This is a genomic window from Arthrobacter sp. Cr_A7 (assembly GCF_029222765.1).
Lineage (GTDB): Bacteria > Actinomycetota > Actinomycetes > Actinomycetales > Micrococcaceae > Arthrobacter.
This window is the reverse complement of record NZ_JARHXQ010000141.1, coordinates 1-47,188: the sequence shown is the minus strand read 5'-3', so window position 1 is coordinate 47,188 and position 47,188 is coordinate 1. Positions and strand designations below refer to the sequence as shown.

Genomic DNA, 47,188 nt, shown 5'->3' with positions numbered 1-47,188 from the left:
CGCGGCAGGAGACCTTGGGAAAATTAGCCCAGGTACCACCCCGGAGGTGACCACGTCACCGGGACGCTGTGGGCTGAGAAATCCTCGCAACGCGTGCAGGTGTAGGCGACTTCGCCGAGCGTAGCCACAGACCCGTCACGGCGGTAGGTGGGCGGGATGTAGGACTCGAGGTAGACGAACTCGTCGGTGCGGCACTTGTCGCAGGTTGGCTTACCCACATAACCGGAATCCGTGGTTGCTATTCCCGCGCCGAGGGTGGATTGGCGTGTGGAAGGCCGCGCGGTGGTGTGCGGACGTGCATGGGCCGCATTGAAATGGGTGTTCCTGGCTGTCGTCATTGGCTGCCTGTCCCGGGCGCGTTCACTGTGATTCAGGCGCGCTCGTGTTGCTGAACCGGCCAGCTGCTTGACCTGGAAAACCAGCATAGATTATGCAACGTTCCGACATCAATGGAGAACGGGTTGTCTCGTGTGCTAAGGCCGCCTGTTAGCCCTGGCGGTTGATGGTCCGGCCCACGATCGACTGCGTCAGGGCATCGATCACCTCCGCGTTGGCCAGCGGGTTGCGGATCAGCGTGAAGTCCACGTCCCCGACGGCCGGAAGGTCGAACCGGCGGGTGATGATTTTCAGGTCCTCGGGAACCAGCGACGACGGCATGACGGCCACGCCGATTCCCGCGCGGACGGCGGCCAGCACCCCGCTGATCTGGCGGGTGGTGCACGTGATGCGCCAGGTCCTGCCGTGCGCCTCGAGGGCGTCGATGGCAAGTTTCCTGCTCAGGCTGGGGGAGGGGTAGGCGATGAGCGGGACTGGATGACCCGCTTCCAGCGTGGTCTGCTCAAGTCCCACCCAGGAAAAGGAATCGTGCTGCACCACCGTGCCGTCCTTGGCGCCTGCCACCCATTTCACGAACACCAGATCCAACTGGCCGGCATTCAGCTTGCGGTACAGCTGGTCGCTTTGCCCCACCGTGAGTTCCAGGTTGATCTGGGGATAGATCTGCCGGAACTCCCGCAGGATCCGGGGCAGTCCGGTAATGGCAAGATCATCCGCGGTGCCGAACCGGAGCCGCCCACGCATGGCCGAACCGGAGAAATAGCGTGCCGCAGCGTCATGCGCGGAGAGAATGTTCCGGGCAAAACCGGCCATCGCGTCCCCGTTGTCCGTGAGCCGGACGTCGCGGGTATCCCTGGTGATCAGCACGCGCTTGGCTGCCGTCTCCAGCTTCCGGATGTGCTGGCTGATGGTGGGCTGGGCCAGGCCCAGCCGCTCGGCGGCCTTGGTGAAGCTGAGGGTTTCGGCAACGGCCAGGAAAGAACGCAACTGGGCTGGTTCGAACACGTCGGGCTCCTTCGGCCGGCACTGCCGGATCTCTCATTGTGCTTCGCAATACGAGTTATAGGGAGAATAGGCCTCCATAATCCGTTGGGCCCAGCCTAGCGTTAAGGGCATCCCGGACCGCCCGCAATTTTGAGGACACCACTGTGGCACCCCCACCGCCGTCATCGGCAAGCGTCACCCAGCCCGTCATCGATTCCGCGGGCACAGCTCCGCCGGACAACCAGACCCAGCCGCTGCCGGTTGCCTCGGAACGCCTTCCCTGGCGGCACACCTTCATCTCCCTGAGAGTCCCCAACTTCCGGATTTTCGCGGCAGGGCATTTCATCGCCGTCATCGCGATCTGGATGCAGCGGATCGCCCAGGACTGGATGGTGCTGCAGCTCTCCGGTTCCGTGACTGCCGTGGGAATCACCGTGGCGCTGCAGTTCCTGCCCTCGCTCCTGCTGGGGCCGTGGGGCGGCATGGTGGCCGACCGCTTCGCCAAGCGGAAGATCCTGATCCTCTGCCAGAGCCTTGCCGCGGTGCTGGCTGCAGCGCTCGCAGCCCTCGCGCTCACCGGAAGCGTCCAGGTATGGCACGTCTATGTGATCGCACTGGCGCTGGGCCTGGTCACGGTCCTCGACCAGCCTGCGCGGCAGGTGTTCGTCAACGAGCTGGTGGGACCCACCTACCTGCGCAACGCCATCAGCGTCAACTCCACCACCTTCCAACTTGGTGGTTTGATCGGCCCGGCCCTGGCCGGGCTGCTGCTGACAGCAGTGGGTGCCGGCTGGGCTTTTGCCGCCAACGCCGTGGCCTGCTGCTCAACGGTGGCCATGCTGCTGGTCCTCCGGAAGGACCAGCTCTTCGTGAGCCCGCCGGCCCCCAAGAGCAAGGGGATGCTGCGTGAGGGGCTCCGTTATGCGCTGAGCAAGCCCACCATCTACTGGCCCTGGCTCATGGCCGGTTTCATTGCAGTGTTCGCCATGAGCCTTCCCGTGGTGCTTGCCGCCTTCGCGGACCACGTGTTCAGGGTGGGTGCCGGCGGTTATGGCCTGCTCAATGCACTGGTGGCGCTGGGCGCGTTGGCGGGGGCCGTGGCTTCCACCCGCCGCCGGCAACTCCGGCTCCGGTCAGTGGTGTTCTGCGCAGGAATGTACGGGGCCATGCTGTGCCTCGCCGCCGGGGCGCCCTCCATGGCCTGGTTCGGCGCCGCGATGGTCCTGTCCGGATTCTGGTGCCTGATGTTCCTCACGGGTTCAAACCAACTTGTCCAGATCAGCTCCAACATGGGCATCCGGGGCCGCGTGATGAGCCTCTACATCATGGTACTGATCGGCGGCCAGGCCCTCGGCGGACCCATGCTCGGCTGGATCGCTGAACATGCGGACCCGCACGTGGCCCTGCTGGTTTCCGGCGGGGTGCCGGTGCTCGCGGCCCTGACCGTCGCCGTCGTCCTGGCGCGAAAGGGTTCGCTCAAGCTGCAGGTGGACTTCAAGGACCGGGGCCACCCGGTGCGCATCGTAAAAGCGGCCGCGGCCGCCTGAGAATGCAGATGCCGACACGTTTCCTGCGTGCCGGCATCGCTCAACGAAGGTGCGCTTTACAAAGCCGGTTGCACCTGCAGCACACGGTGCGGGTACGCCTCATCGCGCTGCTGGAACTCCAGCACGTCCTGGTTGCGCACCACGCCGTCGCGGATTTCAATGGCACGGGTTATGGTGTCGCTTCCCGCCCAGGCATCGGGCCCGCCCATGACCGTTTCCAGGAACGGCTGCAGGGCCTGGCTGATTTCCCAACTCGAGGAATTCCACAAATACGACGGGCTGTGGTCCACCGCGTAGTAGCTGATGTGGTCCCCGATGGTCACCATCGGCTCGGCAAAGGTGGTGGAACGCGCCCAGCTGAAGCCCATGCCGGGGTCACAGGACACGTCGATAATGAGGCTGCCCGGGGCGAAGGCGTCCAGGTCCTCGGTCTGCAGATACGTCAGCGGATTGTTCGGGTCCTGCAGGGTGCAGTTGACCACGATGTCGCTTTCGGCGAGGAACGGGGCGAGCGGCACCCGGCCCCGCTCGGTGATGACCTGGCTCAGGAAGGGCGCCTCGTCGTCGTGGTCGAACTGCACGATGTTCACGGAGTGGATGGGGGCGCCAACGGCGGCGACTCCCCGGTTGGTCAGCACCTGCACATCGTGGATCCCATGCGCATTCAGCGCAGTGACGGCGCCACGGGCGGTGGCTCCAAAGCCGATCACCACGGCACTCAGGCGCCGCCCGTAATCTCCCGTTGAACCCGTTAGGGAGAGCGCATGCAGAACCGAGCAGTACCCGGCCAGTTCGTTGTTCTTGTGGAACACGTGCAGGCCGAACCCGCCGTCGCTGGCCCAGTGGTTCATGGCCTCGAAGGCAATCAGCGTGAGCTTCTTGTCGATGGCCAGTTGCGTGATGGCGCGGTCCTGGACGCAGTGCGGCCAGCCCCACAGAACCTGGCCGTCACGCAGTTCGGCGAGATCCTCTGGCTGCGGCTTGGGCAGCAGCACGATGTCCGCTTCCGCAAGCAGCTCTTCCCTGCTGGCGATCGTGCCCACAAGGGTGGCGAGGTGCTGGTCCGAAACGCCGAAGCGCTCGCCGTAGCCGTGCTCCAGGATGATGCGCCGCCGCAGGGCCGGGGCAATACGTTCAAAATGCAGGGGATGAATGGGGAGGCGGAGTTCGTCCGGTTTCCTTGTTGATGCCAGGACTCCCAGGCTCAGTTGGCTCTGGTGGCCGGTCACTTCTTTTTGGGAGCCTTGCCGGACGTGATGTCCAGGGAACTGGCCGGTGCGGAGGCGGCCTTCTTATCTGCGCGTTTTTCCTTGATGGACTTGCCGGACTTTTTTGATGCCGTTTGACGCGGGGACTTGTCAGCCATGATTGCTCCTGTAGCGGAACCGAAAAGGTTCCTGACTACTGACGATACACCTGGGCGCCTAACGGGGCTCCGGGGCTGCAGGTGCCGCCAAGGGCAAGAGTGGAGCGGCTGACGGGAATCGAACCCGCGTATCAAGCTTGGGAAGCTAGCGCTCTACCATTGAGCTACAGCCGCATCGCCCCCACTCGCGCGGGGCAGAACTTAGCTTAGCGCAGTTGCGGCGGCGTGCCGCCCAACCCCGAAGCTGCGCCGCCGTGTCCCCTTACCCGCGGCGTCATCCAGTAACTCTTCAATAACGTCCCCCTGCCTGGCTAGGTGGGGACACAGTGCGCTGGCTAACCTGAACCGGATAGCTGCGGGCGTCAGGGGGAGGCGGCTATTGCGGCAGGCCGACGTCAACCACAGGAAGAATTTCATGGCATTCGCAGAGCACGAGGTCCTCATCCGGCGTGACGCCATGGCTGTGTACCTGTACCTGCTCGACGCCACCAATCTTCCGCTCTGGCGCGACGGTGTCCGCAGCGTCAAGCTGCTCCAGGGCCCGGCCGGGAGCAAGGGCGCGGTGTACCGGCAGATGGTGGCAGGGCGGTCCGGACTGAGCATTCCGGCCGACCTGGAAATCACCCAGGCAAGGCCAGGGGCGGAGATAGAGTTCCAGGTCACCTCCGGCCCCGCCAACCGCACGGGCGGTTACTACCTCAGCACCGAGGGCTCGGGAACCCGCGTCCGGTTCGCGCTGGAAGCATTGCCGGAGGGCTCATTCGGCTTCCTCGACCGGCTCGGCCTCCTGAACCGGATGGTCCAGCGAAGTGTCTGCTCCGAGGTTGCCCAGCTGGACCGGCTTAAGGACGTCCTGGAACTTCAGCCCGCCACCCAGTAGGCGGCCGGCCGCAGCTTGTTGCGCAGCCGCCGCCCGGGTTGGCCTACTGTGCCAGCCGCTGCCCGGACCACGGCCCGGCGATGTTCGACGGCGTGGCAAGGGTTCCACCGGTCAGGTCCCAGTACTGCACCACGTCCGACGCCCGGCGGAGCGCCAGTCCCGTCGAATTCAGCCCGGTGACGTCCCGCAGCGCCTTGACGCCCGTGACGTCCTGCCACCCCGTGGCGACAGTCGGCCTCGCTTCCGCCCGCAGGGCGATGGTTCCCCAGCCCCGATACAGCTGCACGGCACCATCGGACCGCACTGCCAGGATGTCCTGGAAGCCGTCGGCGTCGTAATCAACCATGGAGAGCCGGCTGGCCGCGATGCCGCTGGCTATAAGCGTGCGTCCGGAAAGGTCACCGGTGCCCTTGTTGGGGTACAGGTAAAGGCCCCCGGCAGTATCCAGGGCGAGGATCTGGGGCATCCGGTTGTTGGCGCACCAGCCACCCACCGCCAAGGTCAGGGACTGCCATCCCCCCGCTCCGAGCGTGGCAGGAGCTTGGAATCCACCGGTGGCGATGCCCCGATGGAGCGTGAGGTTCCCGTTGGTCCATTGCGTCAGCAGGTCATACGCGCCGTCACGGTCCCAGTCCGTCACGAAGACCTCCTTGGCGCCGGTGAACCCGGAGCCGATCACCTTGGCCGGAGCGTAGGAGCGCGCGCCCAGCGAGGCCCGGTTAAGGAGCTGGCCGGCGGCATCCACGGTTACCAGGTCTGCCGGTCCCTTGATCGCGGCTGCGGACAGGTCAAGCGTGGGCGGCATGTGCCTGACGGGGGCATCGCACATGCTGGCAACCGGCGGCGGGAAGGCGTTGCCTGAGCCTGCGCCGCCGGGGGAATCGGTGGTGCCTGCCGGAAGTGTTGTGTAGCCGAAGAAGTTGACCACGCCCCAGATTTTGTAGGTGCTGTCCGTGTACGAGATCCCGGCGCCCATGACATTGAAACGCGGGTCGAGCAGCATGGCGTTGTGGCCCGGGGAACCCTTCCACCATTCCACCAGCTGAGCGGCATCGCGGTCCGTGCGGATGGCGATGACCTCGCCGGCGCCGTTGTTCGGATTCATGGCGCGCGGATCCGTCCAGAAACTGGCGCGGTGCTCAATCACCTCACGCGAGGCAATGTTGTCGGACCATTCCTGCGCCAACCCGGCAACGGTGGCATGATATTTCACCGGGTTCAGCTTGTTGGCCACCCTGTATTCATTGATCCGGTTGAACACCGTGAGGACAGCTGCGGTATTGCTGTCCCGCACCAGGCCCTCGGGTGCGGGCATCGCCGTGGCGGACTCGGGGGCCGCCAGGCGGGTGGCCGGGGGTGAGGCCAGTTCCTCGTCCGGCGCCCACAGCGGCGGGATCCATGGGACAGGGTCTGCAGAGCCGGCCGGAGCAGGTTCTCCGGTAACCGCGGGCGTGGGCACAGGTGCAGCGGGGGCATCTGTGGACGGGCTGACGGCGGGCTCGGTGACCATGCTTGTCGCAGCAGCAGGTGATGCCGGGCGGATGTCCGGTTCCACAGCGGGTTTCAGGATGGACCCGGCGGATCCACCGCCCGCGGAGGCACCGCCGTCGTTGACCGCAGGCTCCAGTGAGACGCCCAGCGGAGCCGCTGCCCCGGCCGACTGGCTGGCGGGCGCAGGCACGGACAGTGTTCCCGCTGATGATGAGACCAGCGCCAGGGCGCAGAGCACACCAATAAAAGAGGGCGCAACCAATTTATTCACAACATCCCCAGCTCTGTTGGGCCATCCGGGAGACCATCCGGCGCCTGTGCATCTGAGGCAACATTAGCCCCACTGGGCCACAGCAACAACGGGAAAATATAGGTGTGGATAACGCATACGGTAATTTGGGACGGTGCTGATCTCTGACCGCGATATTCGTGCCGAAATAGACTCCCAACGGATCGTGCTGGAGCCGTACGATTCGGCGATGGTGCAGCCGTCATCCGTGGACGTCCGGATCGATAAGTTCTTCCGGCTTTTCGACAACCACAAGTACGCGCACATCGACCCTGCCCAGGAGCAGCCCGAGCTGACGCGGCTGGTGGAAGTGGAGCAGGACGAAGCCTTTATCCTGCACCCCGGCGAGTTCGTCCTGGGCTCAACCTACGAGACTGTTACGTTGCCGGATGACATCGCGGCCCGCCTGGAAGGCAAGTCCTCCCTGGGGCGGCTGGGGCTCCTGACCCACTCCACCGCGGGGTTCATTGACCCCGGTTTCTCCGGCCACGTGACCCTGGAGCTGTCCAACATGGCCACGCTGCCCATCAAACTGTGGCCGGGCATGAAGATCGGCCAGCTGTGCTTTTTCCGGCTGACGTCCTCCGCTGAGTACCCGTACGGCCATGGCGGGTACGGCAACCGCTACCAGGGCCAGCGCGGGCCCACAGCCAGCCGCAGCCACCTGAACTTCCACCGCACCAGCATTTAGGGCAGGCATCGGAGGCTACGCCTTTGCGGCGACGCCCGGGCTCCCCGTCGCCATCCTGGCGAGCGGTTCGACGTAGCGGGCTGCCAGCGGTCCGACCACGGCCATGATCAGCACGTAGGCAGTGGCCAAGGCAGCCAGTTCCGCGGGAATGGCTCCGGAGGCCACGGCCAGCCCGGCGATAACGATGGAAAATTCCCCGCGCGCAATCAGCGTAGCCCCGGCACGGAACTGGCCGGGACGTGCAATATTTGCCCGCTTCGCCGCCCAGATCCCGGTGGCCATCTTGGTCACGGCCGTGATGACGGCCAGCACCAGGGCCCACCCCAGTACGGGCGGGATGGATGTGGGGTCCGTATTGAGGCCGAACGCGACGAAGAAGATGGCCGCGAACAGGTCACGCAGCGGTTCAAGGATGCGCGTGGCGTTATGGGCGGTGGCTCCGGAAATGGCGATGCCCAGCATAAACGCGCCCACCGCCGCCGAAACCTGCATGGCTGACGCCACCCCGGCTATCAGCAGGGCGGCGCCGAGGACGTTCAGGAGGAAGACCTCGGAGTTCTCGCTGTGGACGGCCTTGGAGACGCTGTGGCCGTGGCGCAGGGCCACCATAAGCACGAGGCTTACCACCGCCAGTGCGATGCCCACGGTTGTGAGGCCGCCCAGGAAGCTGACGCCGGCAAGGATGGCTGTCAGGATGGGCAGGTAGACGGCCATGGCCAGGTCCTCGAACACCAGGATGGACAGCACTACGGGAGTTTCGCGGTTGCCCAGGCGGCCGAGGTCGGTGATGACTTTCGCGGCGATCCCCGACGACGAGATGTAGGTGACGCCGCCCAGCACCATGGCTCCCACCCCGCCCCAGCCCAGGTAATACGCCAGGGCGGCGCCTGGCAGGAAGTTCAGGACGAGGTCGAGGACACCGCCCTGCCATGACCGCTTGAGGCCGGTAAACAGCTCCGCTGCCGTATATTCCAGCCCGAGCATAAGCAGCAGCAGGATGACGCCGATCTCGCCGGAAAGATGTGCGAACTCGTGCATGCCTTCGAGCTTGACGATCCCCCCGGCACCGAAAGCGAGCCCGCCCAGGAGATAGAGCGGGATAGGTGACATTCCGATCCGTCCGGCCAGCCTGGCCAACAGGCCAAGGCAGAACACAACGGCCCCCAGTTCAATGAGGGTCAGGGCCAGCGGATCCATAGGATTTATCCGTGGCGCAGGATGTCGGCCGCCGAGTCGAGGCCTTCCTGGGTTCCGACTGCCACCAGCAGGTCACCCGTGTGAAGCACGACGTCGGGTCCCGGCGACGGGAGCACCTCGCCTTCACGCATGATGGCCACGATGGACACGCCGCACCGGGTGCGGATGCAGGCCTTGCCCATCGGCTGGTTCTGGAACGGGGAGTCCGGAGCGATGGAGAACTGCCGGGTGACGATCCCGGGGACATCCTTGTGCTCCTCCGTCAGCTTCATGGCCAGGTGCTGCCCTCCCAGAAGGTTGCCCAGGGTGGCTGCTTCGTCGCTGGTCAGCGGAATTGAAGCCTGGCAGGTATCGGGATCGTCCCAGGTGGAAACGATAAGTTCCGTCTGGCCCTCCCGCAGCTCCACCACGCCGATCCGGCGCCCGGATGCTGTCATGAAATCCTTCCGCCGGCCCAGGCCCGGAAGGTTGGTCTCATCCACGTTCATGATCCAAGCCTAGTCTCCCGGGACGCACTTGGCGCGGGAGTCATACCACCCGGGAATCATCCCAGGTGGTCAGCCTTCCGCACATGCCGTACCCCTCGCCGGGGCGGCGGCCGGCGGTGGCCACTGCCGCTCCGGCCAACGGCCGCGCCGAGCCGTCCGCCAGGTCCTCCAGCGCCTGCTCCGTTGCGTCAACCTGGCTGCGGACCGTTTCCGACCAGATCTTCTTCCAGCGCTCCACGCGCGGGCGTACCAGGACGGCGGCTGCACGGTGGAAAGCGGCAAGGGCATCAGGGCCCTCACGCAGGACGGATGTATGCAGCTCGGCGTATCCTTCCATGGCGAGGTCCCGGCGCCTGCGGGCGGCTGCGGCGACGACGGCCTCGTCAGCATCGCGTGGCAGTACCGCGTGCTGCGCGTACTTGTCCGGATCCGCCAGGATGGCCCGGGGAAACGTGAGGACAGCGTCCCCTGCCTCGGGCAGCCCGGCGTTGGACATGATCACGTTGAGGGTGAGCTGATGGGAATTGACCAGCCGGTGGACTGTCCCGGGGCTGAACCAAAGCAGTGAACCGGCGGTAAGCTCATGTTCCGCGGCTCCCGCCATGGAGATGGTGTGTACCTGGCCGGTGCCGCCGGTCACCACATAGGCCTCGGTGGAGACGGTGTGCAGGTGGGGTGACCCTCCGCACAGCCCGTCAGCGGCCTCCCAGTCATAGACACGGAGGCCGCTGACCGCGGTCCCGCCCGGAAAGCCGGGTAAGCCGGGAACGCCTGCAGTGTTCACTGACCGTTCCGGCCCTGGGAGTCGGCCAGGAGTTCCCGTGCCGCAAGGGCCAGGGCTTCGGACCGCTGGGCGTCGGACTGCCCGTCGGCGATTACCACCCCGTACCGGTAGTGCAGGGTGGTGCCGGCCTCGAACAGGATTTCCTCGCTGAAAAACGGCGCCGGCCCCATGCAGGCGAACGGCTCCGACCGCGCAAACCATTCCGGCTCGGGGTGTTCACTGCCGGGGTCATCCACCATGACCAGCGTGGAGAAGCGGCAGGTCTCATCGTGCTGGCCAACGAAGGAAAGCCAGGGTGCCCGCTGGCCGCGGAGCTCCTCGCCGGTAGCGCCGCCCGGTCCGATGATGGATCCGCCGGCAAAGGACCGCGGACCGCGCCAGAACAGGCCGCCGTAGCCGGCGTTCTCCCGTCCCTCGGTAGTGGGCGAGCCGATGTGGATGGGTTCCCCGGAGACGTTGGTCATGGCCGTGTCGAAAACCAGGGTGTAGCTGCTGTCCGTCCCCGGCACCACCTGGAAGGACCGCTCCTCCTCCACCACAAGGGAGCCCTGCTGCGTGACCCACTGCAGGGAATGGGCAAAACGGAACGTGCCGTCGTCGTCCGTTGCCTGGCGAAGCTCGCGGTGCCGCATGGCGCCGTTGTTCGGCAGCCACCGGTAGTCCTGCCCCCGCCGGTAACTGGGCCCGCCCCAGAAATTGTCCGGGCCAAGGTGCGGCAGTGACCAGGCGATGCCCTTGTGCCACACATGGTCGTGCGGGCGGTAGGCGCTCACCAGGTCCCCCGTCCTGGTCCGGACGGGGTGGAAGTACGGCCGCGGGGACTCCTCCTGCGGGTCATTGGCAGCATAGATATAGGTCAGGACCTGGACGCCGTCGAGGGAGACGGTGACGGCTGCGCCGTCGTCCGTCCAGCTGAACGGGCTGCCGGTGGTGGAGGTGGCGGCGACGGGGGCGGTGGTGCTCATGCATTGCTCTTTTCGAGTTTCCAGGGTTCCAGCCGGCCGTCGGCACGGTCGAAGAACGGGTTTCCTTCAGTGATGTCCCCCCGGCGCACCGTCTTGCCGGTGATGGCGGAGGCGTAGATGGCGGCGGCAAGCTCCATGGTGGGGTAGGCCTCTGCGAGGGTGACCGGCGGGACCGTTCCGGAGCCGATGGCCTCCACAATGTGCGAGTACTGGGCGGGGTGCCCGCTGGGGACGGCGGCGGAACCGTCTGCCCACAGGCCGGCAAGGTGCTCCTGTCCCGGCGCGGGGGTAAAACGCCAGTGGGAGTCGTCGTAGCCGTAGAGGTGCTCGAGCTCAACGGTGGCGTTCTCGTAGTCGAACCTGAGCTGTGACGTCTCCCGGGGGGAGATGACGGAGTTGATGACGGTGCTCAGGGCGCCGGATTCGAACCGCACGATGGCCGTGGACACATCCTCGGTTTCCGTGCGCCGGGCAAGCCGGCCCGCGAACGCGGTGACTTCCTGCCAGGGGCCCCACAGGTGGAGCAGCATGTCGAACTGGTGAATGCCGTGCCCCATGGTGGGCCCGCCGCCCTCAACATCCCAGAGGCCGCGCCATGGAACGTCAAAGTACTCCTGGTTGCGGAACCACAGCGTGTTGCAGAAGCCGGTGAGCGGGTTGCCGAGGACCCCCGATTCCTGCAGCGCTGCCAGTTTGCGCGCGCCCGTGCCAAAGCGGTGCTGGAAGATGCAGCTGACGTGTTTGCCCGATGCCCGCTCCGCCGCCTGCAGTTCAACCATTTGCCGCAGCGACAACGCGGGCGGCTTTTCAAGCACCACGTTCAGGCCCAGGGCGAGTGCCTCCAGGGCAAGGGAAGCGTGCGACGACGGCGGCGTGCAGATTGCCACAACGTCCAGTGTTGCGTCGGCGGCCGCAGCCAGGCTTGTCGCGGTCTGCGCGAACCCGGTCTCTGCAGCAAAGGCGGTGGCACGGTCAGGGTCGATGTCCACGGCAACCACCAGCTCGGCCCCGGCCAAGTTGAGGGCTTCAGCGTGGGCGTGGGCTATCCCGCCGGTACCGATGATTCCGGCCCGGGGGCGTGGAGGGGTCCGTTCCATGGGCAGCGCTCCTCGTCATTGAAAGCATTCAAAATGTTATCACCCACCAGTATGTGATCGATAACAAAAGGAGTCAATGCTTCCGGTAAGGAATCTGGTGCTTGTCCTGCTCTGCCGCAGGTAGGTTGTTCCGTCCGGTCAGGCGGCCGGGACAACGGCGATGGACGCCTTCCCCGGAGATTTCACGGGCAGCAGGACAAGGAGCCCGGCGAGGAGGACCACCATGATGCCCAGGATTCCCCAGCGTTGCGCCTGGCCGGCTGCCACCATCGGCGTGGCCACCGCAATGCAGAGCGTGAACAGGGCCGGTGCCAGGAAGCTGACGGCCCGCCCGGTGGTGGCGTACAGGCCGAAGAGCTCGCCCGATTCGCCATGCGGGGCAAGCCGTGCCAGGTAAGCCCGCGAGGAGGACTGGGCGGGCCCCACGAACAGGCAGAGGAAGAGGCCGAACACCCAGAAGGTGGTGCTGCCGGCCCAGTCCATGCCGAAGAAGACGTAGTCGCCGTTGCCGAGGACCAGGATGACCGTGCCGGCAATCAGCAGGCCCACCAGGGAGCCGATGATCACTGCCTTGGGTCCCACCCGGTCATCCAGGAATCCGCCGATCATCGCGCCCACGGCCGCCACCACGTTTCCGAAGATGGCGAAGAAGATGACCTGTGACAGCTCAAAGCCGAAGGTGCCGGCGGCGATGATTCCACCGAACGTGAAGACCGCCGCCAGGCCGTCGCGGAACACCGCACTGGCCAGCAGGAAGTAGATGGTGTGGGGGCTGGTGGCGTAGATCGCCTTGATCCGCCGGGCCAGCAGTCCGTAGCTGGCCAGGAAACCCAGCCGCGCCGCCTGGCCGGTCCTCGGCAGTTCGGGGACCGCAAAAAGCACAGGCAGGGCGAAAATGAAGAACCACAGGGCCGAAAAGAGAGCAACCAGCCGGATATTCAGGCTGTCCTCGGTGGAGGCGCCGAACCATTCGAAGCTGGGCTGGACGAACAGCTGCAGGACCACCAGCAGCGCCACGATGCCGCCCAGGTATCCCGCGCCCCAGCCGAACCCGCTGACCTTGCCGATGTTCCGGGGCGTGGAGATCTGGGCGAGCATGGCGTTGTAGTTGACGCCGGCGAATTCGAAAAAGACGTTCCCGAGAGCGATCAGGGATACCCCGAGGAGCAGGAATTCAGGGCGCGGAAACACAAAAAAGCACAGGGCTGTCAGGATGGCGACGGCAGCCGTGTTGATTCCCAGCCACAGCTTCCGCCGGCCGCCCGCGTCGGAGCGCTGCCCGGTGACGGGGGCCAGCACTGCGATGGCGAAGCCCGCCACGGCCAGGGCACCGCCCAGGACCGCCGATGCCTGGTCCTCCCCGCCGAAGGCGCTGGACGTCAGGTAGACGGTGAACACGAACGTGGTCATCACGGCGTTGAAGGCGGCGGAGCCCCAGTCCCAGGAAGCCCAGGCCAGGATCCGGCCCTTGCTGGACGCGTGGTGCCCGGATTCAAGTTCCGAGGCCGGCTGCATGGCCCCGGGAGCGCTGGCGGTGTTCATACGATGCATCGTATCCGCCGGTGGCGAACATCCAGCGGACGTGGCCCCGGGCCTCCGGGGGAGGACGGCGTCAGCGGCTGCCAAGCCGACGGAACAGGTATAAGGACTTGATAAACTGTCCACTCCCGAACCTTACTTTTTGCCGCCTGCTCCAACTTCTGACAATCGAATCCCTGACGTTGCGGAGATACCAGTGATCACAGTCCTTGCCGTGCACTTTACGGTGGCTGTGCTGGCGCCCCTACTGTTCAGGACGTGGGGCCGCAATGCGTTTTACGCACTGGCAGCAGTGCCGGCCGCCTCCTTCGCCTGGCTCCTCTTCCAGCACGCCCCGGTCTACTCGGCTCAGGGGGCAGTTGCGGAGGTCATTCCCTGGATTCCCGGCCTCCACCTGGAGCTCGCCTTCCGCATGGATGCGCTGGCGTGGGTGATGTCCCTCCTGGTGCTGGGCGTCGGTTCCCTGGTGCTGGTCTACTGTGCACGGTACTTCAAGACAGGGGACCAGGACCTGGGCGCCTTCGGGGCGCAGCTCCTGGCTTTCGCGGGTGCCATGTTCGGCCTGGTGGTGGCCGATGACCTCCTGCTCCTTTTCATCTTCTGGGAACTGACCACCATCCTGTCCTACCTGCTCATCGGCTACGCCCGGACCAGGCTGGCAGCCCGGCGCTCGGCGCTGCAGGCACTGATGGTCACCACCGCAGGCGGCCTGGCCATGCTCGTGGGCCTGATCATGCTGGGCCACGCCGCCGGAACCTACCGTATCTCCGCCATCCTTGAACAGGCACCCGCGCTGGTTGGCGGTGCATCCGGCACCATGGTGAGTGCCGCCGTCGTGCTCATCCTGGTTGGCGCGATCACCAAATCAGCGCTGGTCCCGTTCCACTTCTGGCTGCCGGGCGCCATGGCCGCGCCCACCCCGGTCAGCGCCTACCTGCACGCCGCCGCGATGGTCAAGGCCGGCATCTACCTGGTGGCCAGGCTGGCGCCGGGCTTTTCCGAGACCGCGTACTGGCAGCCTGTGGTCCTGGGCCTGGGGCTGGCCACCATGCTGGTTGGCGGCTACCGGGCGCTGCGGCAGACGGACATCAAACTCATCCTGGCGTACGGCACGGTGAGCCAGCTGGGCTTCCTCACCATGGTGGTGGGGCTGGGCACGCCTGATGCGGCGCTCGCCGGCCTCGCGATGCTCCTGGCGCACGGGCTGTTCAAAGCAACCCTGTTCCTGGTGGTGGGCATCATCGACCACCAGTCCGGAACGCGTGACGTCCGCAAGCTCTCCGGAGTCTTCCGCTCATCCCGCGCCCTTGGCATTGTGGCCGGCATCGGTGCCGCGTCCATGGCGGGGTTTCCGCTGCTTGCCGGCTTCGTCGCCAAGGAATCCGTGCTGGAAGCCTTTGTGCACCATGCCGCGGATCCCGGCGCAGGGCCGTGGGGAGCGGTCATCCTGGCCGGCCTGGTCCTGGGGTCCGTCCTTACCTTCGCCTACAGCGCCCGCTTCATGTGGGGTGCCTTCGCCGCCAAGCCCGGTGTGGAGCCCACTCCCTTCAAGGCCATCAAGCCCTCCTTCCTCGCCGCGCCCGCCATCCTCAGCCTCCTCACCATTGCCTACGGCGTGTGGCCTGTCCCCGTGGATGCCTGGATCCAGCCGTACGCGGCGCTGTTTGCCTCCACCGCGTCCGACGCCGGGACGCCGGCTGAGCAGGCAGGGCACCTTGCGCTGTGGCACGGTTTCACGCCGGCGCTTGGCCTGACTGCCGTCACGTTCGCCCTGGGGCTTGCCATGTACTTTGGCCGGAACGCGGTGGCCCGGCTGCAGTCCCTGGTCCCGCCCTGGGTGGACTCCGACCGCGCCTACCAGCTGACCATTGGCGCGCTGGACGACGTCGCCGTCTGGGTTACCGGCCGTACCCAGCGCGGTTCGCTGTACTACTACCTTGCCGTCATCCTCAGCGTCGCCTTCGTGCTGCCCCTGGCGGTGATCCTGCTCGCCGGAAAGCCGCTGCCCGAGGGCATCTACCTGGTGGATCCGGGCTCCCCGCTCCAGCTTGTGGTGGGGGCCGGGATCGTGATCGGCGCCCTGGCCGCTGTCAAGGCAAACAAGCGCTTCCTGGCCGTCCTGATGGTCTCCGTCACCGGTTACGGCATCGCGCTGATGTTCGCCCTCCAGGGCGCCCCGGACCTCGCCCTGACCCAGATGCTGGTGGAAACCATCATCCTGGTGGCGTTCGTCCTGGCGATGCGGAGCCTGCCTGCCGAGCTCCGCGACCGCACCGGCGGGAAATACCGGGTGGTGCGCGTAATAATCGGCCTGGGCTTCGGCGTCACCATGGTGTTCGCCGCGATCTTCGCCATGGGTGCACGGATCGCCACCCCCGTGTCGCTGGAGTTCCCGCTCCTGGCCTACGAGGGCGGCGGCGGATTGAACATCGTTAACGTGACGCTGGTGGACATCCGTGCCTGGGACACCTTCGGGGAAATTACGGTCCTTGCCCTGGCCGCCACCGGAGTGGCCAGCCTCATTTTTGTCCGCGGCCGCGGCGACCGGATCCAGACCTCCGCCAGCATCGCCGAGGGCACGGTAGGCCGGCACCACGGGGTGGACCCCGGTTCCCGCGACGGCGCCGCTTTGGCCATCAGCCGCAAGTTCGCAGCCTCTGCTCGTGACGCCTGGCTGGTTGCCGGACGGACCCTGGCGCCGGAACGCCGCTCCATCATCTTCGAAGTTGTCACCCGGCTGGTTTTCCACTCCCTGGTGATCTTCTCCCTGTACCTCCTGCTGGCCGGCCACAACCTTCCGGGCGGCGGCTTCGCCGGTGGCCTGACGGCCGGCCTGGCCCTGACCATCCGCTACCTGGCCGGCGGCCGGTTCGAGCTCCGCGAGGCCACACCGGTCAGCGCAGGTGCACTGCTGGGCATCGGCCTGGCCGTGGCCGCAGCCTCCGGCGCGGTGCCCCTGCTCCTGGGCGGCCAGGTGTTCCAGACCGCCATCATCGAGTTCTGGCTGCCGGTGTTCGGGGACATCAAGTTCGTCACGTCCACCATCTTCGACATCGGCGTCTACATCGTGGTGGTGGGCCTGGTGCTGGACGTGCTGAGGAGCCTCGGCGCCGAGATTGATGAACACTTCGAGGAACGGTCCGCGGCACCCGCCGAAGACCAGGAGCCGGACGGCATTCCTGCAGAAACCACCGCAAAGGGTAAAGCATGAGCGTCAACCTGACCCTGCTGATCGTCATGGGGGCCCTGTACGCCTGCGGAATCTACCTGATCCTGGAACGCAGCCTGACCCGTGTCCTGTTGGGCCTGATGCTCCTGGCCAACGCCACCAACCTGCTGATCCTGGCTACCGGCGGTTATGCCGGCCTGGCTCCCCTGTACTCCAAGGACATCGCGGCAGGGGACTACAACGACCCCCTGCCGCAGGCGCTGATCCTGACGTCAATCGTTATCTCCTTCGCGGTGACGGCCTTCATGCTCGGCATCATCTACCGCACCTGGGTGCTGGCCCGCCGCGACGAAATCCAGGATGACGTGGAAGACCTGCGCGTTGCCGAAACCCCCAGCTTCGATGCCGAGGACGATGCCGAGATTCCTGCCGAGACCTCCGAGTTCCCGCTCACCATGCTGGGCGGCAACGGACGCGACATCTCGGACCACAGGCCGTCCGGAGACGGGGGATCTGCTACGGCCACCCTCGTGGCGGGCGGCCGCGAAATGCTTGCCGAACATGCCGCCGCGGAAGAAAAGCCCGGCTCCCAAAACATCGCCCCGGCCCGGAAGTAGGCGGAAAGTGAACATCGCAAGCTTTGCCCCGCTCGCCGTCGTACTTCCCATCCTGGGCGCTGCCCTGACTTTCCTGCTGATCCGGCATTCCCGGGCGCAGCGGGCGGTCAGCATCGGCCTGCTGTCCCTGACGCTGCTGCTCGAATGCCTCCTGCTGGCCCATGTGTGGACTGCCGGCACGGCGGCAGTGACCATCGGCGGGTGGTTGCCGCCGTGGGGCATCGTGATGGTGGTGGACCAGTTTTCCTCGCTGATGCTGGTGGTTTCGTCGGCGGTGAGCCTGGCCGTGCTGGTGTACGCCACAGGGCAGGGCATGGCCGACGGCGACCATGACGCACCGGTTTCGATCTTCCACCCCACCTACCTGATCCTGGTGGCCGGGGTGTCCAACGCGTTCCTCTCCGGCGACCTCTTCAACCTTTACGTGGGCTTCGAAATCCTGCTGACCGCAAGCTACGTGCTGATGACGCTGGGCGGAACCGGGCCGCGCATCCGCGCCGGCGTCACCTACGTGGTGGTCTCCGTGGTGTCCTCGGTGCTGTTCCTGATCTCCATCGCCATGGTGTACGGCGCAACCGGAACAGTGAACATGGCCGACCTTGCCATCAAGCTGGGCGAACTGGACCAGGGCACCAAAACCCTCCTGCACGTCATGCTGCTGGTCGCGTTCGGCATCAAGGCGGCCGTCTTCCCGCTGTCCTTCTGGCTCCCCGACTCCTATCCCACCGCGCCGGCCCCGGTCACCGCGGTGTTCGCCGGCCTGCTGACCAAGGTGGGCGTCTATGCCATGGTCCGCACGGAGACCCTGCTCTTCCCCGGCGACTCGCTGAACACACCATTGATGGTGGCGGCGCTGCTGACCATGGTGGTGGGAATCCTCGGTGCGCTGGCGCAGAGCGATATCAAGCGTCTTCTCTCTTTCACTTTGGTCAGCCATATCGGCTACATGGTGTTCGGGCTCGCGATGTCCTCCGTGGCGGGGCTGGGGGCTGCCGTGTTCTACGTGGCTCACCACATCACCATCCAGACCAGCCTCTTCCTGGTCACCGGGCTTATCGAACGCCGCGGCGGCAGCTCGTCGGTGGACCGGCTGGGCGGGCTGGCCAAACTCTCGCCCCTCCTGGCGATTCTGTTCTTCATCCCCGGCATGAACCTGGCCGGCATTCCTCCCTTCTCCGGATTCCTGGGCAAGGTGGGGCTCATGCAGGCCGGGATCGAGCTCGGGACGCCCTTGGCCTACGCCCTGGTCATCGGCGGAGTTCTCACCAGCCTGCTGACCCTGCTGGCAATCGCCAGGGTCTGGAACCGGGCGTTCTGGCGCCGGCCATCCGACGCCGAGCACCCGGACCCGGTGCTGCTGGCGGTTCCCGAAGAAGCGGACCGGGCAGAGGACGCGGTCGAGCGCGCCGGCAGCCGGACCGGCATCATGCTTGCTGCGCGCACCGGCGTCCAGCGGCTCGCCGGCGCCTCGCCGCGCGCCGGTGCGTCCCGTCCCGCCACACTCCTGCCCAGGACCATGGTGGGATCCACCCTGGGCCTTGTGGCGCTGGGCGTGGCACTCACCGTCTTCGCGGGGCCCCTGTTCGGACTGTCCGACCGCGCCGCCGCGGACATGCTGGACCGGTCCCCCTACATCCAGGCCGTGATGGGTGAGGACACCGTTGTTCCGGCGGTCAGCACCAGGGGAGGGGGGCAATGAGCCGCCAACGGATTTCGCTGCGCCAGGAACTGCCGCTCCTGGTGTGGCTGGTGATCGTCTGGGGCGCCCTCTGGCAGGACTTCAGCCCCGGCAACCTGCTGTTCGGGGCGCTGCTGGCAATAGCAGTGGCCAGGCTGTTCTACCTCCCGCCCGTGGAGCTCAGCGGCCGCTTCAACATCCTGTACGCCATCCCGTTCGCCCTGGTGTTCCTGGCCAAGGTGGTGATCGCCAGTGCCCAGATCCTGTACCTGGCCATCGCCAGGGGACCCGCGGTGACCAATGCTGTGGTGGCAGTAACCCTGCGGAGCCACCAGGACCTGATGGTCACCGCCACCGGGCACGTCATTTCCCTGATTCCCGGGTCCCTGGTGGTGGAGGTGGACCGCTCCACGTCCACCCTGTACCTGCACGCCATCAACATCAGCTCCCCGCAGGACGTGGAAAACCTGCGCAATGAGGTGCGCTCCATCGAGGCCGGCCTGATACGCATCATGGGCACTGCCGAAGAGCTGGAAGCCGTCCGATCGGAGGCAACCGCATGATGCAGGCCGTCCTGGCCATCACGGCCGTGATCTTCTCGCTCGCCGCCGGCGGCGCAATCATCCGCATCGCCCGGGGCCCGTCACTGCTGGACCGGGTGCTCGCGGCGGACGTGCTGCTCGCGATCCTGGGCGGGGCGCTGTGCATCGACATGGCCGTGAACCGGCACCTCAACAACCTGATGCTGGTGGTGGCCATTTCGGTCATCGGCTTCATCGGGTCCGTAACGGTGGCCAGGTTCGTGGCAGACCGGAGGGAACAGCCCCATGAGCCCTAATGTTGCCAACCCTGATGTGTCCGGCGTGGACGGCTGGATCGACCTGGTTTCCGCCGTCTTTATGGTGGTGGGTGCCCTCATGTCCCTGGGCGCTGCGATCGGCCTGCTGCGCTTCCCGGACCTGTTGAGCCGCATGCACGCCGCCACCAAGCCGCAGGTACTGGGCCTGTTCCTGCTGCTGGCATCGATCGGGCTGCAGATGCGCACCTGGTGGGTATGGCCGGTACTGCTGGTGGCGTGGATTTTCCAGCTCCTCACCGTGCCCGTCTCCGCGCACATGGTGGGCAGGGCCGGTTACCGCACCAAGCACCTCCACCGGGAGCTGCTGACCTCGGACGAGCTGGAAGCCGTCGTCTTGAAGGCAGCTGGCCAGAAGGCAGCCGTGCAAAAAGCCGCCGCCAAAGCCGCCCAGGAGGACGGTTCCGGCGACGGCTCAACGCGCTAGGTGTATTCAGCCAGGGGCTGGATCAGCCGCCAAACTAAGTCCTTGGCTTAGACAATGTCCTGGCTCTTGGCAAAGCGGGTGATGGCACGCTGGGTGCCGCGGTTTGCCAGCACCTGGATGATGGTGCTCACGGACGCTGAGATCAGCGCGAACGTCAGGGCCGAGTGGAGGCTCGTGGGGACGTCCTCGTCCTTGCCGGTGGGCGGCTTCCGGCCGGTGGTCTTTTCCCAGATGGCATTGACCAGTTTGGTGCCGACCAGGCCGGCGCCGAGGCTCACACCGGTGCCGAGCAGCTTGATGAAGAGGTTCATTCCTAGTACTCCTTGCGGGCGGAAAACGGGCTGTACCCAGCCTAACCGTCACTGTGCCGCTATCGGGGCAGGCTGAACTACGGTGCCGGGACCAGTCCTTCCCAGGTAACTGTCCAATCGGCGGGGAACCCCGGGGCGTGCCGGTCCGGTCCGCCATCCCAGCCTGCCGCCATCAGCGCCACGGCCGCGAGCAGCCCGCCGTTGCCGGGCAGGTACAACGGCAGCGAGTCGGTCTGCCGGTTGTGCCCGTTGGGCAGCACCAGGTTTTTGGGCGCGTCCTGCAGGAGCGCCGCCACGGCTGTCTCCGGATCCTCCAGCCTGGCCGCGGTCATGGCCATCACCGGGTAGTCCCACCCCCACGTGCTGTCCCAGTCCCAGCCGGCCATCACGTCGGCCAGGGTGGCCCGCATGATGGCGGGGTCGATAATGTCCGTCTGCGGCAGCACGCCCAGGGCGCAGAGCATGGAGGGATGGTCGGTGCGGATGGTGAAGGGTTCGACGCCGATCGCCGCGTAGACGCCGTCCACTACCTTGGGCCGGGCCATGCCGTCCGCCACGGCAAGCCATGTATCCCGGGGCGGCAACCTCAGCCGCTCCCGCCAGGTGCAGGCGACGCGCAGCGCCCATTGCCAGTAGGCGATCTCGAAGGTGGGGTTGCTGACCGTGCCCCTGATCGATTCGTAGCTTTCCTGGGCCGGAACCAGGGGCGGGCCCAATTCGAATCCGCGGGCGGTGGGGTGCGCAAAGCTGGCCATAAAATTGGCGCTCTCGAACACGATCTCCGCGAACTCCTCCAGCAGTTCACGCGAGGGATCGGCCCGGTACGCGAGTTCGGCGAGGTGGATGGGATGCGGCTGCTGCCAGACCAGGAAGGTGCCGATGGGGCTGGGGCTCTCGCGCCCGTCCGGTCCTGACTGCTTGGGCCAGCGGACGCCGTCGAACCCCTGTGCCTTGGCAGTCTGCCGTGCCGGTTCCAGGATGGAGGCGTACCAGCGCAGCGCCGGGAGCAGGAGCGGAGTCCGGTTCCAGGCGGCGAAGTGGGCAGCGTGCCACCAGTGCATCTCGAGGTGGAACCGCCCGCGCCAGGAGTTGCAGACCAGCCCGGTCTCCTGCGGCGGCAGGGACCCGGAGCAGTTGATGGCGGTGAGGTACTGCGAGAGGACCACCCGGCGTTCGAGTTCCTTTGCGCGTGGGTCTTCCGTCGCGGAAAGTTCGACGGCGGCGCCTGACCTCCAGAAGTCCGGCCAGGCGGTGCGGGACGCCTCGATCACCGCAGTACCCGGTTCGGGTGCCTTCTCCTTGCCGGTGGCACTGGCACTGGTGAAGCCGATGCCTCCCGATCCGCGCAGCAGGCAGTCGCCCTGGCCGGTGCTGATGAAGTGCACGCTGAAGTCCAGGACCTCCACCCCGTTGGCTGCCCTAAGGATCACCCCGTGCCGGCTGGTCTGCTCCACTTCCAGCCCGGCGCCGGTGACGGTCACCTGGTATCCGGAATTGTCGAGGCGACGGGAGATCAGCCACTCCCGTCCCTTGCCGGTGGCGGGCAGCTCTTCCACCCAGGTGCTGTCGTAGAGGACGGTGGAACCGGCCAGGGTGTAATCCTGCTCCGGAGGGATGGAATGCCAGCCCCACTGCGCCTGCGTTCCGAGCAGGGTGCCGGCCGGCAGCTCGCCGCGGGCGCCCACCGGGTATTCCGCCGGAAGGGACTGCAGGCCGGTGAGGTCCATCGTGAAGCAGAATTCCCCGTTCCCCACCGACACCGGGCTCCGGGGGTCCAGGCTGTCCTGTTCCACGACGTGACGGCGGACCAGGGACTCGCGGTCGATGGCTGTCGGCCGGACGGGCACAGCGTTCGCCCTCCTCGGTCAGAAAACGCTTTCCAAGGTCCCATCCTTGTTGGCATGATCTTGGCTGTCAACCGCCCCGGACCTGTCGGCCGTGCGGGCAGGCGCGGGCGCAGGAGGTGCTCAGGAGGCGGGCGGCTCCGTGCGGAACTTGATCATCTTGTGGGTCCCGTCGCAGTACGGCTTGATGGCCGAGGCCCCGCACCGGCAGAGAGCCACCGTTTTCCGGTCGCGCGGCACGGGGACGCCCGACGGCGTGACGATCTCAAAGTCACCCCTGATGATCAACGGTCCGTCGGGGCAGACCACAATGGAGCTCTCGGCCGGTTCCTGGTTCATATCCGCTCCTTCGTAGCTGCTGTTGATGTGATTGTTTGTTGCTGCCGGAATGCGTGCAGCTTGCCCTGGTGGCGTCGCCTAAGCTCGGCTTCGGTATGGGCGGCCGTCCGTAGCCTCGCGCCGGCATACGGCACGCCGCCGGCCAGTCGAAAAGCCACTGCCCACCAGATGCAGACGGCCCGTTCCATGGCCCAGAGCGGCGCGAACCACACGGCGCGCAATGGAAAGACGTCCGTTCCGTTGAGCCGCCGCCGCCCGAGCCCGGCTACGGCCGTCGCGGCGGCCGCCAGTAACAGGAAAACCGTGAGGCGTGCCCTTCTGGGGAGAAGGGTGCCCCCGAGGATGGCCGGGAGCAGGGCAAGTTCCGCGGCCAGGCGCCGGGGCTGCGCGAAGTCGTCGTACGCCTGCCGGACGCGCTGCTTCAGGAAATGCCTGGTGCGGGGCGGCCGGCGCGCCACGAACAGGTCCGGAATGATCTTTTCCCGTCCGCCGGCGGCTGTGACGGTCCGGATCAGCTCAAGGTTTTCGAACAGGACGGGTTCGTAGCCGTCCGTGGCCAGCAGGGCGCTTCGGCGCAGGGCCAGCGTGCCGGGAAAGTCGGCGGACCAGGCCCGGTTGATCAGCGTCCGGGACGTGTCCCAGCACGCGTGCCAGGGCAGGGGGTCGAAATAGTTCTGCGGGCGCACTACGTCCGCCGTCCCCAGGTGGCCCACGACGGCGGCGAGGGACGCGCGCGTGTAGCGGACGTCGTCGTCGGCGATCACCAGAACCTCTGCCGTGGCGGCGCGGATGCCTGTCATCACCCCTGCCACCTTGCCGTTGCCGTGCTGCCCGCCGTCATTTCCCGGTCCCGCAGGCTGATCGGGGCGGATGTGGCGGACCTCCGGCGGGAACTGTTCCCGGTGGCGGGCGAACAGGTCCGGGGCTGAACCGTCCACCACGATGACCGGTATCCAGGTGGCCAGGCGATGCAGGTAGGCCACCAGTTCAGGGAGGCCGGAGTCGTCGGCCCAACGCAGGGGAAGGATGTACTCGGCCCCTTCGAGGCCTTGCTCCATGGCCCGGGACGTCATGCTGCCGCCGGCACTGCCGCCCTGAGCGAAGACCGGCCATGTTCCCAGGACGCCAAAAGGTGGGCGGACAGCCTGGTGTCGATCGCCATCACGGCGGTGGCACCGAAAATGACGTCATCCAGCAACCCCGGTTCGGCTTCCACGAGGCCGCCTGCCAGGTCCCGGCCGGCGATCTGCTCGTGCACGGCATCTGCCTCCACGTGCTCGTCGAAATAGTGGGTGACGTCCGCATCGAAGCCGTGCCGGCGGAAGCCGTTGCCGTACAGGCGGTTGGGCTGGGAGGACGTCATTTCATAGATGGCCAGGTGCCCGGTGATGGCGCCGCGGAGCCGCCGGTTCAGTCCGCAGAGGGACATCAGGTTCACGGCGGCCAGGGAGATGGCCGGGACGGCGTTCACGTACGCACCGTAGTGGTCGTCCATCCCCAGGCCGCGCATGGTCCGGGCGAACAGGGCGCTGTGCATCCGGTCCGGCCGGCCGCCGCCATACTCGTCTGCCTGGATTTCCACCAGGGCGGCTTTCGCCCGGCCGCTCAGCCGTGGAATGGCCCAGGTGTGCGGGTCCGCTTCCTTGAGCTGGTAGATGGATTTGTGGATCAGGAACTCCTTGAGCTGCCCGAGGCTTGCCTTCTTTGCCACAAACCGGGAGACGCTGGGGCCGGTGTCCCGGGCCGCCAGGCCGAACAGGACATCGGCAACTGCGTCGCTGGTCAGGTCGGAGCCGGCCGGAAGGTCCAGATCCCCGCCGGCCTCCCGGGCGGCGAGGCGCAGAGCTTCTTCGAAGGGCTTCTCCAGCATTTGCCGCACCTGGATCAGGCCGGGCTCCCACTCCCACTCGTCCGGCACACCTTCGAGGCCGGAGTAATGCAGTTCGTAGAGGCAGAAGAGGGCCAGCTGGACATCATCGTCGCCGATGATGTCCGTGACCCCGGCCAGCTTCCCGCCGACCAGCCGGCGCAGCCCGGAAAGGGACTCGCCGGCGCTGCCGGGGTGTCCTGCCACAACCCCCAACAGGGCGCTGCTGATGGGGCCTCTCGGTTCCGGAAGTTTCATGGTGCTCCTTGGGTTCGGGCGGTGTGCCGGTGCGGTGCCGTCTGCATTGACGGTCCGTCAAGAAAGGTCAGTTGCCACGGCCGGTGGCGGGAGTGCGCGGGGACAGCATGATGGCCAGGGCGATCATGGCCAGGCCCAGGACGAGGTGCAGCCAGTTGTCCGCACCGTTCTCCGGGATGAAGTTTGCCGGCGTGTTGTCTCCTATGAGGAGGCCATACAGCCAGAGCACCAGGTAGATGACCCCGCCGTACGTGAAGAAGTTCCTGGCCTGGCGGTGGGTCCGCGCCATGAGCAGGCCGGCGGCGCCGAAGAGGCAGTGGACAAGGTTATGGAGAATGGATACCTGGAACACACCCAGCAGCAGCGCCCCTGAACCGGGCCCTGCGAAACCGAGGGAATCATAGTTGCGGGTAACTCCGGGGACGAATCCCAGGATGCCAACGAGCAGGAACCCGGCGCCGGCGGCAATGGCAGACCACTGCAGGGCGGTTCGGACGCCCGGTGGGCGGGTGCTGACTGCCATGTCCTGTACTCCTCTCACGCCTGAAACAATATAGTAAGCATGATTACTAATAAAAGCTAAGCAGGCTTTGTTTCTGCGTTGAGGGATACGGAACCTTCCCCGTTCCGTCCTTTTCTTACGCCGGACCGGTCCAGGTGTAAGGGTTGGGGTGCTGCCCGCCGCTGGGGCCCTGCTCGTACCCCTGTTGCCATGCCTTGCCGACGGCGGACACCAGTTCGGCCAGCAGCGGATAGTAGGGATGGTCCGGGCCGATGAAGATCATCTCGTCCTCGGCTTTGTCCAGTGCCGCCCGGACGGCGTTGTCAGCGGGCCTGCCGGTCATGCCGGGCCGTCTGCCCCTGCCGGGCGCAGCACCTCACGCATGGCCTCCACCACCAGGTCATGGTCCTGCATCTGCGGGAGCCCGGAAACGGTGACGGTGGCTACCGCGCCCACACCGGAGACATAGACCGGGAAGGACCCGCCGTGCGCGGCGTACAGGGTTTGGTCGAACCAGCCCTGGTCCTCGATCCGACCGCCCCGGAGCCGGCCGCGAAGCCCCACCAGCAGCGAGGGAACCTCATACCGGGCGGCGGTGCGCTGCTTCGCCCGGATCCAGTGTTCGTTGTCCGGGGTGGCGCCGGGCAGGGCCACATGGAACAGGACCTGATCGCCTTTGGTGATGTCGATCGCGATGGGCAGGCCACGCTCCTTCCCCAGTTCCACAAGGAGAAGTCCAAGGTTCAGCGAGTCGTCCAGGGAGAAGCCGGGGAACTGGAGCTCATGGATCTCCCCCTCGATGCGGCCGATGAGGGCCTGCAGCGATCCTTCCGGCTGCGCGGCGTCAGAGTCCGGATCGAAGTCGGTCACATGCGGCTGATTAGCAGTCATGGCCCACAATCTACCCCTGTCCCGGTGTAAACTGGACTCCGCCCAGCAGGGCAGTTCTACCCAAGCATCATTCCATTCAGAGCATTACTTAACGACAGGGGAGCGCCGCCGTCGGGCACTGGCCAAGGCCGGGAACCGGAGGTGGGCGCTGAGAGTGCGGACAGCCGCAGACCCTCGAACCTGATCCGGTTAGTACCGGCGCAAGGGAGTCGAGTTCTCGAAGTCCGGCAACGGCAGTAGCCGCTTGCCGTGCTTTCCCCTCCTGTTTCCCAGGAGGATCACATGAGCACTGCAGCAATCAAGAAGACCACCAGCAAGTCCTGGCGCGTCGTGGACATCGTGGTGGCGGCCCTGATCGCCATCGCCGGCGGCGTCATCTTCTGGGCCTGGTCCCAGGGTGCGGCCGCGGTTTCCGCGCCGATGAACGCCGTTTACCCGCCCCTGACCGGCCTGATCGCCGGCGGCTGGATGATCCCGGCGGTGCTGGGCATGCTCATCATCCGCAAGCCCGGCGCGGCATTGTTCTGCGAAACCGTCGCAGCCACCGGAGAGCTCCTGATGGGCTCACAGTACGGCGCCTCCGTGCTGTTCTCGGGCTTCGTCCAGGGCCTAGGCGCGGAGATCATCTTCGCCATCTTCGTGTACAAGAAGTTCAACCTGCCCGTTGCGCTGCTGGCCGGCGCGGCGGCGGGCCTCTTCTGTGGCCTGAATGATTCCTTCGCGCCGTGGGGCTGGAACATCGCCTACTCGGGCGGCGACAAGCTGGCCTACATCATCTTCACCGCGATTTCCGGAGCGGTCATCGCCGGTGCACTGTCCTGGATCGCCACCCGGGGACTGGCGAAGACCGGGGTGCTGAGCTCCTTCGCCTCGCGCAAGGCAGCAACGGAGCCCGTCCTCTCCTGATGCAGGCACCTTCGCACCAGGCCGGGGCCGGAGCAGTGCCGCCGGCGGCCATCACCGCCCGCGGCTGGGGGTGGCGGCATGCCGGCCGCCCCAAGCCCGCGGTACACGGCCTTGACCTCGACATCGCGCCGGGGGAGCGGGTGCTCCTGCTCGGCCCTTCCGGTGCCGGCAAATCCACCCTCCTGCATGCCCTTGCCGGGGTTCTGGGCGACGCGAACGACGACGGCGAGGCGGGCGATTCGGACGAGTCAGGTTCGCTGCTCGTCGACGGCGTGTCCCCCCGCGGGCAGCGCGGCCATGCCGGGCTGATGCAGCAGGACCCCGAAACACAGGTGGTCCTCTCCCGCGTAGGCGACGACGTCGCCTTCGGCGCCGAAAACCTTGCCGTGCCCCGTGATGCCATCTGGACCCGCGTGCAGGAGGCGCTTGACGACGTCGGCCTGTCCCACCTGCCGCTGGACCATCCGACGTCGGCCCTGTCCGGCGGCCAAAAGCAGCGCCTCGCGCTGGCGGGCATCCTTGCGATGCGGCCCGGGCTGATCCTTTTGGATGAGCCCACCGCCAACCTGGACCCGGCGGGTGTGCTGGAGGTCCGCGACGCCGTGGCCCGGTGCCTGGACAAGACCGGCGCAACGCTGGTGGTGGTGGAGCACCGGGTGTCGGTCTGGAAGGACCTGGTGGACCGGATTGTGGTCTTGCAGCCCGGCTCGGCCTCTGATCCTGCGGTACTGCTGGACGGGCCTCCGGACCAGGTGCTGAGTGAGGCGCGGACCTTGCTGATGGCCGCCGGAGTGTGGGTGCCCGGTTATGTGCCTGCCACGCGTGCCCGTGCTGTCGTGCCGGCCGCGGGGACGGGAAATCTCCTGCTCGCCGCCGAAAAGCTGGCAGTGTCCCGGGAACGTCCGCGCCGCAGCGGGTTCCGCAGGATCCCGCCAGTCCCGGTGCAGGAAGACATCACCGCGCAGGTGCGGTCCGGCCAGGCGCTGGCTGTGGTGGGACCCAACGGTGCGGGAAAATCGACGTTCGCCCTGACCCTCGCGGGGCTCCTGGAGCCGGTTGCCGGCAAGGTTTCCGCCACCACCGACTTGAGCCGGGGAGCGGGAATCGACCCCTACAAGTGGAAAGCCGAGCAGCTGATCGAGCGGGTGGGGACGGTGTTCCAGGAACCCGAGCACCAGTTCGTTACCGGCAATGTGCTCGATGAACTGCTGTTCGGGCCCCGGCACCTGGGGCACGGCGAGGATCGCGTTGACGAACTGCTGGAACGGCTGCGGCTCACCGCGCTGGTGGACGCCAACCCGTACACACTTTCCGGCGGGGAGAAGCGGCGGCTCTCCGTGGCTACGGTCCTTGCAGCGAGCCCGCAGGTCCTGGTGCTGGACGAGCCGACGTTCGGCCAGGACGCCAACACGTGGGCGGAACTGGCATCCTTCCTCTCCGAACTCCTGGACGCGGGCACCGCAGTGGTGTCGGTGACCCACGATGCCGAATTCACCGCCGCGCTGGGCGGGACGGAGCTGCGGATGGCTGCAGCGGAACGGGTGGCACCATGAGGCAGCAGCTGAACCTGCGTGGCAACCACGCCCTCCTCACCCGCGCCAATCCGCTCAGCAAAGTGGCCGCCGTCGTCCTCATCACGGTGGTGCTGGCACTGTCCATCGACTGGGTCTCGGCCTCGGTGGCGCTGTTTTTTGAGTTCCTGCTGTTTCCGCTTGCCGGCCTGACCCTGACGCTGCTGTGGCAGCGTGGCTGGCCGCTCATTCTCGCCGCTGCCGTGGGCGGCTGGAGCACCTCCGTCCTTGCCGCGGACAGCGGACGGACCCTGATCGACGTCGGCATCTGGACCATGAGCGAGGGTTCCCTGGAGACGGGAATCGGGTTCATGCTGCGGGGCCTGGCCATTGCCCTGCCGGCCGTGCTGCTCATGAGCTGCACGGATCCAACCGACCTCGCGGATGCACTGGCGCAGAAGGCCCGGTTGCCCCACCGTTTTGTGCTGGGCACGCTGGCCGCGATGCGGTTGGTGGGCCTGATGGCTGAGGAATGGCAGACCATCGGCATGGCGCGCCGGGCCCGGGGCGTGGGCTCGCGGGGCACAATTGTGCAGCGCGTGAAAGCGACGCTGGGGCAGAGCTTCGGCCTCCTGGTGCAGGCGATCCGCCGGGCGTCACGGCTGGCTGTCACCATGGAAGCGCGGGGCTTCGGCGGTGGAAGCCGGACGTGGGCCCGCGAGTCCACCTACAGCCTTTTGGACGCCTGGGTGCTGGCGGGAGGCCTGCTCGTGGCGGGCCTGGCCGTTGCCGCGGCTCTCTCTGCGGGCACGTGGAACATGGTGTGGCTGGGAAGCTAGGGTTCCTGCTTGCAGGCATGGTTGTAGTCGAAACCCCGCGCCACGAACTGCGTCAGGACCACCTTGCCGCCGCCCGTTAGCGGAGCCTTTGAGCAAGCGCCGGCCGCCCGGTAGGCGTTGCGGGAGCCCGCCAGCCAGCTCGGCAGCGGGTAGAGGTTGCTGGAGCTGCTGACGCTGCCCACGATCCGGCCCCACTGCAATGCGGTGGAGTAGAGGCCCACGCCTTCCACCCCAATGCTGTGGAAGAAGTCCGTCATGCCTTCCAGGACAGCCCGGTTGGCGTCCTTGTCGCTGGACCAGGTGTTTTCAGTCTCAACGTCCAGCCACCAGACATAGTCCGCCGGGTTGCTGATTCCGCGGATGTAGGCGTCGTCGTAGGCTTTGGCATAGCCGTACATGTAGGCGCAGGCCGTGCCGTAGTCCCCTTCTTCGCAGGGTCCGTAGGGGTTGTGGACGTGCCGCCCAATGGGGTACTCGTCGCTGACCGGCCACCAGGATCCTGCGCTGCCAGGGTTGGCAGTGTTGACGTACAGCGACACGGCCGGTTGGGTCGGGAGGCCCGGTGACCTCTCTGCCCACTCGAGCTGCTCCTCCAGGCACGGGTTGGTGTTGTTGGCCAGGCCGTTGTTGACGCCCACGATGCCGAAAGCCTGGCCCTTGGGCAGTTCCTTTTTGCATTGCGGCCACGAGATGTCGTTGCCGAGGAGTGATCGGCTTCCCTCATCCGGCGACGGCGCGGCGGACGCGGGACCGGCAAGAACCAGAATCAGGGCTGCTGCCAGCATCCACGCAAGCCGGATGGCGGGCAGAGGGGCTGGCGTCCGGGGCATGTAGGCTCCGTTAGGTGCTCGAAAAGATAGTTCCCCTCCAGTTTCCTCCGGACTGCGGGGCGGGACAAGGAGCGGGCCGGGCCGCTTTCTATCGCATGTAGCGGGTAAGCGGTCTCCGAATGCGGCTGAAGCCCCAATATTTCGCCAGCTATAACTCATGGATGATATATTTGCTGCATGACTCAGGAAACCGCTGAACACGTGGCCGCCATGCTGCGGGACGCCCGCAACGAGAAGGGCTGGACCCAGGGCCAGCTGGCCGCCGAACTCGGAACCAGCCAGAGTGCGGTGGCACGGATGGAGCAGGGGAAGCAGAACCTGAGCCTGAAAATGATCCAGCGCCTGGAAGCCATCTTCGACCGCAGCATCGTCAACGTGGGCAAACCGCAGATGACGCACCTCCGGGTGGAGGGCGGACGGACCCTGTCGGGCGCGGTGGACGTGAACAGCAGCAAGAATGCCGGCGTCGCCCTGCTCTGCGCAAGCCTGATCAACAGGGGAACAACAGTGCTCCGCCGCCTGGCGCGGATCGAGGAAGTCAACAGGATTGTCGAGGTGCTGAGCAGCATCGGCGTGGAGTGCACCTGGCTTAACGACACGGACCTCCGGCTCCGCCGCCCGGCCGTTTTGAACCTGGAAGCCATGGACGTCGACGCCGCCCGCCGGACGCGCAGCGTGATCATGCTGCTGGGTCCGCTGCTGGATGAGTCGGAGGAGTACCGGCTTCCCTACGCCGGAGGCTGCGACCTTGGCACGCGTACAGTTGAGCCGCATATGCAGGCACTGCGCCAGTTCGGACTTTCGGTGGAAGCCACCGCCGGCTTCTACACGGTGCAGGCGCCGTCCGCAGACAGGCAGGACCGTTCCTTCGTCCTGACCGAGCGCGGGGATACCGTCACCGAGAACGCCATCATGGCGGCCGCCCACCGCGAGGGCACCACCGTCATCCGTAACGCCAGCCCCAACTACATGGTCCAGGATCTCTGCTTCTACCTGGAGATGCTGGGGGTGACCATTGAGGGCGTGGGCACCACCACCTTGAAGATCACCGGGCGCCCGCAGATTGACGCCGAGATTGAATACTTCCCGTCCGAGGATCCCATCGAGGCCATGAGCCTCATCACCGCCGGCATCGTCACCAACTCCGAGGTCACAGTCCGCCGCGTCCCCATCGAGTTCATGGAGATCGAATTGGCAACGCTTGGCCAGATGGGCCAGCAGCTGGAGGTTTCCGGCGAATACATGGCACGCAACGGCCGCACGCGGCTGGTGGACGTCACCACCAAACCGTCGGAGCTTCGGGCACCCGAAGACAAAATCCATCCCATGCCGTTCCCCGGCCTCAACATCGATAACCTGCCCTTCTTCGCCGTCATTGCAGCGAACGCCAGCGGCCAGACCATGATCCACGACTGGGTCTACGAAAACCGGGCCATCTACCTCACGGAGCTCAACCGGCTGGGGGCGCAGGTGCAGCTGCTGGATCCACACCGGATCTACGTCAACGGGCCCACGCGGTGGCGTGCAGCGGAAGTGGGCTGCCCGCCGGCGCTGCGGCCGGCCGCCTGCCTGCTGCTGGCGATGCTGGCTGCGCGCGGCGTCTCCGAACTGCGGAACATCTACGTGATCGAGCGTGGGTACGAGGACCTGGCAGAGCGGCTGAACACCATCGGCGCCAAAATCGAGTACTTCCAGGACTGAGCTTTCACGGTTCGTCATGAAGGGCCAGGTCCCGATAAATATCCCGTGACTGCCGCAGAATGTGAGTATGCGTACTTTCGGCGTCGAGGAAGAACTCCTGATCGTTGATCCGGAGACCGGGGAACCGCTTGCCCTGGCCGACGCGCTGCTGTCCGGGCGGCGCATGGCAGCCGATGATTCACCGCGGGATCCGCATGCCCTCGAGACTGAAGACACGACCGTCTACGACGACGACGAGATGGGCCTGAGTGCCGAGCTTAAGCTTGAGCAGATCGAGACCCAGACCAGGCCGTGCCTGGACTACGGCACCTTGCTTGACCAGATCCGTGCGGGGCGGGCGCTGGCTGACCAGGCCGCCCGGAAGAACAAGGCGCGGGTGGCAGCCCTGGCAACCTCGCCATTGGCTTCGACCACCCACACCACCCCGGATCCGCGCTATGCCAGGATGCTGGAGCGCTTTGGACTCACTGCCCAGGAGCAGCTGACCTGCGGCTTCCACGTCCACACCTACGTGGAGTCGCCCGAGGAGGGTGTTGCGGTGCTGGACCGCATCCGCGACAAACTTGCCGTGCTGACTGCGCTGAGCGCCAACTCGCCGTTTTGGAACGGCCTCCAGACGGGCTTCGAAAGCTACCGCACGCAGGCGTGGAACCGGTGGCCCACGGCCGGTCCTGCAGGTATCTACGGAACCTATCCGGCCTACCGCAGGGTGGTCACGCGGCTGCTGGACAGCGGCGTGATGCTGGATGAAGGGATGCTGTACTTCGACGCCCGGCTCTCACGGAATCACCCCACGGTGGAAGTCCGGGTGGCCGACGTCTGCCTTCGTGCCGAGGATGCCGCCCTCATCGCCCTGCTCGTGCGTGCACTTGTCGAGTCGGCCAGCAGGGAGTGGCATGCCGGCGTCGAGCCGGCCCCCGTACCTACGGTGCTTCTTCGGATGGCGTCGTGGCAGGCGAGCAGCGCCGGGCTCAGCGGTGACCTCCTGGACTTCGGGAACTTCCGGCCAAAGCTTGCGGCCGACGTGGTGCGCTCCCTGGTGGACTACCTCGCTCCGGTTCTGGACGAACAAGGAGAGCTCGGCCTGGTGCGGCAAAGCGTGGAAGACATCATTGCCCGGGGGACCGGGGCAGCCGAACAGCGCCGCGTGCGGGACAAGGTCCTGGCAGGACCACCGCCTGAAGACATGGGTTTCGGCGCAGTGGTCAGGCACGCCGTGAACATCACTATGAGCGGAGCCGCGGATTTACCGGAGGCTGATGCGGTTCCGGAGCTGTTGCGGGTGCGGCAATCCTAGGGGAAGCAGTTTCCGGTCCCGCTGCATAGCGCATCAGCCTGATTCCTGCGGCGAGTTCCACGGCGTAGAAAACAAAAGGCGGGAGGTCTTTGTAGCGCAGGAGAATGGCGGCGAAAAGCGGGGCACTCGCGGCTGCGCCTGTGGCCGTGGGCCCTTTGAGCGGTGAAAGCAGGAGGGCTCCGCCCAGCGCGCCAATGCCGAAGGTCTGCAGGCACGCATAGCTGAGGAATGGCCAGGCCGGGCCGCGCCGGTAAGCGAAACGTTCGATGTCAACGGCCCGTCCGGCGAGGGTCACGACGAACATGGGACTGCCCGCCAGGAATGCAGCGGCCGACGCAGTGGCCAGCTTTTGCGCTGGTCCGGGTCCGGCTCCGGAGTCCTTCACCGGGCCGGACTGGTGCTGTTGGGTCCGCCCGAGCTGTTGGGCAAACCTGGCGAAGCCCAGGGGGGCCGCGGCGGTGCCGGCAGCGGCCAGGAACTGGCCCAGAATCCAGAGGCCGCGGTGGCGTTCCAGGGTAGACAGCCTGACGGCAGGGTCATGGATGGCGTGGACATTGCCAACCATGGCGATTCCCAGCCCCCAGCACACGCTCGCAGCGGCGATAACGGTTCCTGCCCGGCGGTACGGTTCCAGCTGGCTCACAACCCGACTCCTTTGACTCCCGCCCTGGCCGTGGAAAGAAGCACTGGTATCGGCCAGATGCGGCCGAAGCTACTCCTTGCTCGATATTGGGTCAACGGTCCTGTGGTCTGCCGGCACAGGCACAGCCATAGGCACCCAGGAGGGTAGGAGTTCCCAGTCTCTGCAGGGGTCCTCCGGCAGGACAACGGGCATGGTGTAGAACTCCTCCCACAGTGGATCGTCGGGTGGCAGTTCGTCGATGTTCAGGAAGTTGTCGCCAGGTGGTTCCTCCGCTGGAGGTGCCGGGTACATCAAAACCCGGAGCGGGTCCTCAGGCAGGACAACGGGCATGGCGTAGAACTCCTCCAACAGTGGATCGTCGGGTGGCAGTTCGTCGATGTCCAGGAAGTTGTGGCCGAATGGTTCCTCTGGTGGAGGGGCCGGATACATCAGATTCCCGAGCGGGGGAAGATCTTTGACCGGCAAGTCCTGCGGAACCCGCGGCTGAGGCATGCCACCCTGCAGGTCGTCGCCCCCTTCGGGCCAGAAGCCTTCCGGCCAGAACCCTTCGGGCCAGAACCCTTCCGGCCATTGGGGCGGTTCCCAGTCCTGGTGTTCGCTCTTATAGCGACGGCCTGAGGGTGAGATCCAGCCGGGTGGTTCGTGTTTCGTGGCCGGGGTGGGTGTCCAGCCGCTGGTGTGCCTGAGGCGGTGGTGTTTGCGGCAGGGCTGGCCCAGGTTGGATATTCCGGTGGTCCCGCCGTGATGCCACGCCAACAAATGGTCTGCTTCGTTGTCCAACGAGTTGTTGCTGCAGCCCGGGAAGGGGCACTTCCCGTCTCGCATCCGCAGCCACCGCCGGATCGCTTTGGTTACCCGGTAGCTGGTGCGCCCGATTTCCAGCGGCGCCCCGTCCCGCGGGTCCACCAGCACCCGGTAAAACGAGCCAGCCCCGTCCGCGACCAGCTTCCGCGCCATCGACGCCGGGATCGGTCCGTGGCCGTCGAGCATGGCCGGTTCATCCGTCAGCCCCATAAGCGAGAACACCGGCACCGTAACCAGGACCTCCGCGTGCGGGGCGCGGACCTCCGCCACCATACCGCCGGAATCCTGCATGGTCTGCCCGTTGCGCCCGTTCTGTCCGTTGCTGAGGACGGCGGCGGCGAAGATGTCGGCGCAGAGCTGGGGCAGGGTGCGGGACTCGTCCGGGCCCTGCAGGCCCCGGGCGAGGGCGGTAGTGCGGTTCCACATCGCCGACGCGGTGTCCGCCGGGAGGTATGCGTGGAACCAGGCCATCCCGTCCATGTCCGGACGGTGCTCCACCCGCCGCTCCGCAACACTCCTGGCATGCCGCTTTTCAAGGGATTCGGGGTGGTGGCGTTCCCGCCAGGTCCGGGCCTTGTGCCGGAACCGGTGCGGCACCAACTCCCCCGGCACGGGCGCGGTGGCCGGATTGGGTGCGTCCGGGCCCAGGAAATGCGCCTCCAACGCGGCGGCCCCGGCCCGATCCAGGGTGGCGGTTTCCTCGACCACCACCTTCGCGTGAGCCCACGACAGGCTACCGTCCTGCAACCCCGCCAAGGTCAACGGCAAAACATTGGCCAGCACCTGGGACTCGTTCAGCAGCACACCGGCAGCCCGCGCACCAATAGTCAGCACACCGGCGACTTCGGCGACCATCGACGCTTCCTGCGCCATCGCCCCGCACGGCACCATGGCCCGGGACGCCACAGCCTTGGCCGCTTCTGCATACCCTGCGGCCAGATGCACCTTCAACGCAGCTGTCCCGGCCTCGAGCCGGGCGACCCCGGCGAGCCCGTCCAGGCTCCGATCAGCCTGCTCCCGCAACGGATCAAAACCCTGACCGGTCCCACGCAGCACAGCACCCAGCTCAGCAAGGGACGCCTCAAGGACCTCCAACGCTTCCAATGCCGCCCTGCTTGCCATAGGAAAACTATGACAGGGGGGTCTGACAAAGCATGGGGCAGCCCATCCAGCCCGGTGGTCAGGGTAACCGGTGTCTGGCCGTTAGCTGGCAGGGCCGCCGGTCGTAGCGCACCGCCAAAGCGACGTGGCATACTCAGGCGCGTGACGCCGTCGTACGAATTCCACGCCGAGGTATGGCTCAATCCCGGCGAAGCGGGCTGGCATTTCGTCACCCTGCCTGCGGACGTGGCGGATGACATCAAGGAGCGGACCGCTGCCAGCAGCAGGGCCTTCGGAGCGGTAAAGGTGACAGCCGACATCGGAGGCCACTCCTGGCAGACCTCGCTGTTCCCCGACACCAAACGCGGCACCTATCTCCTGCCGGTCAAGAAGACCGTCAGGGACAAAGCCGGGATCGGCACCGGGGACACCGTGGAAGTCCGGCTGGACTTCCAGCCGGACCGTGCTCCACAGACCTAGATCTGTTTGAGGGCCTGTTCCAGGTCCCGGATCAGGTCATCGGCGTCCTCAAGCCCCACGGACAGCCGCACCACGCCGTCGCTCAGGCCGATGGCGGCACGGCCTTCGGGCCCCATGGCACGGTGCGTGGTGGTGGCAGGATGCGTAATCAGGGACTTGGAATCGCCAAGGTTGTTGGAGATGTCGATGATGCGCAGCCCGTCCAGCAGCGCAAAAGCGGCTTCCTTGCCCGAGCGGCCGCCGGACGGAGCAAGCTCCAAAGTGAGCACCGTACCGCCGGCGCGCATCTGCTTGGCCGCAAGCTCGTACTGCGGGTGGGACTTCAGGAGCGGGTACTTCACCCAGCTCACGGCGGGCTGCTGCTCCAGCCACTCGGCGAGGCGCAGGGCGGTTGCGGAAGAGTGGTTGACGCGCAGGGCCATGGTCTCCAGGCCCTTGGTGAGGACCCACGCGTTGAACGCGGACAGCGACGGGCCGGTGTGGCGCATCAGCTGCTTGACGGGTCCGTCGATGAATTCCTTGGTGCCCAGGATGGCGCCGCCCAGCACCCTGCCCTGGCCGTCAATATGTTTGGTGCCGGAGTAGACGATAACGTCGGCTCCGAGCTGGCCGCAGCGCTGCAGCAGGGGAGTGGCAAAGACATTGTCGACGACGACGGTGGCACCCGCGGCGTGCGCGAGTTCGCTGACCGCGGCGATGTCCACGATCTCCTGCATCGGGTTGGACGGCGATTCGAAGAAGACGGCGGTGGTGGGCTGGGACAGGGCCTCACGCCACTGCTCCAGGTCCGGCCCGTCCACGAAGACCGTCTCCACGCCCCAGCGGGGCAGGATTTCGTTCAAAATCACGAAGCAGGACCCGAACAGCGAACGGGCGGCAACAACGCGGTCGCCGGCAGCCAGCAACGCGCCGAGGGCAGTAAAGACGGCGGACATGCCCGACGCCGTCGCAAAGCACGCCTCGGTGCCCTCGAGCAGGCGGAGCCGCTCCTGGAACGTGGCCACCGAAGGGTTGCCGTACCGGGAGTAGACGAAGCGCTCGTCCTCACCAGTGAATGCCCGCTCGGCGGCGGCAGCGGATTCGTACACGAAGCCCGAATTCAGGAACACGGCCTCGCTGGTTTCCTGGAAGTTGGTGCGGTCCAGCCCGCCGCGGACGGCCTGGGTGTCAGGGCTCCAGCCGGCGGCGTCGTTATTGAAGGTCACTTAGTTCTTTCCCAGGTTGGTCGGCAGGCCGCGGTTCTTCCAGCCGTTGACGGTGCGTTCGCCGTAGCGGTCCGGCTCACCCTCGAAGCCCTCCAGGACGTTGTACGAGGTGAAACCGGCCTGGGTGGCGGCGATGGCCGCGGAGATGGAGCGCTGGCCGGAGCGGCAGATGAACAGCAGCTCGGTCCCGTTGTCCTCCGGCGCCTGCTGGCTCAGGTCTTTGATGAAATCGGGGTTGGGAATGCCGCCCGGGAACGTCCACTGGATGAACAGGGGATCATTGTCAGTGGCCTTGGTGTCCGGAATGCCGATGTGGGCCCATTCGCCCTCGGTGCGCACATCCACCAGGATGGCGCCCTGCTCCAGCTTGGCCCAGGCCTCCTCAGGCGTCAGGTCTCCTGCGTAGCTCATGCGTGGCCCTCGCCGTCGAACTCGAGGTCCTCGGTGCCTGACTCCAGGTTGTCAACAGCAGTGGCGACGGCGGCATCAGCCGAAGCGATGGCCGCCGGCAGGACCAGGGCCTGGGCAACGATGACGCTGCTGCCGTTGAACGTTGCTGCCGGGCTGCCGTGCAGGACATAGCCCTCGGCCAGCGCGGTTGAGATCCGCTCGCAGAATGCGCGGTCGTCCGGGCCGCTGATAAGGCGGTAGGACAGCTTTTCTTCAGGGGCAGGTGCGTCAGACACGACGGATCTCCTTCTCTCACGCTTGCAGCTCGAATCGGTCGATATGCCGAGTATTCACCTGAGGCACCCCGCCGCGAAAGGGAGGGTTGCCGACCGGCCAGTCAGGGCTTGGCGCCGGTACTCATTACTCCCCAAAAACGTAACATCTGGCACGCGGAGCCGCACCGCCGCCGTCGTCATGTTCCGTAACTGAACGGTCCGGGCCGTGGTGGGCGACGATGCGCACCTCAGCAAGGGGACGTCCGACGGCGGTATCGCCGCAGGTGGGCGGGCGTTCCTTACCGTCCGCCAGGCCTGCGTCCGGATAGAGTTCACGTGGGGCATCGCCCCGTCACCAGGTCATCAGCAGGGGGTCCCATCAGCATGCGTACAGCCGTGCCTCGAGTCCGCGCCGGGTCATCCACCGTGCCCCTCCACCGGAAAACCCTGGCACTCCTCGCCGTGGTGCTGATGGCCCTCATCGCCGTAGTGCTCCCCGCCGGGACCGCGCAGGCCGCACGGAGCTTTCCGGAAGAGGGGAAGCCGCTGCTGGGCGCAGTCCTTGAATGGGGCGAGGATACCGCCGCCGATTTTGCGGGCCGCTTGGGTGCGTCACCGGCCGTTTTTGGCCATGACATCACCTTTCCCTACCGTCCATCCGAGCAGGACGACATTGAGGGCTTCCTGGAGCAGTCCTCGCTGCAGGGCGCCCACGCGATGCTCACGGTGAAACCGACGGTGCCGCTGGATCAGATTGACGGCGCGGCCGCGAAAGCCTTCGCCGGCGAGGTGCGGGAGCTTGCTTCCACCTTCAAGGGCCAGTTGCTGATCCGGTTTGCCCCGGACATGAACGCAAGCTGGGTTGAATGGGGACAGCAGCCCGCTGCCTACCGCGCAGCGTTCCAGGCCGTGACGGCGGCGTTCCGGGAGGCTGACGGCGGCACGGTGATGGTCTGGGAACCCTACCTGGGCACGGACTATCCGTTCGGCCGGAACCGGAACGCGCCTGCGCAGGGAAGTGAAGGGTTCGCGCTGCTTGACACCAACGGTGACGGCCAGTGGGACGGCGCAGATGCAGCCTACGCCCCCTACTATCCCGGGGACGATGCGGTGGATTGGGTGGGCCTGACGGCCTATCACGACGACACAGCCGGCGGTGCGGCGGTCAATACCGTCCCCCGCGCGGGGGAGCTGCAGGAGATGCTGACGGCCTCCGGCGGGGAAAACTTCTACGCCACCTATTCGGAGGGGCGCGACAAGCCGTTCCTCCTGCAGACCGCCGCGTTTTACAGCCCGGCTTCCGGTGGAGCCCCGGAAGCGGACATCAAAACGAGCTGGTGGGACCAGGTGGTGGGGACGGCCACTGATGCCGGGTTCCGCATGACGGGGGCGGTGATGTGGGACGAGCGGACCAGTACCCGGGACACCGGAGTGGCAAGCATCGACTGGCTGCTCACCGGAAACCCGGGCATCGCCAAGGCCGCCTTGGGCAGGCTTGAAGCGTCCCCCATCGTCACCGGCCCCGTCACCGAGGTCAGCTCCGGCAGTGCGTTCGTGCGGGCAAACACCCTCACCGGGGCGGCTGCGTGGACAGTGGGTGCGGCGCTCCTCATCCTCCTGGTTGCCCTGTGGCAGATTCCCCGCCGGGTCAATGCCGCAACGGCGTGGGGATACTCAGACCCGTCCAGCAGGGATTCCCGGGTGGATATGCTGCGCGGCCTGGCCATTGTTTTTGTTGTGGTCAACCACCTGGGCATGACCTCGCTGTTCCAGTTGCTCACGCAGGAAGCGGTGGGGTTCGTCTCGGGCGCCGAGTTGTTCGTCCTGTTCTCCGGCCTGGTGGTGGGCATGGTGTACGGACCCAGGGCCAAGGACGACTTCGGAACGGTGGTGGACCTCACCTCGCGGAGGGCGGGCAAGCTCTACCTGACCGCACTGATAGTCCTCATCGGCGTCTTCCTGGCCTCACTGCTGCCGATCTTCCGGACCGACGCCCTGACCACCTTCGTGGACCAGGGAACCGGCGGCGCGGGGCACGACGGCGCCGGGCGCACCTATGACCTCTACGCGGGCATGGAGTCCCTGTTCCAGTTTCCGGTGCCGCCACAGGTGCTCCCTGCCATCCTGCTGCTGCAATTTGGCCCGTGGCAGTTCAACGTGATGGGACTTTACGTGGTGCTGCTTCTGGTCAGCCCGCTGATCCTCGCGGCGCTCAACCGCGGCAAAGCCGTCTGGGTGCTGGCCGCTGCCCTGGCGGTTTACGCCGTAGGCTCGCTGACCCGCTTCCGGCTCCTGCCGTCGCAGTTCGAGGACTCGTTCCCGCTGCTCGTATGGCAGGTGCTGTTCGTGATCGGACTGGTGGCGGGGTACCACCGGCGCAGCATCGTTGCCTGGCTCTCGGCGAGGCTCTGGGTGGTGGCCGCGTGCACCGCCGTCGCACTGCTGTTTGCGTTCCTCTCCTGGGGCAACCCCTACCTGGCCAACGGCTTTGACACCCGCCTCGCCATCATCCCGGACACCCTGTACCGGTCGCTCTATGATCTGCTGTTCTCCCGGACGTACCTTGCGCCGGGACGGCTGCTCAACGTCCTGGTCCTGGTGGTGGCGGCCTACGCCTTCCTCACCGCGTACTGGAAACCCGTGCAGCGCACGCTCGGATGGTTCCTGATTCCGCTGGGCCGCGCCACCCTCTACGTGTTCATCATGCACGTGGTGCTGATCGCCGTCGTTGCCAATATCCCGGCCCTGCAGCAGGAGAACGTGCTGCTTAACACTGCCGCTTACGCCGCGGTACTGGGACTCCTGTGGGTCATGGTCCGGAGCAGGTTCCTCTTCCGGATCATTCCCACGTAGGTGGGCCCTAAGAAACTGAAAGGGCGTGAATCGCCGGCCAGGTGCCGGCGGTTCACGCCCTTTGTGTGGGCTCTTAGACGAGTCCGGGGTAGCTGGTCATGATGTAGTCCGCGGCGGCGGGGCCCTTCATGCGCAGGCCGGTGTGCCCCGGCGTGATCCTGTTTTTCATGGCCGCCCAGAATTTTGACTCCGGACCGGGGGCCTGCTGGTTGATGAAGCACCAGCTGGTGTAGAGGCCGTAAAGGCGGTCCTGGTCCAGCGTTGAGTCGGAGGATTGGTCGATGTAGGTGGCTTCGTGGAGGAAAAGGTCGAACTGCGAATTAGCCATGACGGCGTCCCTTCGCTAAGTGCGTGGCGCCGCCGTTCGGCTACAGCAGCAAGCCTCAACTGCCGTGCACGGGGCAATGGAGTGTGAGGTGGGCCCCGAAAGAAATGAGGTCCGGATGCGGCGTAAACGCTGCATCTACAATGTAGACTTTACTCGTAGACTACAGATACAGCAAGCGTCTGGAATTACCCCTGGACCATGCACCGCCCCTCCCAGGATGGAAACAATGGCTTCCCCGAAAAGCGCTCCGGCCGCCGACCGCAAGGCCAGGCTGAGCCGGGAACTGGTGTTGGCCACGGCCCTGGAACTCGTGGACGCCGAAGGCCTGGACGCGCTGACCATGCGCCGCCTCGGCCAGGAACTTGGCCGGGATCCCATGAGCCTTTACCGCTACGCCGAGAACCGGGCCGCACTGCTGGACGGGGTCTCCGAACTGGTGCTCAACGAACTCCCTGTCCACGAAGAAGACCCGGACTGGAAAGCCCAGCTCCGGCAGATTGCCCACAATCTTCGGCTGCTGGCGCTGCAGCACCCGAACGTGGTGCCGCTGCTGGTGACCCGGCCGCTGTCCACGCCGCTGGGCCTCCGGCCGCTCGGCACCCTGCGTCCGCTCGAACAGATCCTCGCGCTGCTGGTCGGGGCAGGATTTTCGCCGCCGGACGCGTTGCACGTCTACCGCGCGTACTACGGCTTCCTGTATGGGCACATCCTGAACGAGCTGCAGGAATTCGTGGTGGACCCGGAGGAGAACGAGGTACTGCTGCGGCTGGGGCTCCACCGGTTGCCTGCCAAGGAATTCCCCCTGCTCCGCGCGCTGGCGCCGGCACTCGCGGAGTACGACGGCTCGGCCGAACTCGACCAGGGGCTCACTATCCTGCTGTCCGGGCTGGAATCCCAGCTCTCGCTGCAGCCTGCGCATTCCCCGGCTTAGCTGCCCGGCCTGTGGCGGTGAACCACCTGGGCACCTACTCGAACGAGGCCCGTCTCCGGTCCTGAACGCGCGTGTTCCAGACATCCGGCCGGGTGACCTTGAAACGGCGGCCGGTAAGTGCGCGTGCTGACAGGCGGATGTAGTGGACCTTCTCGCCCGGCTGCCATGGCTCCAGCCCCAGGCTGTCCACGGCGTCCTTGTCAGCCTGGTCCTCAATGATCCCTCTGCCGCCGCGCGCCACCACGCTCCAGGCCTCTTCGGTGTGGGGGTCGTAACCGTCGATTTCGAGGGCAGCGGGCCGTTCCTCCTTTGCGTTCCAGAGCTTGGTGACTCCGGAGGTGCGGAAGACGATGCTCCGGCGGTGGACTACGTAGTTGACCGGGAAGATCTCGGGGTGGCCGTCCACCACAACGGCCAGGCGGCCAAGGGTGTCACTGTCCAGCAAGTCCCAGCACTCATCAAAGGTCAGATTCCCGGTGGGCTGCTCGTGAGTAGTCATGACCACACCCTACGGCCCTGGAAATCGTTATTGAATACCGGCGAACAATTCGTTCAGCTCCGCGGTCAGCTCCTTCTGGAGCGAAGGCGTGCCGATCTCCTTGCCGTCTATCCGGTTCACGGGGGCAAGCATGCGGATGCTCGAGATCAGCCAGACGGCGTCAGCGTCGAGGAGGTCCTGGGGTTCCAGCGGGCCGTAACCCAGCTCCCAGCCGGCTGCCTTGGCGGCGGTGAACAGGGCGCCCTGGGATGTCCCGGCCAGGATGCCGCTGTCCAACTGGGGCGTGATGAGGCGCTTAACGGAAGCCCCGTCGTCGGACTTTTCCACATGGGCCAGCAGCACGGTGGACGTGGGGCCTTCCAGGACCCGACCATCGGAGGAGAAGAAAATGACGTCGTCGGCGCCCTGCTTATGAGCGTGGCGCAGAGCCGCCATGTTCACGGCGTAGGAGAGGGTTTTGGCACCGAGGAGAAGCCAGGGGGCACGCTCGGCGGCGTCGCTGTCGTAGCCGCGGTCAAGGAGGATGACATCGATGCCCGTTTCGCGCTGCCCGCGCCCCGCCGCCCCTACGGGTGACACCTGCACCCAGGCGGTGGGGTTGGGGGCACCTTCGACGCCCCGGGTTACCACCAGCTTGACCACCAGCTCATCCTCGGAGGCAGAGGCCGCCGGGTGCTGGGACCGGTGCTCGGCGAGGCCGGTCGCGATGGCACGCCGCCATGCGTCCTGGTCCGGGATCCTGAGGTCCATCGCCTCGGCGGAACCGCCAAGCCGGTCAAGGTGTGCCTGCAGCTTGCGGACCATCCCACCCACGGCCAGCATGGTTTCGAAGATACCGTCACCCCGTGTGGCGCCCTGGTCCGTGGCCATCAGCTGCGGCTTGGACGCGTCGGCGAGCCGGCCGTCGGGGAAAGCGGGGTCGAGGAAAACGAGAACCACGGAAGCTGGAGAGGTCATGGCTCCAGCTTAGTGCGGCGCCGCGCGGATAAGCTGGGCGGAGTGCCCCGGCCGGAAACCGCCCGCCGGGAGCCCATGTTCCGGGGGTTTTCTCGTGTTGTGGCCATTTTCGCTTGCCGGCTCCGCGCCGATGTGGGTAGTGGTGCTGCTTGCCGTCGCCGATCTGGCCATCAGGGTGCTTGCCCTGGGAATCATTCCGGGAAACCGGCGGCCCACCACCGCCATGGCCTGGCTGCTGGGCATCTTCTTCGTGCCCTTTGTGGGCATCGTCCTGTTCCTGCTCTTCGGCAACTTCAAGCTGTCCAGCCGCCGCCGCGAGCAGCAGCAGCAGGTCAATGACCGGGTGCGCGCCGGCATTTCCTCCCTCGCCGACGTCGAAAGCGTCTACCCCGGCCCTGAATGGGTGAAGTCTGCGGCCGAGCTGAACCGCAGGCTGGGGTCCCTGCCCATGGTGGACGGCAACGCGGTGGACCTCATTCCGGGCTACCCGGACTCCATCCTGGCCATGACGGAGGCAGTGCGGAAGGCGAAGAAGTTCGTCAACGCCGAGTTCTACATCATGAGCACGGACCACATCACCAATGACCTGCTCACCGCTTTGGAGGAAGCGGCCGAGCGCGGGGTTGAAGTGCGGGTGCTCTTCGACCACATCGGCACCCTCCGGGTCCAGGGCTACAGGAACCTCCTCAAGCGCCTCAAGGCCGGCAAAATCCAGTGGAAGCGGATGCTGCCGCTCATGCCCATCCACGGCCAGTGGCGCCGGCCCGATCTCCGGAACCACCGCAAGATCATGGTGATCGACGGCGAAATCGCCTTCACAGGCTCGCAGAACCTCATCGAGCCCTCCTACAACAACCCCCGGCACCGCAAGGCCGGGCGTGAGTGGGTGGAGCTGATGGCGTGCCTGCGCGGCCCCATCGTCACCACCCTGAACGTTGTTTTCGCCACCGACTGGCTCAGTGAAACGGACGAGTCCCTGGAGCACCAGCTGCAGCTCCCGGCGAATCCCCACCCGGGGGAGGTCACGGCGCAGGTGGTCCCCAGCGGCCCCGGCTTCATTACCGAAAACAACCTGCGGCTGTTCAATACCCTGATCTACTCGGCCCAGCACCGCATCTCCATCTGCAGCCCTTACTTCGTGCCGGACGATTCGCTGCTCTACGCCATCACCACGGCCGCCCAGCGCGGCGTGGACGTGGAACTGTTTGTTTCCGAGAAAGGCGACCAGTTCCTGGTCCACCACGCCCAGCGCTCCTACTACGAGGCGTTGCTGGAGGCGGGCGTGCGCATCTTCCTCTACAAGGCACCGTTTGTGCTGCACGCCAAGCACTTCACCATCGACGACGAAGTGGCGGTGCTGGGCTCCAGCAACATGGATATGCGCTCGTTCTCGCTCAACCTTGAGGTGTCCGTGATGCTGCTGGGTGACGACATCGTGGCAAAGATGCGCGCTGTGGAGGACACCTACCGGGACATTTCGCATGAACTACGGCTGGCGGACTGGCTCAACCGTCCGCTGGCGGCGCGGTACGTGGACAACGTGGCCCGGCTGACGGCAACAGTGCAGTAAGAAAGACAGTGCAGTAGGAAAACGGTGCAGTAGGAAAACGGCGCAGTAGAAGAGGTGCTAATCGTCGGCAGCGACGCGTTCGTTGCCGGTGCGGGCCGCGTGGTCGGGCCAGCCGCCCTTCCGGTAGGCGGGGGTCCCGGCGGCAAGCACAATCACGGTCAGGACACAGGTCCCGATCATGACTCCCACCATCGACAGCGCATTTCCGCCCAGGAGTCCCACCAAGGGACTGACAAGTCCCGCCACGCCGGACTGGAGGGCTCCGATGACGGCCGCCGCGGTCCCGGCCATGTGTCCATAGTTGTGCAGGGCCAATACCGAGGCATTGGCTGGAATCATTCCCTGCACCCCGAGGACAAGCCAGAGGCCAGCCATCAGGCCAAAAGCGCCGCCGGTGCCTGTGGACACCGCCGCGAGCAGCAGCAGGGCCAGGCCCAGCTGGACAATGACTGCCGTGCGCAGCAGGCGGACAGGCGGGACTTTGCGGACCAGTGCGGCATTGAGCTGGGCGGAGAGCACCAGCGCGGCACCATTCAACGCGAAGGCCAGGGCGAACTGCTGCCCGGTGAAGCCATACTCGTCCTGGAAGACGAAGGGCGACCCCACCACGTAGCTCATGATCAGTCCCAGTCCCAGCCCCGGGATGACGGCCAGCGCCATAAAGTGCTTGTCCCGCAGGAGCGACCAGTAGGCGCCGGCAACGTGCCGCGGGCTGCCGGGGCTGCGTCTGTCCTCCGGCAGGGTTTCGGGCATGAACTTCCAGACGATGGCCACCAGGACCACGCCGATGAGTGCCAGGGCGTAAAAGACGGCACGCCAGTGTGAGATTCCGGCGATTGCCTGGCCTATGGTCGGGGCAAAGAGGGGCGCGACGCCGATCACCAGCATTAGGCGGGACAGCAGCCGCGCGGCGGCGGCGCCCACGAAACGGTCACGGATGACGGCAATGGCCACCACCGCTGCGGCGGCGTTGAAGAAGCCCTGGAGCACGCGCAGTCCCACGAGCGTTTCGATGTTCGGCGTGATGGAGCACAGCATGGAGATCACCACATGCAGAGAGATGCCGATGACCAGCGGCAGGCGCCGTCCAAACCGGTCCGAGAACGGGCCCATGACCAGTTGGCCTATTCCGCCGCCCAGCAGCATTCCGGACAGCGTGAGCTGGGCCGCTGCCTGGGTGGTGTCAAGATCGGCCACCACGGCGGGCAGGGACGGCAGGTACATGTCGGTGGTCACGGCCGGGAGTGCGGCCAGGGCGCCGAGCATCAGGACGTACTTGACGGTACGGGGTGGCCTGGGATGCGGGGCAGGGGATCGGGCGGTGTCCGTCACGCGGCAAACCTAACTATTTTTGGAAGGACTGATGGCCGCCGCATGTCTTGAGCGTTTCAGTTGGCGGAGTCCAGCAGCTGCACGGATTCCCACGTCTGCCCGTAAGGGACGTGGTCGCTCAGTTCCACCGTGAACTGGCCGGCACCCCGCTTGGTCACGAGGATACCCCTCGTCGGGTTTTCCTTGGCGAGGTCCAGGAGCTGCCGTACGGAGGAATTGAGCTTCTCGTCAGCCTCGGAGCTGGTGGTTGCGGAGATTGTCACGCAATGGTCGGTGGTCATGGCATGTCCTTTCAGCCTTGGCCGGTTCTGCCGGGGTGATCG

Annotated in this window: 48 protein-coding genes, 1 tRNA gene and 2 riboswitches; of the genes, 18 read left to right on the top strand and 31 right to left on the bottom strand. The window is 66.2% G+C overall.

What is annotated here, in order from left to right; translation table 11 throughout:
- Window positions 1-23 precede the first annotated feature (23 nt).
- Both P2Q66_RS08900 and P2Q66_RS08895 read right to left on the bottom strand, forming a co-directional pair.
- Window positions 24-338, bottom strand: coding sequence for a hypothetical protein (locus tag P2Q66_RS08900; protein WP_115523924.1), 315 nt, complete (start codon window positions 336-338; stop codon window positions 24-26).
- A gap of 148 nt (window positions 339-486) precedes the next feature.
- Window positions 487-1,341 (bottom strand): LysR substrate-binding domain-containing protein, encoded by an 855-nt coding sequence (locus tag P2Q66_RS08895; protein WP_275727334.1) that lies wholly within the window; start codon window positions 1,339-1,341, stop codon window positions 487-489.
- A 143-nt stretch (window positions 1,342-1,484) separates the two neighbouring features.
- On the opposite strand from P2Q66_RS08895, the gene P2Q66_RS08890 reads away from it, so the two are divergent.
- Window positions 1,485-2,867: an MFS transporter gene (locus tag P2Q66_RS08890; RefSeq protein ID WP_275727332.1), complete on the top strand. Its 1,383-nt coding sequence runs from the start codon at window positions 1,485-1,487 to the stop codon at window positions 2,865-2,867.
- Between the two features lie 56 nt (window positions 2,868-2,923).
- Here the strand turns inward: P2Q66_RS08890 and P2Q66_RS08885 are convergent, their stop codons facing one another.
- The 3 genes from P2Q66_RS08885 to P2Q66_RS08875 form a co-directional block, all read right to left on the bottom strand.
- Complete coding sequence (locus P2Q66_RS08885; RefSeq protein WP_275727330.1) at window positions 2,924-4,096, bottom strand: N(5)-(carboxyethyl)ornithine synthase; 1,173 nt, start codon at window positions 4,094-4,096, stop codon at window positions 2,924-2,926.
- Window positions 4,093-4,233, bottom strand: a complete 141-nt coding sequence (locus P2Q66_RS08880; RefSeq protein WP_176156728.1) for a hypothetical protein — start codon at window positions 4,231-4,233, stop codon at window positions 4,093-4,095. Before P2Q66_RS08880 ends, P2Q66_RS08885 begins: the two co-directional genes overlap by 4 nt.
- Before the next feature lie 100 nt (window positions 4,234-4,333).
- A tRNA-Gly gene (locus tag P2Q66_RS08875) sits at window positions 4,334-4,407 on the bottom strand.
- 241 nt (window positions 4,408-4,648) lie between these two features.
- Between P2Q66_RS08875 and P2Q66_RS08870 the strand changes: the two genes are divergently transcribed.
- On the top strand, window positions 4,649-5,113 hold the full coding sequence (locus P2Q66_RS08870; protein WP_275727327.1) for an SRPBCC family protein: 465 nt from the start codon (window positions 4,649-4,651) through the stop codon (window positions 5,111-5,113).
- Between the two features lie 43 nt (window positions 5,114-5,156).
- Here the strand turns inward: P2Q66_RS08870 and P2Q66_RS08865 are convergent, their stop codons facing one another.
- On the bottom strand, window positions 5,157-6,875 hold the full coding sequence (locus P2Q66_RS08865) for a CAP domain-containing protein (RefSeq protein ID WP_275727324.1): 1,719 nt from the start codon (window positions 6,873-6,875) through the stop codon (window positions 5,157-5,159).
- 133 nt (window positions 6,876-7,008) lie between these two features.
- On the opposite strand from P2Q66_RS08865, the gene dcd reads away from it, so the two are divergent.
- Window positions 7,009-7,584 carry a dCTP deaminase gene (gene dcd / locus P2Q66_RS08860; RefSeq protein ID WP_115523542.1) on the top strand — a complete coding sequence of 192 codons (576 nt, stop codon included), beginning with the start codon at window positions 7,009-7,011 and terminating at the stop codon, window positions 7,582-7,584.
- 15 nt (window positions 7,585-7,599) lie between these two features.
- Here dcd and P2Q66_RS08855 read toward each other — a convergent pair whose 3' ends face one another.
- The 6 genes from P2Q66_RS08855 to P2Q66_RS08830 all read right to left on the bottom strand — a co-directional run bounded on the left by P2Q66_RS08855 (window position 7,600) and on the right by P2Q66_RS08830 (window position 13,657).
- Complete coding sequence (locus P2Q66_RS08855; RefSeq protein ID WP_079595406.1) at window positions 7,600-8,781, bottom strand: cation:proton antiporter; 1,182 nt, start codon at window positions 8,779-8,781, stop codon at window positions 7,600-7,602.
- A gap of 5 nt (window positions 8,782-8,786) precedes the next feature.
- Entirely contained in the window at window positions 8,787-9,269 is a 483-nt protein-coding gene (locus tag P2Q66_RS08850) for a TrkA C-terminal domain-containing protein (protein ID WP_079595405.1), read from the bottom strand.
- A gap of 40 nt (window positions 9,270-9,309) precedes the next feature.
- Window positions 9,310-10,053: a cupin domain-containing protein gene (locus tag P2Q66_RS08845; protein WP_275727321.1), complete on the bottom strand. Its 744-nt coding sequence runs from the start codon at window positions 10,051-10,053 to the stop codon at window positions 9,310-9,312.
- Window positions 10,050-11,018, bottom strand: a complete 969-nt coding sequence (locus P2Q66_RS08840) for a PmoA family protein (protein ID WP_275727320.1) — start codon at window positions 11,016-11,018, stop codon at window positions 10,050-10,052. The genes P2Q66_RS08845 and P2Q66_RS08840 overlap by 4 nt, the downstream gene beginning before the upstream one ends.
- Window positions 11,015-12,115, bottom strand: coding sequence for a Gfo/Idh/MocA family oxidoreductase (locus tag P2Q66_RS08835; protein ID WP_275727318.1), 1,101 nt, complete (start codon window positions 12,113-12,115; stop codon window positions 11,015-11,017). The genes P2Q66_RS08840 and P2Q66_RS08835 overlap by 4 nt, the downstream gene beginning before the upstream one ends.
- A gap of 138 nt (window positions 12,116-12,253) precedes the next feature.
- Window positions 12,254-13,657 (bottom strand): MFS transporter, encoded by a 1,404-nt coding sequence (locus P2Q66_RS08830; RefSeq protein WP_275727316.1) that lies wholly within the window; start codon window positions 13,655-13,657, stop codon window positions 12,254-12,256.
- A gap of 193 nt (window positions 13,658-13,850) precedes the next feature.
- Here P2Q66_RS08830 and P2Q66_RS08825 point away from each other — a divergent pair, with 193 nt between their 5' ends.
- The 6 genes from P2Q66_RS08825 to mnhG are packed head-to-tail and all read left to right on the top strand — an operon-like array spanning window position 13,851 to window position 20,401.
- Window positions 13,851-16,865, top strand: a complete 3,015-nt coding sequence (locus P2Q66_RS08825; RefSeq protein WP_275727314.1) for a Na+/H+ antiporter subunit A — start codon at window positions 13,851-13,853, stop codon at window positions 16,863-16,865.
- Window positions 16,862-17,440, top strand: a complete 579-nt coding sequence (locus P2Q66_RS08820) for a Na(+)/H(+) antiporter subunit C (RefSeq protein ID WP_275727312.1) — start codon at window positions 16,862-16,864, stop codon at window positions 17,438-17,440. Before P2Q66_RS08825 ends, P2Q66_RS08820 begins: the two co-directional genes overlap by 4 nt.
- 7 nt (window positions 17,441-17,447) lie before the next feature.
- On the top strand, window positions 17,448-19,139 hold the full coding sequence (locus tag P2Q66_RS08815) for a Na+/H+ antiporter subunit D (RefSeq protein ID WP_275727310.1): 1,692 nt from the start codon (window positions 17,448-17,450) through the stop codon (window positions 19,137-19,139).
- Window positions 19,136-19,681, top strand: coding sequence for a Na+/H+ antiporter subunit E (locus tag P2Q66_RS08810; protein WP_275727307.1), 546 nt, complete (start codon window positions 19,136-19,138; stop codon window positions 19,679-19,681). The genes P2Q66_RS08815 and P2Q66_RS08810 overlap by 4 nt, the downstream gene beginning before the upstream one ends.
- Window positions 19,678-19,956 carry a monovalent cation/H+ antiporter complex subunit F gene (locus tag P2Q66_RS08805; RefSeq protein WP_079595396.1) on the top strand — a complete coding sequence of 93 codons (279 nt, stop codon included), beginning with the start codon at window positions 19,678-19,680 and terminating at the stop codon, window positions 19,954-19,956. The genes P2Q66_RS08810 and P2Q66_RS08805 overlap by 4 nt, the downstream gene beginning before the upstream one ends.
- The gene (gene mnhG / locus P2Q66_RS08800; protein WP_079595395.1) at window positions 19,946-20,401 is read left to right on the top strand and encodes a monovalent cation/H(+) antiporter subunit G; all 456 of its coding nucleotides are present in this window, start codon (window positions 19,946-19,948) and stop codon (window positions 20,399-20,401) included. Before P2Q66_RS08805 ends, mnhG begins: the two co-directional genes overlap by 11 nt.
- A 47-nt stretch (window positions 20,402-20,448) precedes the next feature.
- On the opposite strand, the gene P2Q66_RS08795 is transcribed toward mnhG, so the two are convergent.
- From P2Q66_RS08795 to P2Q66_RS08760, 8 genes are all read right to left on the bottom strand, one after another.
- The gene (locus P2Q66_RS08795) at window positions 20,449-20,712 is read right to left on the bottom strand and encodes a DUF4235 domain-containing protein (protein ID WP_079595394.1); all 264 of its coding nucleotides are present in this window, start codon (window positions 20,710-20,712) and stop codon (window positions 20,449-20,451) included.
- A 77-nt stretch (window positions 20,713-20,789) separates the two neighbouring features.
- A complete protein-coding gene (locus P2Q66_RS08790; RefSeq protein WP_275727341.1) occupies window positions 20,790-22,439 on the bottom strand; it encodes a hypothetical protein in 1,650 nt (549 codons plus the stop codon).
- A 240-nt stretch (window positions 22,440-22,679) separates the two neighbouring features.
- Complete coding sequence (locus tag P2Q66_RS08785) at window positions 22,680-22,895, bottom strand: CDGSH iron-sulfur domain-containing protein (protein ID WP_115523551.1); 216 nt, start codon at window positions 22,893-22,895, stop codon at window positions 22,680-22,682.
- Window positions 22,892-23,968 carry a glycosyltransferase family 2 protein gene (locus P2Q66_RS08780; RefSeq protein ID WP_275727302.1) on the bottom strand — a complete coding sequence of 359 codons (1,077 nt, stop codon included), beginning with the start codon at window positions 23,966-23,968 and terminating at the stop codon, window positions 22,892-22,894. Before P2Q66_RS08780 ends, P2Q66_RS08785 begins: the two co-directional genes overlap by 4 nt.
- A complete protein-coding gene (locus P2Q66_RS08775) occupies window positions 23,965-25,020 on the bottom strand; it encodes an iron-containing redox enzyme family protein (RefSeq protein ID WP_275727300.1) in 1,056 nt (351 codons plus the stop codon). Before P2Q66_RS08775 ends, P2Q66_RS08780 begins: the two co-directional genes overlap by 4 nt.
- A gap of 67 nt (window positions 25,021-25,087) precedes the next feature.
- A complete protein-coding gene (locus tag P2Q66_RS08770; protein WP_275727297.1) occupies window positions 25,088-25,543 on the bottom strand; it encodes a DUF4383 domain-containing protein in 456 nt (151 codons plus the stop codon).
- A gap of 115 nt (window positions 25,544-25,658) precedes the next feature.
- Complete coding sequence (locus P2Q66_RS08765; RefSeq protein WP_275727295.1) at window positions 25,659-25,865, bottom strand: hypothetical protein; 207 nt, start codon at window positions 25,863-25,865, stop codon at window positions 25,659-25,661.
- Complete coding sequence (locus P2Q66_RS08760) at window positions 25,862-26,413, bottom strand: heme-degrading domain-containing protein (RefSeq protein ID WP_079595387.1); 552 nt, start codon at window positions 26,411-26,413, stop codon at window positions 25,862-25,864. Before P2Q66_RS08760 ends, P2Q66_RS08765 begins: the two co-directional genes overlap by 4 nt.
- An 86-nt stretch (window positions 26,414-26,499) precedes the next feature.
- A riboswitch (TPP riboswitch) is annotated at window positions 26,500-26,638 on the top strand.
- Window positions 26,639-26,695: 57 nt separating this feature from the next.
- Between P2Q66_RS08760 and P2Q66_RS08755 the strand changes: the two genes are divergently transcribed.
- The 3 genes from P2Q66_RS08755 to P2Q66_RS08745 are packed head-to-tail and all read left to right on the top strand — an operon-like array spanning window position 26,696 to window position 29,669.
- Window positions 26,696-27,319, top strand: coding sequence for an ECF transporter S component (locus P2Q66_RS08755; protein WP_275727293.1), 624 nt, complete (start codon window positions 26,696-26,698; stop codon window positions 27,317-27,319).
- Entirely contained in the window at window positions 27,319-28,872 is a 1,554-nt protein-coding gene (locus P2Q66_RS08750) for an ATP-binding cassette domain-containing protein (protein WP_275727292.1), read from the top strand. Before P2Q66_RS08755 ends, P2Q66_RS08750 begins: the two co-directional genes overlap by 1 nt.
- Entirely contained in the window at window positions 28,869-29,669 is an 801-nt protein-coding gene (locus tag P2Q66_RS08745) for an energy-coupling factor transporter transmembrane component T (protein WP_275727290.1), read from the top strand. The genes P2Q66_RS08750 and P2Q66_RS08745 overlap by 4 nt, the downstream gene beginning before the upstream one ends.
- Here the strand turns inward: P2Q66_RS08745 and P2Q66_RS08740 are convergent.
- Window positions 29,666-30,499, bottom strand: a complete 834-nt coding sequence (locus tag P2Q66_RS08740) for a hypothetical protein (protein WP_275727289.1) — start codon at window positions 30,497-30,499, stop codon at window positions 29,666-29,668. The genes P2Q66_RS08745 and P2Q66_RS08740 overlap by 4 nt on opposite strands.
- Before the next feature lie 177 nt (window positions 30,500-30,676).
- Between P2Q66_RS08740 and P2Q66_RS08735 the strand changes: the two genes are divergently transcribed.
- Entirely contained in the window at window positions 30,677-32,200 is a 1,524-nt protein-coding gene (locus P2Q66_RS08735; RefSeq protein WP_275727287.1) for a UDP-N-acetylglucosamine 1-carboxyvinyltransferase, read from the top strand.
- 67 nt (window positions 32,201-32,267) lie between these two features.
- Window positions 32,268-33,497 (top strand): glutamate--cysteine ligase, encoded by a 1,230-nt coding sequence (locus P2Q66_RS08730; RefSeq protein ID WP_275727285.1) that lies wholly within the window; start codon window positions 32,268-32,270, stop codon window positions 33,495-33,497.
- On the opposite strand, the gene P2Q66_RS08725 is transcribed toward P2Q66_RS08730, so the two are convergent.
- Window positions 33,427-34,140, bottom strand: coding sequence for a hypothetical protein (locus P2Q66_RS08725; protein WP_275727282.1), 714 nt, complete (start codon window positions 34,138-34,140; stop codon window positions 33,427-33,429). The genes P2Q66_RS08730 and P2Q66_RS08725 overlap by 71 nt on opposite strands.
- A gap of 69 nt (window positions 34,141-34,209) precedes the next feature.
- A complete protein-coding gene (locus tag P2Q66_RS08720) occupies window positions 34,210-36,066 on the bottom strand; it encodes an HNH endonuclease signature motif containing protein (RefSeq protein ID WP_275727280.1) in 1,857 nt (618 codons plus the stop codon).
- Window positions 36,067-36,207: 141 nt separating this feature from the next.
- On the opposite strand from P2Q66_RS08720, the gene P2Q66_RS08715 reads away from it, so the two are divergent.
- Complete coding sequence (locus tag P2Q66_RS08715) at window positions 36,208-36,525, top strand: DUF1905 domain-containing protein (protein ID WP_275727277.1); 318 nt, start codon at window positions 36,208-36,210, stop codon at window positions 36,523-36,525.
- Here P2Q66_RS08715 and P2Q66_RS08710 read toward each other — a convergent pair.
- Genes P2Q66_RS08710 through P2Q66_RS08700 form a run of 3 tightly spaced genes read right to left on the bottom strand, consistent with a single transcriptional unit; the run spans window position 36,522 to window position 38,416 of the window.
- Entirely contained in the window at window positions 36,522-37,730 is a 1,209-nt protein-coding gene (locus tag P2Q66_RS08710) for an O-succinylhomoserine sulfhydrylase (protein WP_275727275.1), read from the bottom strand. The genes P2Q66_RS08715 and P2Q66_RS08710 overlap by 4 nt on opposite strands.
- Window positions 37,731-38,141 carry a rhodanese-like domain-containing protein gene (locus P2Q66_RS08705; protein WP_079595377.1) on the bottom strand — a complete coding sequence of 137 codons (411 nt, stop codon included), beginning with the start codon at window positions 38,139-38,141 and terminating at the stop codon, window positions 37,731-37,733. It abuts the gene before it with no gap.
- On the bottom strand, window positions 38,138-38,416 hold the full coding sequence (locus P2Q66_RS08700; protein WP_079595376.1) for a DUF1737 domain-containing protein: 279 nt from the start codon (window positions 38,414-38,416) through the stop codon (window positions 38,138-38,140). The genes P2Q66_RS08705 and P2Q66_RS08700 overlap by 4 nt, the downstream gene beginning before the upstream one ends.
- A 13-nt stretch (window positions 38,417-38,429) precedes the next feature.
- Window positions 38,430-38,545, bottom strand: a riboswitch (SAM riboswitch).
- A gap of 321 nt (window positions 38,546-38,866) precedes the next feature.
- Here P2Q66_RS08700 and opgC point away from each other — a divergent pair.
- A complete protein-coding gene (gene opgC / locus P2Q66_RS08695) occupies window positions 38,867-41,248 on the top strand; it encodes an OpgC domain-containing protein (RefSeq protein WP_275727338.1) in 2,382 nt (793 codons plus the stop codon).
- A 73-nt stretch (window positions 41,249-41,321) separates the two neighbouring features.
- Here opgC and P2Q66_RS08690 read toward each other — a convergent pair whose 3' ends face one another.
- Window positions 41,322-41,576 (bottom strand): hypothetical protein, encoded by a 255-nt coding sequence (locus tag P2Q66_RS08690; protein ID WP_275727273.1) that lies wholly within the window; start codon window positions 41,574-41,576, stop codon window positions 41,322-41,324.
- Between the two features lie 226 nt (window positions 41,577-41,802).
- On the opposite strand from P2Q66_RS08690, the gene P2Q66_RS08685 reads away from it, so the two are divergent.
- Window positions 41,803-42,507 (top strand): TetR/AcrR family transcriptional regulator C-terminal domain-containing protein, encoded by a 705-nt coding sequence (locus P2Q66_RS08685; protein WP_115523566.1) that lies wholly within the window; start codon window positions 41,803-41,805, stop codon window positions 42,505-42,507.
- Window positions 42,508-42,541: 34 nt separating this feature from the next.
- Here P2Q66_RS08685 and P2Q66_RS08680 read toward each other — a convergent pair whose 3' ends face one another.
- The gene (locus tag P2Q66_RS08680) at window positions 42,542-43,006 is read right to left on the bottom strand and encodes a pyridoxamine 5'-phosphate oxidase family protein (protein WP_275727270.1); all 465 of its coding nucleotides are present in this window, start codon (window positions 43,004-43,006) and stop codon (window positions 42,542-42,544) included.
- Window positions 43,007-43,033: 27 nt separating this feature from the next.
- Window positions 43,034-43,963, bottom strand: a complete 930-nt coding sequence (locus P2Q66_RS08675; protein ID WP_275727268.1) for an aminodeoxychorismate lyase — start codon at window positions 43,961-43,963, stop codon at window positions 43,034-43,036.
- Between the two features lie 130 nt (window positions 43,964-44,093).
- Between P2Q66_RS08675 and cls the strand changes: the two genes are divergently transcribed.
- Window positions 44,094-45,533: a cardiolipin synthase gene (gene cls / locus P2Q66_RS08670; RefSeq protein WP_079595370.1), complete on the top strand. Its 1,440-nt coding sequence runs from the start codon at window positions 44,094-44,096 to the stop codon at window positions 45,531-45,533.
- 57 nt (window positions 45,534-45,590) lie between these two features.
- On the opposite strand, the gene P2Q66_RS08665 is transcribed toward cls, so the two are convergent.
- Both P2Q66_RS08665 and P2Q66_RS08660 read right to left on the bottom strand, forming a co-directional pair.
- Entirely contained in the window at window positions 45,591-46,865 is a 1,275-nt protein-coding gene (locus tag P2Q66_RS08665; protein ID WP_345795625.1) for a multidrug effflux MFS transporter, read from the bottom strand.
- 56 nt (window positions 46,866-46,921) lie between these two features.
- On the bottom strand, window positions 46,922-47,146 hold the full coding sequence (locus tag P2Q66_RS08660) for a hypothetical protein (RefSeq protein ID WP_115523570.1): 225 nt from the start codon (window positions 47,144-47,146) through the stop codon (window positions 46,922-46,924).
- Window positions 47,147-47,188: the final 42 nt, after the last annotated feature.

Coding starts and splice junctions, on each gene's coding strand:
- P2Q66_RS08900 (WP_115523924.1), bottom strand. CDS start 338: ATGACGACAGCCAGGAACACCCATTTCAATGCGGCCCATGCACGTCCG.
- P2Q66_RS08880 (WP_176156728.1), bottom strand. CDS start 4,233: ATGGCTGACAAGTCCCCGCGTCAAACGGCATCAAAAAAGTCCGGCAAG.
- P2Q66_RS08870 (WP_275727327.1), top strand. CDS start 4,649: ATGGCATTCGCAGAGCACGAGGTCCTCATCCGGCGTGACGCCATGGCT.
- P2Q66_RS08855 (WP_079595406.1), bottom strand. CDS start 8,781: ATGGATCCGCTGGCCCTGACCCTCATTGAACTGGGGGCCGTTGTGTTC.
- P2Q66_RS08850 (WP_079595405.1), bottom strand. CDS start 9,269: ATGAACGTGGATGAGACCAACCTTCCGGGCCTGGGCCGGCGGAAGGAT.
- P2Q66_RS08840 (WP_275727320.1), bottom strand. CDS start 11,018: ATGAGCACCACCGCCCCCGTCGCCGCCACCTCCACCACCGGCAGCCCG.
- P2Q66_RS08835 (WP_275727318.1), bottom strand. CDS start 12,115: ATGGAACGGACCCCTCCACGCCCCCGGGCCGGAATCATCGGTACCGGC.
- P2Q66_RS08830 (WP_275727316.1), bottom strand. CDS start 13,657: ATGAACACCGCCAGCGCTCCCGGGGCCATGCAGCCGGCCTCGGAACTT.
- P2Q66_RS08820 (WP_275727312.1), top strand. CDS start 16,862: ATGAGCGTCAACCTGACCCTGCTGATCGTCATGGGGGCCCTGTACGCC.
- P2Q66_RS08810 (WP_275727307.1), top strand. CDS start 19,136: ATGAGCCGCCAACGGATTTCGCTGCGCCAGGAACTGCCGCTCCTGGTG.
- P2Q66_RS08805 (WP_079595396.1), top strand. CDS start 19,678: ATGATGCAGGCCGTCCTGGCCATCACGGCCGTGATCTTCTCGCTCGCC.
- mnhG (WP_079595395.1), top strand. CDS start 19,946: ATGAGCCCTAATGTTGCCAACCCTGATGTGTCCGGCGTGGACGGCTGG.
- P2Q66_RS08795 (WP_079595394.1), bottom strand. CDS start 20,712: ATGAACCTCTTCATCAAGCTGCTCGGCACCGGTGTGAGCCTCGGCGCC.
- P2Q66_RS08790 (WP_275727341.1), bottom strand. CDS start 22,439: ATGGACCTCACCGGCCTGCAGTCCCTTCCGGCGGAATACCCGGTGGGC.
- P2Q66_RS08785 (WP_115523551.1), bottom strand. CDS start 22,895: ATGAACCAGGAACCGGCCGAGAGCTCCATTGTGGTCTGCCCCGACGGA.
- P2Q66_RS08780 (WP_275727302.1), bottom strand. CDS start 23,968: ATGACGTCCCGGGCCATGGAGCAAGGCCTCGAAGGGGCCGAGTACATC.
- P2Q66_RS08775 (WP_275727300.1), bottom strand. CDS start 25,020: ATGAAACTTCCGGAACCGAGAGGCCCCATCAGCAGCGCCCTGTTGGGG.
- P2Q66_RS08770 (WP_275727297.1), bottom strand. CDS start 25,543: ATGGCAGTCAGCACCCGCCCACCGGGCGTCCGAACCGCCCTGCAGTGG.
- P2Q66_RS08765 (WP_275727295.1), bottom strand. CDS start 25,865: ATGACCGGCAGGCCCGCTGACAACGCCGTCCGGGCGGCACTGGACAAA.
- P2Q66_RS08760 (WP_079595387.1), bottom strand. CDS start 26,413: ATGACTGCTAATCAGCCGCATGTGACCGACTTCGATCCGGACTCTGAC.
- P2Q66_RS08755 (WP_275727293.1), top strand. CDS start 26,696: ATGAGCACTGCAGCAATCAAGAAGACCACCAGCAAGTCCTGGCGCGTC.
- P2Q66_RS08750 (WP_275727292.1), top strand. CDS start 27,319: ATGCAGGCACCTTCGCACCAGGCCGGGGCCGGAGCAGTGCCGCCGGCG.
- P2Q66_RS08745 (WP_275727290.1), top strand. CDS start 28,869: ATGAGGCAGCAGCTGAACCTGCGTGGCAACCACGCCCTCCTCACCCGC.
- P2Q66_RS08740 (WP_275727289.1), bottom strand. CDS start 30,499: ATGCCCCGGACGCCAGCCCCTCTGCCCGCCATCCGGCTTGCGTGGATG.
- P2Q66_RS08735 (WP_275727287.1), top strand. CDS start 30,677: ATGACTCAGGAAACCGCTGAACACGTGGCCGCCATGCTGCGGGACGCC.
- P2Q66_RS08730 (WP_275727285.1), top strand. CDS start 32,268: ATGCGTACTTTCGGCGTCGAGGAAGAACTCCTGATCGTTGATCCGGAG.
- P2Q66_RS08720 (WP_275727280.1), bottom strand. CDS start 36,066: ATGGCAAGCAGGGCGGCATTGGAAGCGTTGGAGGTCCTTGAGGCGTCC.
- P2Q66_RS08705 (WP_079595377.1), bottom strand. CDS start 38,141: ATGAGCTACGCAGGAGACCTGACGCCTGAGGAGGCCTGGGCCAAGCTG.
- opgC (WP_275727338.1), top strand. CDS start 38,867: ATGGCCCTCATCGCCGTAGTGCTCCCCGCCGGGACCGCGCAGGCCGCA.
- P2Q66_RS08690 (WP_275727273.1), bottom strand. CDS start 41,576: ATGGCTAATTCGCAGTTCGACCTTTTCCTCCACGAAGCCACCTACATC.
- P2Q66_RS08685 (WP_115523566.1), top strand. CDS start 41,803: ATGGCTTCCCCGAAAAGCGCTCCGGCCGCCGACCGCAAGGCCAGGCTG.
- P2Q66_RS08680 (WP_275727270.1), bottom strand. CDS start 43,006: ATGACTACTCACGAGCAGCCCACCGGGAATCTGACCTTTGATGAGTGC.
- P2Q66_RS08675 (WP_275727268.1), bottom strand. CDS start 43,963: ATGACCTCTCCAGCTTCCGTGGTTCTCGTTTTCCTCGACCCCGCTTTC.
- cls (WP_079595370.1), top strand. CDS start 44,094: ATGTGGGTAGTGGTGCTGCTTGCCGTCGCCGATCTGGCCATCAGGGTG.
- P2Q66_RS08660 (WP_115523570.1), bottom strand. CDS start 47,146: ATGACCACCGACCATTGCGTGACAATCTCCGCAACCACCAGCTCCGAG.